This window comes from Sphingomonas olei (assembly GCF_045369765.1).
GTDB classification, from domain to species: domain Bacteria; phylum Pseudomonadota; class Alphaproteobacteria; order Sphingomonadales; family Sphingomonadaceae; genus Sphingomonas; species Sphingomonas panaciterrae.
Genome location: NZ_JBIQEU010000012.1, coordinates 1 through 55,906, shown reverse-complemented (window position 1 = coordinate 55,906; position 55,906 = coordinate 1). Strand labels below are relative to the sequence as shown.

Genomic DNA, 55,906 nt, shown 5'->3' with positions numbered 1-55,906 from the left:
CGCACGCGCTGCGTACCGGCGGTTGCGGTATCCAGCCGGGCGGTCGTATCAATGTCGATATATTTGACGTCGAGGTTCAGGAACACCTTGCGCGACAGGTCGATGTCGATGCCAGCCTGGGCGGCCCAGCCGACGCTGTCCTTCATGTGCACGCGGGTGCGCCCGACTGCTGCCTCCAGCGCGGGCGAGGCCTTTTCGTTCCAGAAGATCGTGTAGTTGATCCCCGCGCCGACATAGGGCCGCACGGTGGAGCGCGGCATGAAGTGATATTGCATGGTCAGCGTCGGCGGCAGCACCCAGGTGGAGGCCAGGCGGCCGATACCGCCGGTGGTGCCGGTGCGACCGTCGGCATGATGCTTCGTCGTGGAAGCGATCAGTTCGAAACCGATATTGTCGGTCGCCATATAGGTGAGGTCGAGTTCGGGCATGACGCTGTTGTCGATCCGCACCTTCTCCCCCGGGAAAGCGGGCAGGATGCTGCCGGAGCGCTCATTGGGCGCAACCGTGATGGCGCGGGCGCGCAGCAGCACGTCGCCGGCGCGCGTTCCGACCCGCGCCGCATCGTCCTGCGCCGCGGCGGGTATGGCAGCCACGCCGGCAACCATGACACCCAGCGCCGCGACCAACCGCTTCTTCATCGTCATTCCCCTTTGCATCTTTGTTCGGAATGCGACCGGGGTAGGCGCGCCGGCGGGGGTCGGCGTTGATCGGCGCCAAGCAAGTTTTTGACCGCGATCAAGGATGCGCCACTGGCCGTGCCCCACGCGGTTGGCATGTGGACCTACCATCCCGACCTGCTCGCCCGCGCGGTGCCGCGCTATACCAGCTATCCGACGGCGGCCGAATTCGGCGACACGGTGGGTAGCGAGGACATGGCCGTCGCGCTTGACCGGGTCGCGCCGGACGAGGCGATCTCGCTTTATCTCCACATCCCATATTGTCGGGAAATCTGCTGGTATTGCGGGTGCAACACGGGCGCGGCGAACCGCAGCGCGCGGCTGTCCAACTATCTGGCGCGGCTGGGCGAAGAGATTGCGCTGGTCGCGCGCCGGCTGGACGGACGCGGCCGCGTGGGGCGCATCGCCTTCGGCGGGGGCAGCCCCAACGCCATACCGGCCGACGCCTTTGCTGACCTGGTCGCGCAGGTCCGTGACGCCTTTCAGTGCGATGACGACACGATCGTCTCGGTCGAAATCGATCCGCGCGGCTTCGGCGCGGGATGGGCACGGGTGCTACGCGGCGCGCAGGTCACGCGGGCGAGCCTGGGCGTGCAGACGTTCGACCCCGCGATTCAGGCCGCGATCGGCCGGGTGCAGCCCGAAGCGGAGATCCGCGAGGCCGTCGCGATCCTGCGCGAGGCCGGCGTGTCATCGATCAACTTCGACCTGATGTACGGCCTGCCGGCACAGGACGATGACAGTTTGCGCGCGACGCTGGCCACGGCGCTGACGATGGCGCCGGACCGGCTGGCGGTATTCGGCTACGCCCATGTGCCGCACATGATCGCGCGGCAGCGGCGGATCGACGCCACGTTGCTGCCCGACGCGGCGGCACGGTTTCGGCATGCGGCACTGGCGCATGAGACACTGACCGGGGCGGGGTATCGCGCAGTCGGTTTCGATCATTTCGCGCGGCCGGACGACGCGCTGGCGCAGGCGGCGGCCGCGGGCACACTGCGGCGCAATTTCCAGGGCTTTACCGAGGATCCGGCGGAAACGCTGGTTGGGCTGGGCGCGAGCGCGATCAGCGAATTTCCCGATCGTCTGCTGCAGAATGAAAAGAACACCGGCCGCTATCACATGGCGATCGGCAGCGGGCGCTTCGCGGTCACACGCGGGCTGCGGCGCAGCGCCGAGGACCGGCTCCGCGGACGGGCGATCGAAGCGATCCTGACGCGTGGCGAAGCCGACCTGTCGGGGGTGCCGCAACTGGGAACGGTTCATTCGCGGCTGGCGCCGTTCGTCGCGCACGGGCTTGTCCGCTGGAAGGGCGAGCGCCTGCTGCTGCAGGATGAGGCGCGCCCCTATGCGCGGGTGATCGCGGCGACGCTGGACGCCTATCGCGGTGAGGAGCCCGCGCGCTTCAGCAGCGCCGTCTGAGCCGCGTGCCGATCGCCGCCAACGACCCCGGCTGCGCCCCGCCACGCTGCGCCGCCTGTGCCGCGCGCGACACGTCGGTGTGCGCGAGCTTTGCCGATCGGGAGCTGACTGCGTTGCACGGCATCGGCCGCCGGCGCATGCTGAAGGCCGGCCAGGTGCTGATCTGGGCGGGTGATCCGGCGGCGGTCTGCGCCAATCTGGTCTCCGGCGTGCTGAAGGTCGTGCGCGAGGATCCGGACGGGCGGGCGCAGATCGTCGGCCTGTTGTTTCCCGGCGATTTCGTCGGCGAATTGTTCGTCGAACAGGCGCGCGAGACGGTGGTGGCGCTGGTCGATGCCGATCTGTGCCTTTACTCGCGCCGTGCGCTGGAGCCGGTACTGGCGGCCCAGCCGGGGGCCGAGGGGCTGTTGCTGCGCCGCGCGATGGGGACGCTGGCCGAGGCGCGGCGCTGGATGCTGATGCTGGGGCGAAGGCACGCGCCGGAGAAGGTCGCCGCCTTCCTGCTCGACATGCATCGCCGACTGGGCGTGGGTGACCGCGTGGACCTGCCGATGGGGCGCGGCGCGGTGGGTGAGGTGCTGGGCCTGACGATCGAGACGGTTAGCCGGCAGATGACGGCGCTAAAGGCCGCCGGGCTCATCGCGCTGCCGGGCGGGCGGCAGGTGCGGCTGCTCGACCGCGCGGCGCTCGCCCGTATCGCTGGGTGACCGGATCAGGCAGCGAGTTGCGGCAGCGGGTGATCGCCGGCGAGAAGATCGATCCGGCGCTGGCAGGTGGCGACCATCGCGGGCCGATGGCTGACCAGCAGGAGCCCCTGACCGGTGCGATTCAGCCGCTGCGCCAGCCGCGCGGCCACCAGCTGTTCGGTCGCCGCGTCCAGCCCTTCGCTCGGTTCGTCGAGCAACAGCCAGGGCGCCGCGCTCGCATAAGCGCGGGCGAGGGCGAGCCGCCGGCGCTCACCGCCGGATAGCCGCGCGCCATTCTCACCGACCCATCCGTCGAGCCCGCCGAGCGCGCGCACGCGATCGTCGATCGCGGCATCGTGCAGCGCCTGCCACAGCGCGTCGTCGGACAGCGCCGGATCGGCGAGCAGCAGATTGTCGCGCACAGTGCCCGAGAGCAGGGCGGCATCTTGCGGCGCCCAGCCGAAGCAGCGGCGGCGAATGACGGGATCGATCTGTGCCGCGTCATGCCCATGGAGCGCCATGCTGCCCGGCGCGGGATCTCGCAGGCCGAGCAGCGTTTCGAGCAGCGTCGTCTTGCCGGCGCCCGACGGGCCGACCAACGCGACACGCTCGCCGGGACGAAGGACGGCGCTGCACGGGCTGGCGAGGGTGAGTGTCGGCGCGGCGACAAGCGCAGTGGCCGGGGCAGGGGCAGGGGCAGGGGCGATCTGCGCGGAAGCATTCTCCAGGATGGCGTCGAGCCGGACCTCTGCCTCACGCACGCGTCCCTGCTCGACCAGGGCGCGCAGCAGCGGCCCCAGGCCATCGATCGTCATCGCTGCGGCCAAGGCCGCCATTGCCGCGATCGGCGCGCCGGCGGGGGCGGCAAGGAACAGCGCGCTGGCGGCGGCCAGGCCGATCCCACCCGCGTGAAGCCATTCGAACCAGCCTGCCGCTTCGGTATGCCGGCGATGCGCATGACCCAGTGCGCGCGCCTCCACGGTGATCCGGTCTGCGGCCCAATCCTCCAGCCCGAAGCAGCGAAGCTCCGGCGCGGCATCGACCAGCCGGGCGACTTCCTCGCGCAGCGCGCCGGCCGCCTGCTGAACCGCGCGACCCGGCGCATCCATGCGGCGGGACAATAGCGTGCCGATCACCAGGGTCGCCCCGGCGCAAGCCAGTGTCGCCAGCGCGGCGGGGATACCGCCGAGGATTACCAAACAGCCGCCGGCGCCGACAGCGGCGGCAATGCCCCAGGGTGCTGACAGGCGGACGAAGCGGCTCTCGATCGCGCCGACATCATCGACGAGGCGTGCGGTTGCTTCTCCGGTGCCGAGCGCCATCGCGCGGTGGACCGGCGCGGCGGCCAGCGCACGGTACAAGGCGGGCCGGATGCGTGCGAGCGCGCCAAACGACGCCTCGTGGCTGGCCAGCCGCTCACCATAGCGCGCGCCGGTCCTGACGATCGCGAGCAGGCGGATGCCGGCGGATGGCAGCATGTAGTTGAAGGCCAGCGCCACCGCCGGCCCCGCCGCCCCGGCAATCGCGGCGGCGGTGATGAACCAGCCCGACAGGCCGAGGAGAACAACCGAGGCCGCGGCGACCAGCGCGGCAAAGAGCGACGCGCGCAGCAGCAGGCGACGCTGGGCGCGACGTTCAGCGGCGATCAGCGTGGCGAGGGTCATTGGCTGTCTCCGAGGCGGACGACCTGGTCGGCGATGGCGGCAAGGCGCTCGCTATGGGTGGCGAGGAGGGTGGTGCGTCCACGGCACGCGCCGGCGATGGTGGCGATCAGCGCGGTTTCGCTGGCGTGATCGAGATGCGCGGTCGGCTCGTCCAGCAGCAGCAACGGCGCCGGCTTCAGCAGCGCGCGGGCGAGTGCGATCCGACGTCGTTCGCCGCCCGACAGCCCGCTGCCGCGCGAATCGATTTCGCTGTCCAGCCCCGCCGGACGGCGTGCCAGCATCGGTCCAAGCCCCGCGCCCTCGACCGCGGCGTCGAGATCGCGGGGCGTCGCTTTCGGATTGGCCAGCAGCAGATTGTCGCGGATCGTGCCGGCGAGCAGCAGCGGGTGCTGCCCGGCCCAGCTGGCGAGCGGCGCGATCGTCCCCATCGTGTCGAGCGGCACGCCGTCCACCAGCACCGTGCCGCTTTCCATCGGCGCGAGGCCGAGCAGCAGGTGGAGCAGGCTCGACTTGCCGCTGCCCGACGGGCCGACCAGCGCGATCGTCTGTCCGGGCGCGGCGGTGAAGGAGAGGTTGGCGACCGCTGGGCGGTCGCTGTCGGGATAGCGGATCGTCACATCGTGGAAGGCGAGTGCGGGCTGGGCGGAAATCGGCCGCGGGCGCGCCGGGGTGAGCGGGGCGGGGAGCGCCATCAGCCGCTCGGCCGCCGTCTCTGCCGACTGCTTGTCGTGATAGGCGGCGGCAAGGCGGCGCATCGGACCATAGAATTCGGGTGCCAGCGCCAGCACGAAGAAGGCCCGGCCGAGATCGAGCTGTTCGGGCACGGGGAAGGGGAGTTGGCCGAGCAGGTTGAAGCCGCAATAGACCGCGACCAGCGCCACTGATAGCGCGGCGAAGAATTCGAGCGCCGCGGAGGACAGGAAGGCGACCCGCAGCACACGCATCGTTCGTTTGGCGAGCTCGTCCGCCGCTTCGCCCAGCGCCTTCGCCTCGCGCTGCTCCGCCCCGAAGGCGAGCACCACCGGCAGGGCGCGCACGCGATCCGCAAAGCGGCCGGAAAGGCGCGACAAGGCGACGAACTGGCGGCGCGATTCATCCGCCGCGGCGCCGCCGGCGAGCGCCATTGCGATGACGAAGGGGATCAGCGTGCCGAGCAGGATCGCCGCCGATACCGGGCTGGCGATGGCGGTGGCGGCCAGTACCAGTAGGGGCGCCAGCACGGCCGCGCGTCGCGCCGGGAGGAAGCGGGCGACATAGCCGTCGAGCGCCTCCACCTCGTCAACCGCGGCAGTGATCCAGCCGCCCATGGTGGTGGCGCCACCCGGCGCGCGGTGAAGCGCGGCCTCCACCACGCGGCGGCGCACCTGCGCCTTCGACCGCTCGGCTGCAGCGGCGCCGATCCGCGCCGATGCCATGGCGAACAGCCCACGGGCCGCGCCGGTCACCGCGACCAGCGCCGCCCAGGGAAGGACGGCGGCGAGGCCATCCGGTACTGCGACCACGCCGCCCGCAAGGCCGGCGGCAAAGCCGATGGCGGCGAGCGTATCCAGCAGCAGCACGGCGCCGGCAGCGCCCGCGCCCGTGCCGGCCGCGGCGGTGAGCCACCGGCCGCGCGCACGGGCCATGGCCTTTGTCGATGGGATCGCAGTCATGCACGGCAGGTCGCTGCGAAACAGCGCCAGGTCTTTGACCACGGTCAATGTTGCGCGTGCGGCCCGGGCCTACCGCGCGGCCATCCAGGGGCCGGACGTGCGGCCCCACGGGGGAGACATTTCAATGGACCTCGGGGTCACAGACCTGTCGCGGCTGCAATTCGCGCTGACCGCGCTGTACCACTTCCTGTTCGTGCCGTTGACGCTCGGCCTGTCGTTCATGCTCGTCATCATGGAATCGATCTATGTGATGACGAACCGCCCGGTGTGGCGGGTCGCGACTCGGTTCTGGGGCAAGATCTTCGGCATCAATTTCGCGCTGGGTGTCGCGACCGGGCTCACCATGGAGTTCCAGTTCGGCACCAACTGGTCGTATTTCTCGCATTATGTCGGCGACATCTTCGGTGCGCCGCTCGCGATCGAGGGGCTGATGGCCTTCTTCCTCGAGGCGACCATGGTCGGCATCATGTTCTTCGGCTGGGACCGGCTGTCGAAACTGGGCCACCTCATCGTCACCTTCCTGGTGGCGCTTGGCACCAACCTGTCCGCCTTGTGGATCCTGATTGCCAACGGCTGGATGCAGAACCCGGTCGGCGCGACCTTCAATCCCGAAACTATGCGGATGGAGGTGAGCGACTTTGGCGCGGTGCTGTTCAATCCGATTGCGCAGGCCAAGTTCGTCCACACCGTCAGCGCCGGCTACGTCATCGCCTCCGCACTCGTGCTGGGCGTATCGGCCTATTACCTGCTGAAAGGCCGCTTCATCCCCGTGGCGCGTCGGTCGATGACGGTCGCCGCGGCGTTCGGCCTTGCCTCCTCGCTGTCGGTCGTCGTGCTGGGTGACGAGAGCGGCTATGCGCTGACCGACAACCAGAAGATGAAGCTCGCCGCGATCGAGGCGGTCTGGCACACCGAGCCTGGCCCCAGTGGCCTGACGCTGGTCGGCTATCCCGATTCCGTCGCACGCGAGACGCGCTACAAGGTCGAGATTCCGTGGCTGCTGGGCCTGATCGCGACGCGCAGCCTGGATGGCACCGTTGCCGGCATGTCGGAACTGGTGCTGAAGGCGCAGGAGCGGATCGCGTCGGGCATCATCGCTTATGATGCGGTCGAACGGTTGAAGACCGATCCCACCAATGCCGAGCAGCGCGCCCGGTTCGAGACGCACAAGCGCGACCTTGGCTATGCCCTGCTGCTGAAGCGGCATCTGGACGATCCGCGCCTGGCGACCCCGGCGCAGATCGAGGCGGCGGCGTGGGACACGGTGCCTGACGTGGGCCTGATGTTCTGGACCTTCCGCGTGATGGCGCTGATCGGCTTTGCGATGATCGCGCTGTTCGGTGCGGCATTCGTCCTGTGCTCGCTACGGTTGCATCTGCAGAGCCGCTGGTTCCTGAAGCTGGCCGTTGCGGCCATCCCGCTGCCGTGGATCGCGGCCGAGATGGGCTGGATCGTCGCCGAGCTGGGCCGCCAGCCCTGGGCGATCGAAGGCGTCCTGCCGACGTTCCTGGCGCACAGCACCCTGAGCCGCGGCGCCCTGTGGACGACGATCGCGGGCTTCACCGCGCTGTATGGCGGCCTGGCCGTGATCGAGGTTCGCCTGATCCTCGCCGCGATCAAGCACGGGCCGGATGCGCGCGAGCCTGATCAGCCGGCGCCGGGACCGATCCCCGCCGAGCCCATTACCGCCTGAACGAAAGGATCGAACCATGTTCGACTATGAGACGCTCCGCGTCATCTGGTGGGCGCTGATGGGCGTGCTGCTCATCGGCTTCGCCCTCACCGATGGGTACGACCTGGGGGTGGCATCGCTGCTGCCCTGGGTTGCCAAGACCGACGCCGAGCGGCGTATGGTGATCAACAGCGTGGGACCGACCTGGGAGGGTAACCAGGTGTGGTTCATCCTGGGCGGCGGTGCGATCTTCGCCGCCTGGCCGCACGTCTATGCCGTCAGCTTCTCCGGCTTCTATCTGGCGATGTTCGTGGTGCTATCGGCGCTGATCCTGCGGCCGGTGGGGTTCAAATATCGCTCCAAGCGGCCGGACCCGGCGTGGCGCACCCGTTGGGACTGGGCATTGTTCGTCGGCGGCTTCGTCCCGGCCCTGGTGTTCGGTGTGGCGGTCGGCAACGTGCTGCAGGGCGCGCCTTTCCGCATCGATAGCGACCTGCGCTCCTTCTACGAAGGCAGTTTCCTTGACCTGTTCACGCCCTTCACGCTGCTGTGCGGCCTGTTGTCGGTCGCGATGCTGGTGCTGCACGGCGCGGCGTGGCTGGCGATCAAGGTGGAGCGTGGGCCAGTGCACGATCGCGCCCGCACCGTCGGCAGCGTCGCGGCGATCGCGACGATCGCGCTGTTCGCGGTCGGCTATGTGTTCGTCGCTTATGGCGATGTCGGGTATCGCATCACCAGCGTCGTCGATCCGGCCGGCCCGTCCAACCCGCTGCGCACCACCGCCGAACAGGCCGCGGGCGGCTGGCTCACCAACTTTGCGCTTTATCCCTGGATGGTGGCGGCGCCGCTGATGGGCTCGGTCGGTGCGGTGCTGGCGTTTGTCGGCATCCGCCGCGGCGCCGAGGTGCTGGCCTTTGCCGGCTCATCCTCCGCCGCGGTCGGGATCATCGCCACCGTTGGCTGTTCGATGTTCCCGTTCATCCTGCCGTCCAGCATCGATGCGCATTCCAGCCTGACGGTGTGGAACGCATCGTCCACGCACCGGACGCTGGGGATCATGCTGTTCGTTACGGTGGTCTTCCTGCCCATCGTGCTCGCCTACACCGCCTGGGCATACAAGGTGATGTTCGGCCGGGTGACGACGGAGGAAGTCCGCACCAACCCTGACTTCTACTGACAGGAGGCTGATACGATGTGGTATTTCACCTGGGTTCTCGGCCTTGGCCTCGCCGTCCTGTTCGGCATCCTCAACGGCATCTGGCACGAATTCCATCTGCCGATCGAGGATGACGACGAGGCGCCGGCGCGCCGGTGATCGACGCAGCACGGGGTGACGCGCGTGCGTCGCCCCGTTTTGCATGACAAGGCGGGGGCGACAGACCTGCGCCGCCGACCTATATGGCAGCCATGCTGGCCAAGGATATTTGTGCGGATTGCGCCGTGCGCGACCAGGCGCTGTGCGGCAGCCTCGACGATCAGGAACTCGTCGCGCTCAATTCGATCGGGCAGCGCCGCCGGGTGCCGCGCGGCGCCACCGTCATGTGGGCGGGCGATGAAAGCGTGATCTGCGCCAATCTGCTGTCCGGCGTGCTGAAGCTGGTGGCGTCGACCGCCGACGGGCGCGAGCAGATCGTCGGTCTGCTTTATGCCTCCGACTTCGTCGGCACGCCCTTTACCGATCACGCCGATTTCACGATCACCGCACTGACCGATGCCGAATTGTGCGTCTTCCCCCGCCAGGCGTTCGAGCGGGTGCTGGAGGATCATGCGCGCATGGAGCACGTGCTGCTGCAACGCACGCTGCGCGCGCTGAACGAGGCGCGCGGCCGGATGCTGACGCTGGCGCGCAAATCGGCGGAGGAGAAGATCGCCGGCTTCCTGCTCGACATGGCGTCACGCGCGGGCAGCACCGGATGCCGCGCGACGCCCGACGGGCCATTGACCTTTGACCTGCCGCTGACGCGCGGTCAGATCGCTGACGTGCTGGGGCTGACGATCGAGACCGTCAGCCGGCAGATGACGAAGCTGAAAAGCGCCGGCGTCATCTCGCTGCCCGGCGGGCGGGGGATCACCATCGCCGATCAGAACGCGCTGGAACTGCGCGCACAGGCGGCCTGAGGGCAGCGACGGCGGGCTAGCCGGCGGCGGCCCGCCGTCCCAGCGCCTCGACCAGCAATGCCCGCCCCTCTGCGGTGAGCCGCTGGTGCGCGGCCGCGAGGATCGCCAGCTGTTCGAGCTCGATCGATGCGCGGCAGCCAGTGAAGAAACAGCGCAGCATATAGCCGAGCGTCGCCGCATCAGGCGTAGGCGTTTCGTCATCGGGCCGAAGCGCGGCGATCAGTTCCTGCGCGTAAACGGTGTTGGCAACGCGCCGCGTCTCGATCAGGCGGGATAGTGCCGTGCCGAGCGGGTCAGTGCCGGACGGGCGCAGGAACGGGGCGACCGGGCAGCGATCATCGTCACCAGTTGCGATCACCATCTCCAGTCCGCTGCACAGCCGCGCGCACGTTGCCGGATCCGGCAATGCGGGCAGGGCGTCGGCGCATTGCTCCAGCGCGTCGCACAGCGCGGCGACGCCGGTGTGAAAGGCGACGAGGCGCATCAGGTCGACTTCCTGCACCACCTGCCAGCCACGCGAAAACGCCAGCACGAGGCCGGCAGAACGATCATGCCTCGTCACGGGCAAACTCCCTTTGTGCGGGGAGGCTAGCGTACGGCCCGCATGCGGCTTTGACCGGGGTCAAACCGACCCGCCTCCACGCCGTGCAATGCCACCAGCCGAATGATGATGATGGTGGGGCATGTCTGATGGATCATGATGTCGTGGTGATCGGCGGCGGGCCGGCGGGATTGGCGCTTGCCTGTTCGTTGCGCGGAACCGGCCTGCGGATCGCCGTGGTGGAGCGCCAGCCCGCGGACGTGCTCGCCAACCCACCAAGCGACGGGCGCGAGATCGCGTTGACCCATCGCTCCGTGCGCCTGCTGCAGGAGATGGGTGCGTGTCAGCATCTCGACCCCGCGATAATCGCGCCCCTGCGCGCGGCACGCGTGCTGAACGGCCGTTCACCGTTCGCGCTCTCGTTCGATCCGGCTGGCGGTGCGCAGGACTGGCTGGGGCAGCTGGTGCCCAATCATCAATTGCGCCGGGCGCTTTATCGAACCGCGTTCGAGGCCGGCGATGGACCGGCGGGGCTGGAACTGGTCGCCGGCGTTGCGGTGGATCGTGTGCGCACCGGGCCGGCGGCCGCAAGGGTGACACTGGCCGACGGGCGTGAGTTGCGCAGCCGCCTGCTGGTGGCGGCGGATTCGCGCTTCTCGAAGGTGCGCGAGCAGCTTGGCATTGCCGCGTCGATCAACCGGCTCGGCCGATCGATGATGGTGTGCCGCGTGGCGCATGACCGCGACCATGGCGGCGTGGCGACCGAATGGTTCGATCATGGGCAGACCATCGCGCTGCTGCCGCTGCCGGGACGCACCTCGTCCATCGTGCTGACGCTGCCGGCGGGGGAGATCGAGCGGATCGCCAGCCTTGATCGCGCGGCCCTGGGGGCGGAGCTGACGATGCGGTCGGCCGGTCGGCTGGGGCGGTGCACGGTGGTGGAGGATCCGCACGTCTATCCACTTGCCACCACTTTTGCCCAGCACTTTGCCGCGACGCGCGCGGCGCTGATCGGCGATGCCGCGGTGGGGATGCATCCGGTGACGGCGCATGGCTTCAACCTGGGATTGCAGGGGCAAGCGACCCTGGCCCGGCTGATCCGCGAGGCGGTGAGCGCGGGGCGCGACATCGCCTCTGCGCTGCTGCTGCGCCGCTACGAGGCGGCGCATCGGCTCGCCACCCGCCCGCTTTACACCGGCACCAATCTGCTGGTGCGCCTCTACACCGATGATCGACCACTGGCCGGGGTGGCACGCCATGCGGTGCTGCGGGCAGGCGCGCGCCTGCCGCTTGCCCGCCAGCTGGTCAGCCGCTCGCTGATGCAGCGTTGATCCCCGTCAATGATCGCGCAGGTCCGCGGCGCTAGCCCGCCGCCCGAACAAGAGGTCGGGGGTATCGTGGACATTGTATCAAAGGGCTTTTGGCACCGGTCGCATCATCTCGACCGTATGACGTTGCGCGAGCTGGTGGTCGCCTATTTCCAGCATTACGCCATCCTCTGCTACCTCGCGCTGACCGCGCTTTCCATTGGCGTGTTCGTCATGCAGCCGGCGCCGGTGCTGCCGACGATCGCCACGATCGCGCTGATCGTCCTGGCCTATCCATTGATATGGTATTGCCTGCACCGCTGGGTGCTGCACTGCCACTGGATGTTCAAGGTGCCGTGGCTGGCGGCCACGTGGAAGCGGATCCACTACGACCATCACCAGGATCCCAACCATCTGGAGGTGCTGTTCGGCGCGCTCTACACCACGTTGCCGACGCTGCTGCTGGTGTCGGCGCTGCCGGGCTATCTGATCGGCGGGGTGGGCGGGGCGGCGGCCGGTTTTGCCACCGGGCTGCTGGCGACGTGCTTCTATGAGTTTTTCCACTGCATCCAGCACCTGTCGTACAAGCCGCGCGCGGGATGGCTGGCGCGGATGAAGGTGCGCCACATGGAACATCATTTCCATGACGAGGACGGCAATTTCGGCATCACCAACTTTGCCTGGGATCGACTGTTCGGCACGCTCTACACCCGCCGCGAACGCCCGCTGAAAAGCGCCACGGTGTTCAACCTAGGCTATACCCGCACGATGGCGGCCCGCTATCCCTGGGTGGCGCGGCGATCCAACGGCTTCGTTGCTGAAAGCCATCCGCGGCAGCGCCAGCGGCGGGGCTGAACGAGGTATCAAGTGGCGGCGTCGTCTCTTGGATCGCGCGAGGTCAGCGCAACGGGCAGCCGCCACCCGAAATGGATCGCCGCAACGCGCAGCGCGAAGCAGGCGAGGGCGGACAGGATGGCGGTGGGGACGAGCGGCAGGCGCAGCCAGCTGCCGGTGACCGCCAGCCCGGCGCCGAGGAGCGCGGCCACCGCGTAGATATCCGCCTGCAACACGGTTGGCGTGCGGGTGACGAGGATGTCGCGCGCCATCCCGCCGCCGATCCCCGTGACCATGCCGAGCAGCGCGGCCATCAGCGGGTCCAGTCCGTAGGTCAGCGCCTTTTCCGCGCCGGCGACCGAGAACAGGGCAAGGCCAGCGGCGTCGAACAGCTGGATGGCGGTGTGCAGCCGCGCCCAGGGCGAATACCAGAAGAAGATCGCCAGTCCCGCGGCGACCGATGTCGCCAGATAGCGCCAGTCGCTGATCGCAGTCGGCGGCACCGCACCGATCAGAACGTCGCGCATGATCCCGCCGGCACTGGACGCTGCGAATGACAGCACCAGGACGCCGAACACGTCCAGCCGCCGATGTACCCCCAGCATCGCGCCACTGATCGCAAACACGAACGTGCCCACCAGATCCATGAAGAACAGCAATTCGTGGACGGCCTGCTGCTCCAGCATCGCGCTGCTTGCGGTCACCAGCCGGTTCCTCCTGCTGCGCGCCGCTAGTTCTGCATCCTTATCTGCTGACCCTTGACCAGCGGGTAGACCGCAAGGTCATGGCCATCCAGATTCTCCTTGTGCATGTCGACGGCCGTAATCTGGCTGTTCTCGTAGGTAGTGTAATAATAGATGCCTGTGGCGGTGTTGCAGCATGATGAATAGATCGTGATCTCATATTTTTCGTCGCCGACATTGGCACACCCGCGTTGTTGCGCGACCGATCCCAGAATCTGGAAGAATTGGCTGATGGATTCTGATTCCGAGTCTCCGCAGACCGAGTTCATCTTGGTGAAGGTCGCCTTCACGAAGCGGGAGGGGGAGGACAGGTCACCCGGCAGCCCAAGCGCACCCATGCCGCGGCTGTAGATGTCGAAGGTGATCGCGCTGGAGAAATTGTTGGTCGGCGGATAACGCGACAGGTGCATGTAATTGTTCAGGTTGAACAATTGCATGTCGAAGGTGGGGTTGTTGGTCAGCACGCCGACGGGATTGTCATAGACCTTGAGCCCGTCACGCAGCGGCTCGACGGTGATGGAGCGGTCCCGATCGGCGATGATCCAGTGCAGGGGGGAGGTGGGCATCCCCTCGCTGAACGCCTCATCGAACAGGTTTACCGATGGAAGCGCGGCCTCAACCTCGGCCACCGTTTCGAATTGGGCCAGCACCCAGAGGACGAATTCAAACGAGGTGACGTTCGTCTTGCCGGCGGCCGCGGGCAGATAGGCGGCGTTCCCGCTGAACGCGAGTCCGGCCATGCTGAGGCCCTTCTCGTTGGTGCCGTCGTAATAGAGCGGGTAGTTGTTCGCGACGGTGGCCATGCCGATGATTGCGTGATGCGCCTCGATCGGTGGCAGCTTGCGAAGCGCGATCGGGAAGTTGCGCGGCGTGAAAGTGACGGCTTCGCCATACGACATTTCGTAATCGAGATTGCGCCCGAAATAATGATCCTTGGTGGTGAAGCTCAGTCCGGTGCACATTGCCGTTCTCCGTCCCGCACTTGCCGACAGTGCGCGATGATGCGCCGCGGGAGGGGACGGTGACTGCTTCGGTCCCGCACAGGGCAATGTCTATCTTCGGGAAAGTACGCAGCGTGCGGTCCCGGTTAGTCTCCGTTTGCCAATAGCGAAGGGGCAGCCAAAGCATGTCGCCCGGCTGCCCCCGTTCATGGTCGTGCTTTTGAGCAGCGCCTCATTGACAGGCGAGGCACTCGTCATAATCGGTCGTTTCGCCCAGATCGAACTTGGGCTTCTCGATCGTGTTGTCGGCCTCCACGCCGCCAGCAAAGCCGGCGCGCTGCACGCTCTTGGAGCGCAGATAATAGAGCGACTTGATGCCCAGTTCCCACGCGCGGAAGTGAAGCATCAGCAGATCCCACTTCTCGACGTCCGCCGGGATGAACAGGTTTAGCGACTGGGCCTGGTCGATATAGGGCGAACGATCGCCCGCCAGTTCCAGCAGCCAGCGCTGGTCGATCTCGAAGCTGGTCTTGAAGCAATCCTTCTCTTCCTGGCTGAGGAAGTCGAGGTGCTGCACGCTGCCGCCATGCTCGAGGATCGAGTTCCAGACGCTGTCCGCGTTCTTGCTCTTCTCGTTGAGCAGCTTCTCCAGATACGGGTTCTTCACCGCGAAGCTGCCGGACAGCGTCTTGTGGGTGTAGATGTTGGCCGGGATCGGCTCGATGCAGGCGGACGTGCCACCGCAGATGATCGAGATCGACGCGGTCGGCGCGATCGCCATCTTGCAGCTGAACCGCTCCATCACGCCCATGTCGGCCGCATCGGGGCAGGGGCCACGCTCGGCCGCCAGCGTCATCGATGCCTGGTTCACCTGCGCATTGATGTGCTTGAAGATGCGCAGGTTCCAGCTCTTCGCCATCGCGCCTTCCATCGGCAGGCCGCGTGCCTGGAGGAAGGAGTGGAAGCCCATGACGCCGAGGCCGACCGAGCGCTCACGCGCCGCGGAGTAAGCCGCACGCTCCATGCCCGGCTCATGCCGGTCGATATAATCCTGCAGCACATTGTCGAGGAAGCGCATCACGTCCTCGATGAACTGCTTGTCGTCCTTCCACTGGTCCCACGTCTCCAGGTTGAGCGAGGAGAGGCAGCAGACCGCGGTGCGATCATTGCCGAGATGGTCGCGGCCCGTCGGCAGCGTGATCTCGCTGCACAGGTTCGAGGTGGAGACCTTCAGGCCCAGGTCGCGGTGATGCTTGGGCATGTTCTTGTTCACGTGATCGGCGAACACGATGTACGGCTCGCCGGTCGCCAAGCGAGTCTCGACCAGCTTCTGGAACAGGCTGCGCGCATCGACCTTGCCGCGGACGGTGCCATCCTTGGGGGACTTCAGCTCCCATTCGCCGCCGTCGCGCACCGCTTCCATGAACGCGTCGGGGATCAGCACGCCGTGGTGCAGGTTCAGCGCCTTGCGGTTGAAATCGCCCGAGGGCTTACGGATCTCGAGGAACTCCTCGATCTCCGGGTGCGACACGTCGAGATAGCAGGCGGCCGAGCCGCGGCGCAGCGAACCCTGGCTGATCGCCAGCGTCAGGCTGTCCATCACGCGCACGAAGGGGATGATGCCGCTGGTCTTGCCGTTGAGGCCGACCGGCTCACCGATGCCGCGCACATTGCCCCAATAGGTGCCGATGCCGCCGCCTCGCGACGCGAGCCAGACATTCTCGTTCCAGGTGTCGACGATGCCGTTCAGGCTGTCGGGCACGGAATTGAGGTAGCAGCTGATCGGCAGCCCGCGCCCGGTGCCGCCGTTCGACAGCACCGGCGTCGCCGGCATGAACCACAGGCGGCTGATGTAATCGTAGATGCGCTGCGCATGCGCGGCATCATCGGCGTAGGCGCTCGCGACGCGCACGAAGAGATCCTGATAGGATTCGCCCGGCAACAGGTAGCGATCCTGCAGCGTGTCCTTGCCGAAATCGGTCAACAGCGCATCGCGCGAATGATCGACCTCGATCGGGTACGGCTTGCGCAACGCACCCTTGGTCGCGCTCGCTTCCGCTGCGCCCGTGCCCTCGGCACTTGCTACTAAGGTGTCGGTTGCCATGTTCGCCTCGTTCGCGTCTCTAAAATCCATCGCCGCCGTTCCCCCAGTTGAGCTCGTCCGAATCGGAGGCGAGCCATCATGCTACACCCGAACGCGCTTCACTAAGAACAAAAAGGGATCAATGTGGGTGCCTCGCCCGCATGTCCGTTCCCTTCAGCGGCAGAGCGGCCGCTATCTGTTCTACCAGCACTAGCGCCCGCCGTAGCAGTCTACCCCCACAGATTGTGGCAGAGCGCGCGAAGAGGCAAGGGGGAAGGTGGTCTCGAAGCGGCCATTTGAGTGCCGCTCCGTCGCCTCGCCATGCGGCGACGCGTGGACTTCCGCGGGGTTCGCGAATTGCAAGGCTGAAGGTCGCGAGGGAAAAATTTTCCCGGGCTTGTGGCGCGGCGCCGGACATGCGGCCGGGGCGGGTCTAACGCGCCGCTCGCGCTCCTGACCAGCGCAGAACTGCGGCGCTCAGCCCGCCTTGCGCAGCGTGCGCGGCTGCGCCGGCGACAGGCGTTCCATGTCGAAATGGCGGGTGAATTCCAACCCGGCGCGGCCCTCGTCGACCCAGCGGATCACGGCGGGGAACATCTCCTCCTCGACCAGTTCGATGCGCACCTCGGCGCCGACCGCCTCTTCCGGGAAGTCGACGCCGTCGATCATCACCCCGGTCGCCGACAGGTTGCGGATCCGCACCTCGCCGGTGTCGCCGCCGACCTCGAGCCGCGCCGATCGCAGCACGGTGGACCGCGCGGCGCGGCTGACGCGGTGGCCCACCGCAAGCGCCGCGCCGTCCTGTTCGCGGAACAGCGCCAGCATCTCAGCGGCGCGGCCGGGGCGGCCATAGACGAAGCCCTGGATGTGGCTGCAGCCAAGGTCTCGGATCAGCGCGATCTCGTCCTGCTGCTCGACGCCCTCGGCGGTGGTTTCCATCCCCAGCGTCTCTGCCAGCGTCACGATCGCGCGGATGATCGCCGCGTTGCGGTTACCGGCCTGGATCGCACCGCGCACGAAGCTCTGGTCGATCTTGATCTTGTCGAATGGCGCCTTCTTCAGATAGCCGAGCGAGGAATAGCCGGTGCCGAAATCGTCGAGCGCCAGGCGAACCCCGATCCCCTTCAGCGCCCGGAACATGTGGCTGGAGGAGGAATCGTCGGTCAGGAAGACGCTTTCGGTGATTTCCAGCTCCAGTCGGCTGGCGGCGAGACCGGCGGAGGCAATCGCGCTGGTGACGATCGCCGGCAGCGCGGGATTGGCGAACTGGATCGCCGAGACGTTGACGGCGATGCGGACCGGGTCGGGCCATTGCGCCGCTTCCGCGCAGGCGGTGCGCAGGACCCACTCGCCGATCGCCTCAATCATCCCGCATTCCTCCGCGATCGGGATGAAGTCGGCCGGGCTGACCGCGCCGCGGATCGGATGCACCCAACGCAGCAGCGCTTCATAGCCGACCACGCGCTCGCTGCTGGTCGAAACGACGGGCTGATAGACAAGGTGGAATTCGTCGTTGGCGAGCGCCTGGCGAAGGTCGTCCTCCAGCCGCTTGCGGTTCTGCGCGCCGGCCAGCATCTCCTCGCGGAAGAAGCGTGAAACGCCGCGGCCGTCCGCCTTGGCGGCGTAGAGCGCGAGGTCGGCATTGCGGATCAACGTCTCGCTGTCATTGCCATGTTCGGGTGCGATGGCGATGCCGATCGAACAGCCGATCGACACTGACGAGCCGCCCAGGAAATAGGGCTGCGACAAGGCGGCGATGATCTGCTGCGCCAGCGCGCCCAGACGTTCGCGATTGCCCTCGCGCGGCAGGACGACCTGAAACTCGTCGCCGCCCAGGCGCCCGACGAGGCCCGCGTCGCCGACGCTCTGCTGCAGCCGATGGGCGACCTGTTTCAGCAGTTCGTCGCCCATCTGGTGGCCGAGCGTGTCGTTCACCGCCTTGAACCGGTCGAGGTCGAGCAGCAGCAGCGCGTTGGTGCTGCGTGCGCCCGTGACTGGCGCCAGCGTCTGATCGAGCGACAGGCGCATCCGCTGGCGATTGGCGAGGCCGGTCAGGCTGTCGAACAGTGCCAGCCGCGTGATCTCCGCATCGGCACGACGCTTTTCGGTGAGGTCGGAGCCGAAGCCGATGAAGCCGTGGAATCGGCCAAGATCGTCCAGCAGCGGCCGGCCGGAGATCGACCACCATCGGTCGCCGCCCGCCTCGAACGCGGGGCGCACCGAATAATCGGAGAAACTGGTGCGCGCCGACAGGTGAAAGGTCAGCGTCCGCTCGGTATCCGCCATGGTCGAATCGACCCGGAAAATCTCTACCAGCCGCTGGCCCAGCGGCATGAAGCCAAGCGTCTGCAACTCGTTGACCAGCTTGCCGCTGAGGTGAACCAGGCAGCCATAACGGTCGGTCTGCCAGAACCAGCCCGTGCTGTGGCTTTCATATTCCGCGATCAGCCGGACCGCGAGGACTCGGTCACGTTCCTCCTGCTCGCGCGTGCCCAGCGCCTGATGATCGCGCCGCGCCATGCGCAACACGCCGACCAGCAACAAGGTGGCGAGCACGATCGCGGCGGTCGACGCTGCGCCCAGCCCCGCGTTCACCGGCACCAGCATCGCCAGCGTGAGCGCCAGGGCGAGCGAGGCGACGCGCACAGAATGAAGCGCGATCGCCGCCATGATGATCGCGCCGAAGCAGGTCACGAAGGCGGTGACCTGAAGCGATCCGCCGGGCAGATGCTGTATCACCGCAAGCTGCAGCGACAGCGCCGCGGACAGTAAAGCGACCAGAGTCGTCAGGATCGTCACGCGGCGATGCGGCGGCAGCGCCCGGGCGGCGGGGAGGGCAAGCAATCCCCAGATCATCAGCGGCAGGACCGCGAGCAGCGGCAGCAGCCCCACGGTGCGCGCAGTGGGCGTGCCGCTCAGGCCAAGCGCCAGCGCCAGCCCGGCCGTACCCAGCAGCAGCACCGCGGCAACGACGGGCCACAAGGCGGCGACGTCATTGAGCCGTTTGTCGGTCGCCTCGTTGATCGCGTCATGGCCGGTGGCGACAAGCCCCAGCGCCTCAGCGAGGCGGGGCTGCTCCGGCGCGAGCGGGCGCGGTGTACGGCGTACGAATCCCATCCCGCCGACGGTAGGGGGAGAGGATTGGCAAAACGTTTATGGCTAGGGGGCACAGCGACGCCCCCGTTGCACTCGCCGCCGGCGCGCCATAGTGCACCGCCTCATGACCACGACGATCCGCGCCGCAGACCTGATCGAGAGCGTTGCCGATGCGCTCCAGTTCATCAGTTACTATCACCCGATGGATTACATCCGCGCCTTGGGCGACGCCTATGAGGCGGAGCAGGGCCCTGCCGCGAAGGACGCGATCGCGCAGATCCTGACCAACAGCCGCATGTGCGCGGAAGGCCACCGGCCGATCTGCCAGGACACCGGCATCGTCAACGTGTTCGTCAAATGGGGCATGGACTGCCGCATCGACGACACCAATCGCTCGATGCAGGAAATCGTCGATGAGGGCGTGCGCCGGGCATATCTGAACCCGGAGAACAAGCTGCGCGCCTCCGTCCTCGCCGATCCCGCCTTCACCCGCCGCAACACCAAGGACAACACGCCCTGCGTGCTCCACGTCGAGATGGTGCCGGGCAGCAAGGTTTCGGTCGACGTCGCGGCCAAGGGCGGCGGCAGCGAAAACAAGTCCAAGTTCAAGATGATGAACCCCAGCGACTCGATCGTCGACTGGGTGCTGGAAATGCTGCCGCAGATGGGCGCCGGCTGGTGCCCGCCCGGCATGCTCGGCATCGGGATTGGCGGCACGGCGGAACATTGCGTGCTCCTCGCCAAGAAGGCGCTGATGGAGCCGATCGACATGGGCCCGCTGAAGGCGCGTGGCCCGAAGAACGATATCGAGGCGCTGCGCATCGAGATCTTCGACAAGGTCAACGCGCTCGGCATCGGGGCGCAGGGCCTCGGCGGGCTGTCGACCATCCTCGACGTGAAGATCCTGGACGCGCCGTGCCATGCCGCGGGCAAGCCGGTGGCGATGATCCCGAACTGCGCCGCCACCCGCCACGCGCATTTCACGCTCGACGGCAGCGGCCCGGCGTATCTCGAGACGCCGAAGCTCGATGAGTGGCCCAAGGTGAACTGGACGCCGGACAAGGCCGCGATCCGCGTCGATCTCGACACGCTGACGCCCGAGATGGTTCGCTCGTGGAAGCAGGGCGACCGCCTGCTGCTGAACGGCAAGATGCTGACCGGGCGTGACGCCGCGCACAAGCGGATCAAGGACATGCTCGACGCCGGCGAGGAGCTGCCGGTCGAGTTCAAGGGCCGCGTGATCTATTACGTCGGCCCGGTCGATCCGGTCGGCGAGGAAGTGGTCGGCCCGGCCGGCCCCACGACCGCCACGCGGATGGACAAGTTCACCCGCATGATGCTCGACCAAGGCCTGCTCGCGATGGTCGGCAAGGCCGAGCGCGGGCCCGCAGCGACCGATGCGATCAAGGACGCCAAGAGCGCTTATCTGATGGCGGTCGGCGGTGCGGCCTATCTCGTCGCGCGTGCGATCAAGGGATCGAAGGTCATCGGCTTCGAGGATCTCGGGATGGAAGCGATCTACGAGTTCGAGGTGGAGGACTTCCCGGTCACCGTCGCGGTCGATAGCGAGGGCAACAACGTCCACCAGCTCGCCCCGCTCGTGTGGCGCGAGAAGATCGCCCGCGAAGGCCTGCTCCAGCCGGCATAAGGACGCAGCAGCTACAGGAGACGGCGTCATGAGCACGCGGCATCTGGTCGATCCCGAACTGTTGCCGCTGCTCGACCTGTGGCCCGCCGTCACCATGTCGGCGGAGGTGCTGGAGCAGGCGCGCAGCTGGCCCGCCCCGCCGCCGCCCGCCGACGATGACGGCGTGATGATGGAACGGATCACCGTGCCCGGCCCGGCCGGCGCTCCGGATCTCGGCCTCGTCATCTTCCGCCCGGCCGCGCCGGTGCCGAATGCCGGCGGCATCTGCCACAAGCACGGCGGCGGCTTCGTGCTCGGCACGCCGGAGGGCAGCGCCGCGCGGCTGCGCCCGATGGTCGCCGCGCTTGGCTGCGTCATCGTCTCGGTCGACTATCGCCTCGCGCCGGAGACGCCGTTCCCCGGCCCGATCGAGGATTGCTACGCCGGCCTCGCCTGGACCTTCGCCAATGCCGAGCGGCTCGGCATCGATCCGGCGCGGATCGGCGTGATGGGCGAAAGCGCCGGCGGCGGCCTGGCCGCCGCGCTGGCGCTGCTCGCCCGCGACCGCGTCGACTATCGTCTCGCCTTCCAGCACTTGCTTTATCCGATGATCGACGATCGCACCGGCGTGATCGAAGGCGATCCGCTGACCGGCGAGTTCATCTGGAACCGCGAAAGCAACCGCTTTGGCTGGCAGGCGATGCTTGGCCAAGCGCCGGGCGGCGAGGGCGTCTCACCCTATGCCGCCGCGGCGCGCGCGGCGGACCTCGCCGGCCTGCCGCCCACCTATATCGCGACCGGTTGCCTCGATCTCTTCCGCGACGAAAATATCGCCTACGCCCAGCGCCTCCTCGCCGCTGGCGTGCCGACCGAATTCCATATCTGGCCCGGCGCCATCCACGGCTTCGACGGCGCCCCCGACGCAGCGATCACGCGCGAGGCAAACCAGTCCCGAATTGCCGCGCTGCGTCGGGTGTTAAAACGCTAACTTCCGGGCCTCGGCACCGACCGTGAAGGTCCGCTTCTGGGTGGAAAGCGGTCATCAGAAGATCGCTACGTCCCCACCACCAAGCGCAACGACCGACATGCCTCCGCGCTCCGCCGGTAGGCTGATGTGCCACCCTTCATACCCGCATGAGTTGTTGAATGCATCGAGACGTCGGGCGACGCCATAATGGACCGTGAGGTCGGCCGTCTGACTATCTACAGAGACGCCCGTGATGGAACGTGATCCGATGAGTTCGTTCGCCTTCGCCTCGCCGTCGACTGGCGCTGGGAGGCCAAACTTCTGGCCGTCATCCTCATTCGCGAACTCTATCCGACCATCCGCAACGATCCGCCACGGGACTGGAAGGGTGATACTCCCGCCACCTAACAAATTAACAACCCAGTCGGTCTCTCGGCGACTGATCTCGCACTGACGCCCAACGAGGTATTCATTAAGGCGGGGGAGCCAATCACCATTCATGGATCGGAGATTGGCACCTGCCCCGGATGTCCGCAACTGCAGCGCTTTCTGTCGGTCAGCTTTAGGAAACGCTGCCGAGATCAGGAACGGCAGACAGTGGGTGGAAAGCGGACTCTAGTTAAGAAGCATTCCCGAAGCCTGCACGCGCTTGACAGCGCCAGCCTTGTCTACCGACCAAGCCACGATCCAGCTTTGACCGCCAACACCATCCCACTTCCGCCATTCTGCGCATCGTGAGGACTCGCAACCCAAGGTTGGACCGACCGTGAAGCCCTGCTCACGAAGGCGGTAAACCATGGCCGTCTCAGGCGTCGAGTCGGGGAACGTGGCATCGAGACGCTTCTGAAATGTGGTTAGAGCCGCATCACCTCCCACCCCTTCAAGGCCACGGACCAAGGCAGGCGGCTCTGCGCTACCGCACCCAAGAAGGGTGATAGTCAGGGTCGCCACGACTGCGCGTGAAAGCCGGATCATCAGTGGTGTTTAGCGTTCAGCGCGATGCCCGCAATTGGGGCGCTTCCTGCCGGTCCGCTTTCACGAGCGGTGACGGTTATCAAGCATTGCAGCAACTGATCGGTACGCACCAGTCGCGCCGAACCACTTCGCCGCTTCGGGCTTGTCCCAACCTCGCGGCTGCCGCACAGATCGGCGGATGGTTTCCATGACATGGCGGCGCCCCGGGCGGCGGCGGAGTGACGCGCGGGGCGTGGCCTGATGCTCGTCCTTGCCGGCATCGCGATCATCGCGCTCGGCTTCCTGCTGCGCTTCAATCCGATGCTGGTGATCGCTGCCTCCGCGCTCGTCACGGGACTCGCCGCCGGGATCGATCCACTCGCCATTCTCGCCGCGTTCGGCAAGGCGTTCAACGACACCCGCTACGTCACCGCCATCTATATCGTGCTTCCCGTCATCGGCCTGCTCGAACGCAATGGCCTGCAGGCGCGCGCGCGATCCTTGGTGGGCGGGCTGAAGGGGCTGACGACCGGGCGGCTGCTGATGGCCTATCTCGCCTTCCGCCAGATCACTGCCGCGCTTGGCCTGACCTCCGTGGCGGGGCCGGCGCAGACCGTCCGCCCGCTGATCGCGCCGATGGCGGAGGCTGCGGCGGGGGAGGCGCATGATCCCGAAAAGGTGAAGGCGATGGCCGCCGCCACCGACAATATCGGGCTGTTCTTCGGCGAGGACATCTTCATCGCGATCGGATCGATCCTGTTGATGAAGGGTGTGCTGGAAGGCTACGGCATCTTCGTCGAGCCGCTGCACATGTCCGTCTGGGCGATCCCCACCGCGGTTGCCGCCTTCGCCATCCACGGCACGCGGTTGTGGCTGCTTGATCGCAGGGCGCGGCGCGCATGATCGGGCTGAACTTCGTCTATCTCGTTGCGGGGCTGACGTTCCTCGCCTTCGCGATCCTCTCGTTCAGCGAGCGGCGCTGGGCCAATACCGGCTTCTACGCGCTGGTGGCGACGAGCTTCCTCGTCGGCGACTGGCTGGGCGGCATTGGCAATGGCGTGCTCGTTCTGGCGCTGGTGGCGATCGCCGCGAGCGGGCGGATGAAGCGGCGCGTGCCGACGGGCGAGCCAGCAGCGCGCGGCGCGATGGTGTTCGTGCCCGCATTGGTGATCCCGGCGACGGCGCTGATCGGCACCTTCGTGTTCAAGCAATTCCCCGCAGTGTTCGACGGCCGGCAGGCGACCTTGGTGGCGCTGGCGGCGGGCGTGCTGCTGGCGCTCGCACTTTGCTACGCCTGGCTCCGGCCGGCGCCCGGCGAGCCGTTCCGCGCTGGCCGTGCTTTGATGGACGATATCGGCTGGGCCGCGGTGCTGCCGCAGATGCTCGCGAGCCTCGGCGCTGTGTTTGCGCTGGCGGGTGTCGGCGAGGTGGTCGGCCGGCTCATCGGCGTCGCCATACCCACCGGCAGCGTGCTTGGCGCGGTGCTCGCCTTCGGGCTCGGCATGGCGCTGTTCACGATGGTGATGGGCAATGCCTTTGCCGCCTTCCCGGTGATGGCCGCGGCGGTCGGCATCCCGCTCCTGATCCAGGCCTATGGCGCCGATCCCGCACCGGTTGCGGCGGTCGGCATGCTCGCGGGCTTCTGCGGCACGTTGATGACGCCGATGGCGGCGAACTTCAATCTCGTCCCCGCCGCGCTGCTTGAGTTGAAGGATCGCAACGGCGTGATCCGTGCGCAGGTGCCGACGGCACTGCCGCTGCTCGTGTTCAATGTGCTTTTGTTGTGGTGGATCGTTGCATGACCCTGACGCCCGATGTCGCCGCCGGCTTTGCCCGGCTCACGCTGGGCCATGTCGGGCAGCGTTATCCCTTCAAGCTCGATCAGGTGCTGACTGGGCCGGGGGATCTGCGCGAGCCGCATGAGATTCACCCGATCTTCCACGGCAGCTTCGATTGGCACAGCTGCGTCCATGGCTGGTGGCAGCTGCTGACGATCGCACGGCTGTTCCCCGATCTGCCCGAAGCCGCGCAGATTGGCCGCCGCGCCAACGAGATGCTGGTGCCGGAGAAAGTCGCCGGGGAGCTGGCGGTGCTCACGCGGCCCTACGCAGCCGGGTTCGAACGGCCGTACGGCTGGGCCTGGGCCCTGGCGCTGCATGGCGAGGCGGTGCGGCACGACGCGGCCTGGGGCACGGCGCTGGAGCCACTCGCGCGCGCCTTTGCCGAGCGCTTCCACCAGCATTTGCCCAAGCTCACCTATCCGATCCGCGTCGGCACTCATTTCAACACCGCCTTCGCGCTGACGCTCGCGCGCGACTGGGCGCTCGATCATGATCCCGCGCTGGTGACGCTGATCGACGCGCGCGCGCGCGACTGGTTCGGCGAGGATCGCGGCTGCCAGGCATGGGAGCCGGGCGGCGACGAGTTCCTCTCCTCCGCCCTGTGCGAGGCGCTGCTGATGAGCCGCGTGCTCGGCGACGGCTTCGCGGGCTGGTTCGACGTCTTCCTGCCGGACGCCGTCGCCGGTCGCCCGCAGAGCCTGTTCACGCCCGCCACCGTGTCCGATCGCAGCGACGGGAAGATCGCGCATCTCGACGGGCTGAACCTCAGTCGCGCATGGTGCTGGCGCTCGATCGCAGCCGCGCTGCCGGCGCACCCGATCGCGCCGGTCGCACGCGAAGCGGCGGACGATCACCTCGCCGCCAGCCTGCCGCATCTCGCGGACGATTACATGGGGACGCACTGGCTGGCGACCTTCGCGCTGCTCGCACTCACTGTTTGAAAGGGGCTGGCGCCAAGGCGCTGCTCGTGCGAACCCGATCTTCGAATCGCAATTGCGGGAGAGGGAAATGGCGCTGAAGACGCGCGTCACCGAGATGCTCGGGATCGAGAAGCCGATCATCCAGGCAGCGATGGGCTGGATCGCGCGGTCGCATTTGTCGTCGGCCGTGTCGAACGCCGGCGGGATGGGGATCATCGAGACGTCGTCGGGTGAACTCGACGCGGTGCGCGACGAGATCCTCAAGATGCGGCAACTGACCGACAAGCCGTTTGGCGTGAACGTGGCCCAGGCGTTCGTGCGCGATCCGGGCATCATCCAGTTCGTGATCGATCAGGGCATCCGCTTCGTCACCACCTCCGCCGGGGACCCGATGAAATACACGGCCATGCTGAAGGCGGCGGGCCTCACGGTGTTCCACGTCGTGCCGAGCCTCGCCGGCGCGCTGCGGGCCGTGGAGGCGGGCGTCGACGGCCTGATCGTCGAGGGCGGCGAGGGCGGCGGCTTCAAGAACCCCAAGGACGTGTCCACCATGGTGCTGGTGCCGCAGGTGGTGGAGGCGGTGGACGTGCCTGTCGTTGCCGCGGGTGGGATCATGGACGGGCGCACCATGGCAGCGGCGTTCGCGCTGGGCGCGGAGGGCGTGCTGATGGGCACGCGCATCCTCTCCTCCGCCGAAAGCCCGGTGCACGAGAATTGGAAGACGGCGATCGTCGAGGCGGACTCGACCGACACCGTGTTCCTCAACCGCAGCGGCCCGGGCCCAGCGCTCCGCGCATTGCGTACCGAGCGCACGACCCGGATCGAGAAGGAAGGGACGCCCAACATCTTCGGCGAATTCGCCGACACCCAGGCGGTCTATTTCGGCGGCGACCTGGAGGCGGGCATCGCGCTCACCGGCCAAGTGGCGGGCCGCATCCGCGAGGTGAAGCCGGTCGCGCAGATCTTCGACGAGACGATGGCGGAATATGAAGCGACGGTCGCGCGCCTGCCGCGGTCCGCGTGAGGGGAGAGGAAGAATGAGCGAAGACGTAACCTATGAAGTGTCCGAAGGCGTCGCCACGCTGACGCTGAACCGCCCGGACCGGATGAACACCATTTCCGGCCCGATGCTGGACGAGCTTACCCGCCTGCTGGTGAAGGCGGGCGAGGATCGCGACGTGCGCGTGATCGTGCTGACCGGCACCGGCCGCGCCTTCTGCGCCGGGCTCGATCTCAACGCCGCCTCGAAGGGGGAGGGGATCGGATCTTCGTCGGCCACCTTCGGCGCGACAATCGACCTTCGCAACACGCCCCCCACCGTGCTCCACGCGCTCGACAAGCCGGTGATCGCGGCGCTCAACGGCTCGGCCGCCGGCTATGGCATGGATCTCGCGCTCGGCTGCGACATCCGCGTCATGGCCTCGGAGGCGAAGCTCGCCGCGGCGTTCGTGAAGCGCGGCGTTTTGCCCGAATCGGGTGGCACCTGGTTCCTGCCCCGCATGATCGGCTGGGCCAAGGCAGCGGAGATCGTCTTCACCGGCCGAACGCTGTCGGCGGAGGATTGCCTCAAGGAGCGGCTCGTCAACGAAGTGGTGCCGGCCGATCAGGTCGCCGCGCGCGCGCGTGAGCTCGCGCTGGAGATCGCGGCCAACGCCCCGATGGCGGTGCAGGGCGCCAAGCGGCTGATGCGCATGGGGATGGAAGAAACCTTCGATACCCATGTGCAGCACGTATATCTGCAGCTGCTGCCGCTGTTCCAGAGCCAGGATTTCCGCGAGGGCATGGCAAGCTTCCTCGAAAAGCGTCCGGCAAAGTTCACCGGCAAGTAACGCCCCGGGCGCGGCGCCGCGGTCATCATCCCGCGGCGCCGATCGCCCGCGTTAACGATGATGATTGATCGATCGCTTACCATCGGCGGGCACGAGCGCCCGTATGCGCCACGATCGTTCCTTCCATCGCACCACGCGCCGCGCCGCCAAGCCGATTTCCTTCTGGCCCGCGCCGCGCCGACGGCGGAAGCTGCCGTTTGCGGCCGCACTTGTCCTCGCGATCGCCACTGGCCTTGCCACCGGCGTCTGGTTCGTTCCCGAGCCCGGCACGCCGGCCACCGCTAACACATCAGCGATTCGCCACTTTTCGCTCTGCCATCGCGGCGGCGGCGAGAATTGCGTCGTGGATGGGGACACCATCTGGATCGGCGGCGAAAAGGTGCGCCTTGCCGATATCGACACGCCCGAAACGCACCCGCCGCGCTGTGCCGAGGAGGCGGCGCTCGGCGAGCAGGCAACACGACGATTGCAGGAACTGCTCAACACCGGCCCCGTCACGCTGGCTGACGCCGATCGCCCGACTGATCGTTACGGTCGCCGCCTTGCGATCGTCACGCGTGACGGCCAGTCGCTGGGCGACACGCTGATCGCTGAGGGGCTGGCGCGCCCGTGGGAAGGACGCCGCCGCCCCTGGTGCAGCTGATCGGTTGCGCCCAGAGGCTCAGCCGCGCAGCCGCTCGTGGTGGCGGATCACCTCGTCGATGATGAAACGCAGGAACTTCTCGCTGAACTCGGGGTCCAGCTCGGCTTCCTCCGCCAGCGCGCGGAGTCGTGCGATCTGCGCTTCCTCGCGACCCGGATCAGCCGGGGGCAGCCCCGCCTCCGCCTTGTGACGACCCACCGCTTGCGTCACCTTGAACCGCTCGGCGAGCAGGCAGACGAGCGCCGCATCGATATTGTCGATGCTTTTACGATAACCTCTCAGCACTTCGTCCGTCATTCGCGCCCTCCCATGGCGTTCCCCGCAGTTGCGGCCTTGCCCGCGCGTCCGTAGAGGCTGTCGCAGATGAGCGCCACCGTCCAACGCCTTGCCGGCACCCAGCCGTCGCTAGACCCGATGATTCACCTCGTCGCGGATGACATGCTTCGCGTGAATGACGCGATCCGCAACCGGATGACGTCAGAGATCCCGTTGATCCCCGAACTCGCCGGTCATTTGATCGCCGGTGGGGGCAAACGGATGCGCCCGATGCTGACGCTCGCGAGCGCACGGCTGGTGGGCTATTCGGGAAGCAAGCATCACGGGCTCGCCGCCGCGGTCGAGTTCATCCACACCGCCACGCTGCTGCACGACGATGTCGTCGACGGCTCCGACCTTCGCCGGGGCAAGCGCACGGCGAACACGATCTGGGGCAATCCGGCGAGCGTGCTGGTGGGCGATTTCCTGTTCTCCCGCTCGTTCGAGCTGATGGTGGAATCGGGCAGCCTGCGCGCGCTGAAGATTCTGTCCAACGCCAGCGCCGTGATCGCCGAGGGTGAGGTCAATCAGCTGACCGCGGCACGCCGCGTCGATCTCGCCGAGGACCGTTATCTCGAGATCATCAATGCGAAAACCGCGGCGCTGTTCGCCGCGGCCTGCCGCATCGCTGCAGTCGTGGCTGATCGGCCCGAAGCGGAGGAAACGGCGCTCGACGCTTATGGCCGCAACCTCGGCATCGCGTTCCAGCTGGTCGACGACGCGATCGACTATACGTCGGACGCGGGGACGATGGGCAAGGACGCGGGCGATGATTTCCGCGAGGGCAAGATGACCCTGCCGGTCATCCTCGCCTATGCGCGTGGCGACGCGGAGCAGCGCACCTTTTGGAAGGATGCCGTCGAGGGGCGCCGCGACAGCGACGAGGATTTCGCCCAGGCGATCGCGCTGGTCCAGTCGAGCCACTCGGTGGCCGACACCATGGCGCGCGCCCGCCATTACGGGCAGCAGGCGATCGACGCGATCGCGCCGTTCCCGCCCGGCCCGGCGAAGGACGCGATGATCGAGGCGGTCGAATTCGCGGTGGCGCGCGCCTATTGATCGATGGCGTCGGCGGAGTCTGCGCCCCGCTGGCGATCAGACCGACCCGTGCGGCTCCAGCATGCAGGGGTTCTCTCCGGTTTCGACCTGCAACGTCGCATGGCCGATGTTGAACCGATCGTGCAGCATCTCCTGCGCCTCCGCGAGGAAGGCGTCGCCTGGATGGCCAGCCGGCATCAGCAGATGCGCCGTCAGGACCGGCTCGGTCGTCGACATGGGCCAGATATGCAGGTCATGCACCTGGGATACGCCCGGCAATTCGGCCAGCGCGGCCTGCACCCGGTCATAATCGATCACGCGCGGCACCGCGGCGAGGCTCATCTCCACCGTCTCGCGCAGCAGCCCCCAGGTCTGCCAGAAGATCAGCGCAGCGATGACGATGCTGACGATCGGATCGATCCAGCCGAAGCCGGACAGCCAGATGCCGATCCCCGCGACCACCACGCCGGCCGATACCGCCGCATCGGCGAGCATGTGGAGGTAGGCGCCGCGAATGTTGACGTCGCCCTTGCGCCCGCGCGCGAACAGCCAGGCGGTCAGGCCGTTGATCAGGATGCCGACCGCCGCCACTGCCGAAACCGTCAGGCCCGGTACGGGGGCGGGATCCGCAAAGCGCTGCACCGCCTCCAGCACGATCGCGCCGAGCGCGACGAGCAGCAGCAATGCGTTGGCGAGGGCGGCGAGGATCGTCGATCCCTTCAGCCCATAGGTGAATCGCTTCGATGGCGGGGTACGAGCCAGCGCCGCACCCGCCCAGGCCACGGCGAGGCCTAGAACATCCGACAGATTATGCCCGGCGTCCGCCAGCAGCGCGACTGAGCCCGTCCACAGCCCGGCGCCCGCCTCCGCCACGACATAGACCAGGTTGAGCCCGATCCCGATCGCGAACGCCCGGTCCCAGGAGGCGGGAGGGGCGGGGTGATGATGGTGACCATGGCCATGAGCGTGCCCGTGGTCATGAGCGTGCCCGTGCCCATGCCCATGCCCATGCCCATCATCATGAGAGCCAGCGGCGGCGGAACCGTGGCCGCGCGTGTGTGCGTGGCCGTGATGATGCGCGTGACCCATGGTGCCAATCTAGCAGTGGCTCCCGGACGTGACCAGAACAGGCGCAGTGCACGATTGCCCACGCCGCCTTAACATATAGGCTGTACAGCCAACGCGATGCTTCGTGTCCTGACCCTGTCCAGCCTCTTCCCCGATGAGACGCGCCCCAATTTCGGCGTCTTCGTGGAACGCCAGACGCTGGGGCTGGCCGCCGCAGAGGATGTGACGATGCGGGTCGTCGCGCCGGTCGGCCTGCCGCCGTGGCCGCTGCGCCGCCATCGACATTATCGCGCACCGGCGTCGCTTCCGCGCGCGGAGACGTGGAAGGGCCTGCACGTCGTGCGGCCACGTTTCACGACTTGGCCGGGAACGAAGGGTCGCTTCCATGTCGCGGCGTTAATACGCGCGCTGGCGCCTTTGCTCGACGACATGCGGCGCGACTTCCCGTTCGACGTGATCGATGCTTCCTTCTTCTTCCCCGACGGGCCTGCCGCGCTCGCGATGGGGCGGCGGTATGACGTGCCCGTGTCGATCAAGGCGCGCGGCGCGGACATTCACTTCTGGGGGACTCAGCCTGCCACCCGCGCTTCGGTGCTGGCCGCCGGGCAGGGGGCGGACGGGCTGCTCGCGGTATCTGGCGCGATGCGCGACGACATGGTCGCGCTCGGCATGCCGGGGGACCGGATCCGCGTGCATCATACCGGGGTTGATCTCGAACGGTTTGCGCCGGTCGACCGGGCAGCGGCGAAGGCGAGCATCGGCGTCGATGGGCCGCTCATCGTCTCGGTCGGCGCGCTGATCCCGCGCAAGGGGCATGACATCGTCGTGGAGGCGATGCAGCATGTGCCGGGCGCAACGCTGTTGATCGCCGGGTCGGGGCCGGAGCATGCCGCGCTCGAGGAGGTCGCCCGCCACGCGGGTGTTGCCGCTCGCGTGCGCCTGCTGGGATCGGTGCCGCACGCCGATCTGCCCGCGCTGATCGCGGCGGCGGACGTCATGGCGCTCGCTTCTTCGTCGGAAGGATTGGCCAATGCCTGGGTGGAGGCGCTGGCCTGCGGTACCCCGATCGTGATCACGGCCGCCGGCGGCGCGGGTGAGGTGGTGACGGGCGCCAGCGCCGGGCGGGTCGTCGCGCGAACGCCGGCGGCATTTGCGGCGGGGATCAACGATCTTCTCGCCGCATCCCTGCCTCTGGACGAGGTGCGCGAACATGCGGCGCGGTTCACATGGGCGGCGAACACGGCTGCGTTGCGAGATCACCTGCTGGGGCTAGTGGCGTCCCGGCGCAGGCGCTGACCATCAAGACATAAGAAAAGCCGCGGCGCCCCCCGACGCCGCGGCCTCTTTCCCCACGAATGGGAAGCGTCAGGCGACCTTGGCGGGCGCCTCGTCCAGTTCGCGCAGCACGTAGCCGCGGCCCCAGACCGTCTCGATGTAATTTTCGCCCTCGCACGCCATGCTGAGCTTCTTGCGCAACTTGCAGATGAAGACGTCGATGATCTTGAGTTCGGGCTCGTCCATGCCGCCATAGAGATGGTTGAGGAACATCTCCTTGGTCAGCGTCGTGCCCTTGCGGAGCGACAGCAGCTCCAGCATCGCATATTCCTTGCCCGTCAGGTGGACGCGCGCGCCATCGACCTCGACGGTCTTGGCGTCGAGGTTCACCGAGAGCTTGCCGGTCTTGATGACTGACTGCGAATGGCCCTTGGAGCGGCGGATCACGGCATGGATTCGCGCCACCAGTTCCTCGCGGTGGAACGGCTTGGTCACATAGTCGTCCGCGCCGAAGCCGAAGCTGCGGATCTTGGAATCCATCTCGTTCACGCCCGACAGGATCAGCACCGGCGTCGACACCCGCGCCACGCGCAGCTTTTTCAGCACGTCGTAGCCGTGCATGTCCGGCAGGTTCAGGTCGAGCAGGATGATGTCGTAATCGTAGAGCTTTCCGAGGTCCAAGCCCTCTTCGCCCAGATCCGTCGAATAGACGTTGAACCCCTCGGCAGAGAGCATCAGATCGATGGCCTTGGCGGTCGTCGGCTCGTCCTCGATCAACAGCACGCGCATACGTCATTCCCCCGTTTGCGAGCGTGTGGCGAAGCGACACACCCCAAGCGATCCATTAACCATTCAACATCTGAACGCAAAAGGTAAATAAGACATTAATCCAGCTTTTCCGGCGAGTCGCGTTCATTGCCGGCTGAATCGAACAAGGTGCGATGCCGGCTGCGGGGGATGTCCTCGCCCAGTGTGTCGCGCAGATAGAGGCTGCGGATCAACGTATAGATCACGACCAGCAGCGCGGCCGAAAAGAACAGGCCGAACAATCCGAACACCGCCCCGATCGCCAGCACCGAGAACAAGGTAATCGCCGGAGGGATGGCCACCACGCGGCTGGTGACAAAGGGGGTGATGAAGTTGGTCTGGATCACCCGCACTGCGGCAAAGACACCCAGTGCCCAAAGCACATGGCTGACCGACTGGGTCGCCGCCAGGCCGAGCGCCGGGATCATCGCCGCCACCGGGCCGACATAGGGGATAAACTCGCTCAGCCCCGACAACAGTCCCAGCGCCGCGGCGGACGGCACCTCCAGCCACCACAGACCGAGTCCGACGAGCACCCCCATGCTCGTCATCTGGATCAGTTGCGCGCGCAGCCACAGGCGCAGCGTCGATGCCGTGTCGCCCAGCGCGTCCTCCACGACGGCGCGCTTGGAGGGCGGCATCAGCAGCAGAAAGCCGCGCTCGTACACCTTGGGATCGACCGCGAAGAAGATCGCGCCGACCAGGACCAGGAGCGCGTTGATCGCCAGTTGCCCGGCCCCTTCGGCAAGGCCACCGATGTCCTGCGCCACGCGGCTGCCCGCAAAGGCGGCGCGCACCGCGTCCACCACCTTGGCCCCGACTGGCGAAATCGACAGCTGATCACCGATCTCGTCCAGGATGCCGGGCAGGCGGGTCACCAGCACGTTGACCTGCGTGCGGAACTCCACCCCGAACAGCCAGCCCAGAAAGACGATCAGCGCCAGCACGGTGAGGATCGCAGCGACCAGGGCGGGCCGGGCCGGTACGCGTAGCCGTTCATTGTAGATCTCGGCGATCGCGTGAATGACGATCGCGCCGAGGACCGATCCAAAGGCGAGGATCAGCAGATCCCCGATGAAGTACAGCGTGGCTGCCAGCGCTATGACGCCAAGCGTCAGGAACAGGCGGCGAATGAAACGCGCGTCGTCGTCATCGGGGGATAGCCGGCTCATGCACTGCAAAGTCTGGCAGCAGCGGCCCGGTTCCGCCAGCCGGCCCGATTGGTCAGCGGCGACCGCCCGGCTGCACCTTGGGTTCGCTGGCAAGCCATTGCGCGAGCGACAGCTCGCTGGTGGGGCGAGTCTCGGCGCTCATCCCGTTTTCCATCATCTCCAGCGCCCAATGCGCGCGCTCCTCATGCTGCGAGGCGACCGCGTTGCGCGGAACCCACAGGTCATATTCGCGCATGTGCGCGTCGGCGGCGGTGAAAAGGACGCAGATATCCGCCGCCACGCCGATCAGGACGAGCCGCGACACGCCCAGCCGCGGCAGCAGGGCGGGCAGCGTGGTGGCGTAAAAGCCGGAGGATTCGGGCTTGATGACGAAGTAATCGTCGGGTTGCGGCCTCAACTGGTCGAGCAGGTCGCCGCCCTTGCTGTCCGCGACATGCGCGATCAGTTGATGCGGTTCATCGTGCCAGCGGCCATAATTATCATTGACGAAGATGACGGGGACCTTTGCTTCGGCCGCCTGGCGCCGAAGCGAGGTAACCGGTTCCATCATTTCGGCAACAGCGTGCTTCAGTGCGTCTCCGCCATTGAAATCAAAGGTATTCAGTAGGTCGATGGCCAGGATGGCGGCGTTGCTGCTCATGTCGTTCACCGTAACCGCGGTACCATGGCGAACAACGATATAGATCAGGATAAGTTGATTTTATCTGCAGCGATCACGCGCGGATCTCTCAAAAGGAAAACGCCCGGATCGTTTCCGATCCGGGCGCCTGCGTGACGATTGCTCGTCAGCCCCCTTGTGCTACCGCCCGCGCGCCTCAACTGGGAGGCGGGGCAGAAAGCTTCCCCGAACCACGGCCTTTGCCTGTGTGCCAGTGGCTCGTTGCTACGTGCTCCTTGGTGGCGCGTCCACGAAAATGAACCGCAGCTAAACAGATTGATCGGGGCGTGTGATGATTCCGCAACAGCAACATTGCCAGTGCCGGTCCGCGCCGATACAGCGCGGGACATGATCCTGTCGCGCTACGAACGAATGATCGCGCGGCGCTATCTGCTTCCCGGGCGCGGTGAACGCTTCATTGTCCTCGTGGCTGGGTTCAGCCTGGGCGCGGTGATGCTGGGTGTCGCGGCGCTCGTGATCGTGATGAGCGTCATGAATGGCTTTCGGGCCGAACTTTTCGACAAGATTGTCGGCTTGAACGGCCATGCGGTGGTGCAGGGCGTCGGCGGACGATTGACCGACTGGCGGGAGGTCATCCGGGAGGCTGATGCGACCCCAGGGATCGTCAGCGCCGTGCCGCTGGTCGAGCAGCCGTTGATGTCGACCTATAACGGGCGCGTCGAGGCTGTCCTGGTACGCGGGATGCGCGTTCAGGACATCCGCTCCAACACGACGATCGGCAGCAAGGTCATCACGGGCACGCTCAGCTCGCTCACGCCTGGTGCGGGGCGCGTCGCGATCGGATCGCGGCTGGCGGAATCGCTCGGCGCCACGGTGGGGTCGGAGATCACGCTGATCAACCCGGCGGGCCAGACAACCCCGTTCGGCACCGTGCCGCGCTATGTCAATTACACCGTGTCGGCGGTGTTCGAGATCGGCGTGTACGATTTCGACAAGGCCTATGTGATCATGCCGATGGATGATGCGCAGACGCTGCTGCTGCTCGGCGACGCGGTGGGGATGATCGAGCTGGAAACGGTCGACGCCGATCGGGTCGGGCAGATCCTGGCGCCGCTGGCGGAGAAGGTCAGCCGCTTCGCCGTGATCAGCGATTGGCGCCAGATGAATGCCCAATTGTTCGAGGCGCTGGCGGTGGAGCGGATCGCGATGTTCGTGGTGCTGTGCATCATCATCCTGGTCGCGGCGTTCAACATCGCCTCCTCGCTGATCATGCTGGTGCGCGCGAAGACCCGCGACATTGCCATCCTGCGCACGATGGGCGCGACACGCGGCGCGATGATGCGCATCTTCATGACCGTGGGCGTGACGATCGGTGCGCTTGGCATCATCGCGGGCCTGGTCCTGGGCGCGTTGTTCCTGTTCTATCGTCAGGCGGTGGTGAACTTCGTGCAGTTCGTCACGGACCAGGAATTGTGGGATCCATCGATCCGCTACCTTACCGAATTGCCGTCAAAGCCCGACCCGGTGGAGATTGTCGCCATCGTGCTGATCACGGCGCTGATGACGCTGCTTGCCACCGTCTATCCAGCGTACAAGGCGGCAAGCACCGATCCTGTCCAGGTGCTGCGTTATGAGTGATGGGCCGATGACCGCCGTTCTGCAAACCGAGGGGTTGTCGCGCAGCTTCACCCAGGGCGGTGAGACGATCGAGGTGCTTCGCGGCGTCAACCTGGCGGTCGCGCCGGGGGAGATCGTCGCGCTGCTCGGGCCCTCCGGTTCGGGCAAGTCCACGCTGCTGCAGGCGGTCGGACTGCTCGAGGGTGGCTTCGACGGGTCGATCCGCATTGCCGGCGAGGAGGCCGCACGGCTCGACGCCAACGGGCGCACGCAGGTGCGGCGCGACCGGTTGGGCTTCGTCTACCAGTTTCATCACCTGCTGCCCGATTTCAACGCGGTCGAGAATGTCGTCCTGCCGCAGCTTATCCATGGTGCCACGACGGAGGCTGCGAACGATCGTGCCGCTGCGCTGCTGACTGCGCTGGGGCTCGGCCACCGCCTGACGCACCGTCCCAGCCAATTGTCGGGCGGCGAGCAGCAGCGCGTCGCGGTGGCGCGCGCGCTGGCCAACCGCCCGGCGCTGATCCTCGCTGACGAGCCGACCGGCAATCTCGACGAACATACCGCCGATCGCGTGCTGGGCGAATTCCTGCGGCTGGTTCGCGAGGAAGGATCGGCGGCGCTGATTGCGACCCATAATGAACGGCTGGCCGGCCGGATGGACCGTGTCGTGCGGCTGCACGAAGGGGTGATCGAGCCTGCTTGAGTCGCGCCGTATTGAGAGACGCTGCCCGGGCAAACCGGCGGTGAACAGGGAGTGGGGCTGATGACTGCGATCACCGATTTCGAGGTGAAGACCGCTGAGGGTGGCATGGCGTCGCTGGCCGATTACCGTGGCAAGGTGCTGCTGATCGTCAACACGGCCTCCAAATGCGGCTTCACCCCGCAATATGAGGGGCTGGAGGCGCTGCATCGCGACTATGCGGCGCGCGGGTTCGAGGTGCTGGCCTTTCCCTGCAACCAGTTCGGCGCGCAGGAGCCGGGCGATGCCGCGGAGATCGCCAACTTCTGCTCACTCACCTATGACGTGACCTTCCCCGTGTTCGCGAAGATCGAGGTCAACGGCCCCAACGCCGATCCCCTGTTCGAGCGGCTGAAGGCGGAGGCGCCCGGCGTGCTCGGCTCCAAGGCGATCAAGTGGAATTTCACCAAGTTCCTGGTCGATCGCGACGGGGCGGTGGTGCATCGTTATGCGCCCACCACCAAGCCGGAGGACATTCGGCGCGATATCGAGAAGCTGCTCTGACGCGGCGCTTCGCTCGGCTCTTTACCCGGGAAAGGTGAAGGCCGACGCGTTGCTGCGGTGATCGATGCCGGCCATGATCGCGGTGATCCCGCCGAGCAGGAAGCTGATCCCCAGGATGAACCCGGGCAGCGTCAGCGCCGACATGGGCACCGTCGCCACGATCAGCATGGCCAGCAGGATGTTGACGATCCCCAGCGCGATCATCAGCCAGCGTTGCCGCCGCACGCGAACGCCGAACACGATCTCCATCACGCCGCGCACCATCAGCCAGGCGGCGACCACCACGGTCAGTGAAATGGCGCCGGTCAGCGGCTGCACCACCATGATGCCACCTGCGACGAGCGACAGCAGGCCCAGCAGGATCGAATAGACCCGGCTGTCCGATCCCGTGCCGCGTATGCCGGCGATCAGCGAGAACACGCCCGAGACGATGAAGGCGAAGGCGATCACCATCGTCGCGGCGAGTGTCGCCGGGAAGGGCCAGACAAGGGCGGAAATGCCCAGCAGGGTGGACACCACGCCATAGGCGACGAGCCAGCCCCAGCCGCCCCCCACTCTGCCAGTATTGCCAAGGAACGTTTCGCGTTGCCGAGTGTCGGTCATGGCTGGATGCTCCTGATCCTGCGCGTCGATGAAAGCGCACAGTGCCATCTGCGGTTCCGCTGGTCGAATCAGGACAATTACGGTAGCCTCAGGCGATGCCGCATTCCGGGTTCGTTCCGCTTCGCATCTTCTCCTCCTACACCATGCTCGACGGGGCGATCGAGCCGAAGGAAATTGCCAAGCGGGCCGCCAAGCGCGGCTTCCCCGCCGCCGCGCTCACCGATCGCAACGGGCTGTACGCGGCCATGGCCTTTTCCGACGCGGCCTTTGGAGAGGGCGTGCAGCCGGTCATCGGCACCATGCTAGGCGTGGCGCGCCCGGACCTGCCGGAGGGCGTGGCGCCGATGGTCGATTGGCTGGCGCTCTATGCCCAAAACGAGCGCGGTTACGACAATCTTTGTGAACTTGTGAGCCGCGCCCACCTCGATCGCCCCATCGATCTGGCGCCGCACGTCGACTTGGCGACGCTCGCGCGCTTCACCGACGGCCTGATCGCGCTGACCGCTGGCGGCGAGGGAGCGCTGGCGCGGCTGTTCGCCGAGGATCAGCCGGCACGTGCACTCGCCTATGCCGACCAGCTGGCCGCGCTGTTCGGCGACCGGCTGTATGTCGAGATCAGCCGGCGCGGCAATGAGGTGGAGGAGCGCGCCGAGGCGGCGCTGATCGACCTTGCTTATGACAAGGACCTGCCACTCGTCGCCACCAACCCATGCTGCTTCGCCGAGCAGGGGTTCGGGCCGGCGCATGACGCCATGTTGTGCATCGCCCATTCGACCTATGTCGAAAGCGAGGATCGTCCGCGCAGTTCGCCCGACGCCTGGATGAAGCCGGCGGAGGAGATGAAGGCGCTGTTCGCCGATCTGCCCGAGGCGATCGCAAATACGCTGGTGGTGGCGCAGCGCTGCGCCGTCGCGGCGCCCAAGCGCAAGCCGATCCTCCCCAGCCTCGCCGGCGACCGCGAGGGCGAGGCGGCGATGCTGCGCGAACGGTCGCACGCCGGCCTCGACGCGCGCCTGAAGCGAATCGCGGAATTGGCCACCGAACCGCTCGAGGACGGGTGGCAGGAGAGTTACCGCAAGCGGCTCGACTTCGAGCTCGACGTCATCATTCAGATGGGGTTTCCGGGCTATTTCCTGATCGTTGCCGACTTCATCCAATGGGCAAAGTCGAACGACATTCCCGTGGGTCCTGGGCGCGGTTCGGGCGCAGGCTCGGTTGTCGCCTGGGCGCTGACGATCACCGATCTTGATCCGCTTCAGCTCGGGCTGCTGTTCGAACGTTTCCTCAACCCGGAACGCGTCTCGATGCCGGACTTCGACATCGATTTCTGCGAAACGCGGCGCGGCGAAGTGATCCGCTACGTGCAGGAGAAGTACGGCCGCGATCAGGTGGCGCAGATCATCACCTTCGGTAAGCTGAAGGCGCGCGCCGTGCTGAAGGACACCGGCCGCGTGCTGCAGATGAGCTATGGCCAGGTCGATCGCCTCGCCAAGCTGGTCCCCAACCATCCGACCGATCCCTGGACGCTGAAGCGGGCGATCGACGGGGTGGCGGAACTGCACCGGGAATATGCCAACGACAATCAGGTCCGCCACCTGCTGGACTTGGCGATGCAGCTTGAGGGATTGCCGCGACATTCGTCGACGCACGCCGCGGGTGTGGTGATCGGCGACCGCCCCCTCTCGCAGCTGGTGCCGCTCTACCGCGATCCGCGATCGGACATGCCGGTCACCCAGTTTGACATGAAATATGTCGAGGGCGCGGGGCTGGTAAAGTTCGACTTCCTAGGCCTGAAGACCTTGTCGGTGCTGAAGCGCGCGGTGCAATTGCTTCAGAAGCGCGGCATCCATGTCGATCTGGATGCGCTGTCCTGGGATGACGAGGCGGTCTACGCGCTGCTGCAGAAGGGCGACACCGTCGGTGTGTTCCAGCTCGAATCGGAAGGGATGCGGCGCACGCTGTCGGCCGTCCGACCGACGAACTTCGGCGACATCATCGCGCTCGTGTCGCTCTACCGCCCGGGCCCGATGGACAACATCCCGTCCTTCGGCCGACGCAAGCAGGGCACGGAGGCGATCGACTATCCGCATCCGCTGCTGGAGCCGATCCTGGCCGAAACCTACGGGATCTTCGTCTATCAGGAACAGGTCATGCAGGCCGCGCAGGTGCTGGCCGGTTACTCGCTCGGCGGCGCCGATCTGCTGCGCCGCGCCATGGGCAAGAAGATCAAGGCGGAGATGGACGCGCAGCGCGCGACCTTCGTCGAAGGCTGCGCAAACCACAACCAGATCCCCGCGGACCGCGCGAACGCCCTGTTCGACTTGATCGACAAGTTTGCCGGCTATGGCTTCAACAAGAGTCACGCGGCGGCCTACGCCCTGCTCGCGTACCAGACGGCGTGGCTGAAGGCGCATTACCCGCACGAATTCTTCGCCGCGTCGATGGCGTATGACATCCATCAGACCGACAAGCTGGCGATCTTCTGTGACGATATGCGCCGGATGCAGGTGAGGGTGCTGCCGCCTGACATCAACCACAGTCAGGCGGACTTCGACGTGGAGGTGGATGAGGATGGGCCGGCGGTGCGCTACGCGCTCGCCGCGCTGAAATCCGTTGGCGAAGGCGCGATGGAGCGACTGGTCGCGGAGCGTGATGCGGGCGGCGCGTTCACCCGGCTGGACGACCTGGCGCACCGCGTCGATCCGCGGCTGATCAACAAGCGGCAGCTGGAAACGCTCGCCGCCGCGGGCGCGTTTGACGCGATCGAACCCAACCGTGCCGGTGTTCACGCGGTTGCGGAGACGATCCTTGCGGTCGCGGCGCGCACCCACGACGCGCGGATCAGCGGGCAGGGTGGGTTGTTCGGCGATGCCGAGCCTGCCGGAGATGCGATCAAGCTGCCCACGTCAGCCCGCTGGAGCATGTCGGAACGGATGGAGCAGGAGAAGGAAGCGTTCGGCTTCTACTTCTCGGCGCATCCCGTCGACCGGCACGCCCATCTGGCGAAATCGCACGGTGCGCGGCTCTATACCGCGCTGGCGGAACTGGCGATCCCGGATGATGGCACCCGCGCGGGCGCGACCATGGCGGTACTGGTCGAGGACGCGCGGTGGCGAACGTCGGCGCGCGGGAAGCGCTATCTGATGGCGACGCTGAGCGACCAGAGCGGCCAGTTCGTTGCGACCTGCTTCGACGATGCGGTGGCGGCCGATCTTGAAGAGGCAGCGCGGGCGGGGGGCTGTGGCCTTGCCACGGTCGAGCTTGACCGGCGACCGGGCGAGGAAACACCGCGGGTGACGGTGAAGCGGCTGCAGCCATTCGAGACGCTCGCTTCGCAGGCCCGGTTTGTCGTTGAAGTTGCGGTAACCTCCGCGGCTGCCTTGCCCGCCTTGGCCGCCGTGCTGGAACATCAACGCGGCGCCCGCGGCGAAGTGCTCCTGCGCGCGCCCGTCGGCGAGGCTGCGGTCAGTGGCGAGGCGACGGTGCTGCTCGGGCGGGACTTTCTTCTCGATCTTGAACTCGTGCACAGGATCGAGGAACTGCCAGGCGTCAGCACCGTGACATTGCGCCAATCCGAAACCCGGCTCTCGCTGGTCGGCTGATGTCCCTCCCCGCGCTCCTCCTCGCCGCTGGCGGCGGGGAACTGCCAGGGGAGGGGCGGTAAGCGGGACCCAGCCGGTCTGCTCGCTGTTCCAACCAACCCCGCTCGAGGCAATGCCGGAGATCAGTCCCGACCGGCCGAACATGACCGAGAGTTCATATACGGTCGATCCGGGGCATGTTCATGAGCGCGGCGGAATATGCGCTAGCCCGTGATCGGAGCCGCACACTCGACATCCCCCGTGGAGCTGCGGCTTGGGGTTGCGGATCGGTTCAGCGGGGATCCCAACCGGGCAAAAATTTTCGTGAGCGCCTCCATGCGGTTCTGATCGGTGGCGACGCTCAGCCGAACAAATCGCCCTGGGCGCCCGGTGGTGGTCGGAACAGGTCGGTCCTGAGCCCAAGGCGCTCGGCGCGACGGACGATGCCGTGCCGCCGCCGCGCGATGTCGAAGCGCGTGCGGAGGAGGTCTGCCCACGGACCTTGCCCTCGCATTCGTGAGAAGAATGCGGGGTCATTGTCCCTGCCACCACGCAGCGAGGCGATCGTCGCCATCACCTTGGCCGCGCGATCGGGGAAGTGTTCGTCGAGCCACGCGCGGAACAGCGGAGCGACCTCCCAAGGCAGTCGCACGGGGATGAACGACACATCCAGCGCGCCAGCCGCTGCGGCACGCGCGACGATCGTCTCCACCTCATGATCGGTGATGGCGGGGATAACGGGGGCCATGTTGACGTAGGTGGGAATGCCTGCGGTGGTCAGCTTCGTGACCGCGGCGAGGCGGCGTTCGGGATGCGGCGCACGAGGTTCGATCGTCATGGCGATCCGTGGATCGAGCGAAGTGACGGAGATGGCGACGCTGACCAGATTGCGCTCGGCCATCGGGGCGAGCAGGTCGATGTCGCGCACCACGCGGTCAGATTTGGTCGTGATTACAAGCGGATGGCTGCAGGCCGAAAGCACCTCGATGATGCCGCGCATGATCTGCCAGTGCGCCTCGATCGGCTGATAGGGATCGGTGTTGGTGCCCAGCGCAATGGGGGCGCAGCGGTAGGAGGGTTTGGCAAGTTCCTCGCGCAGCAGGCGGGGTGCGTCAGGTTTGGCGAAGAGTCTCGTCTCGAAATCGAGACCGGGCGATAGATCATGGAAGGTATGGGTGGGACGGGCGAAACAATAGATGCAGCCGTGTTCGCAGCCGACATAGGGATTGATGCTGCGATCGAACGGGATATCGGGGCTTTTATTGTGTGAAATGATCGTCTTGGCCGACAGTTGCTGGACGGTGGTGCGGACGGGTGGGGGCGGGCCGTCGATCATGTCGCGCATGTCGAGCCAGTCGCCGTCGGCCTCTCGCGCGGCGAGGTTGAAGCGATCGCTGACCGGGTTGATGGTCGCGCCGCGATGGGGGCGTGGTTTGCGCATGATCGTCCGAACCACGATATAGCGGAACAAAGACGGAACATAAAGCGCTGAAGTCGGCGAAGGCCGGCCTGTCTCCGGCTAAATTCGGCCAGCGATCGCCCGAGCGTGGCCAGCAGTCGGGAAGAACCGCCCCGCGGTGATCAGGTCAGCGCCAGCGGCCGGTTTCCATCCAGCGCAGCAACGGCTTGAGCGGCGCGATCCAGATGATGCCCGCCACCACGTAGAACAGCGCCTGCACCAGCGCGTGCCATTCGCCGACGGTGCCGGAAAGGCTGACGATCAGCGCGCACCAGACGGTGATGAGAAGGAGGATGGCGAGCATTCCCACCGGCTTGCGCCAGGACGGCGTCATGACGTGATCCATTCCTGTTCGGTGATGATCGCGTGGAGCGGGACGTCCCACGGATCGACCGGGAGCCGTTCGACCTCCTGCACCGAAAAGGCAACCCCGATGCGGTGCGCATTCGGGTAGGCGGCAAAGGCGCGATCGTAATGGCCGGCACCCTGGCCGAGCCGGGCGAGCGTCCGATCGAACGCGACCAATGGTGTGAGGATCAGGTCGGGCACCCGTTCGGGCGCATCGGCGTCGGGCTGGCGAAGGCGGAACGGGCCGGTCGCGAGCGGCGCGTCATGCTGCCATTCGAGGAAGCGAAGCGGTGTTTCGCGATCAATCACATGCGGCAGCGCGATCCGGCATCCCGCCGCGCGCGCCGCGCTGACCAGAGCGGTGGGATCCGCCTCGCTGCCGACGGGCACATAGCTGGCGACGATCATTCCCGGCGCGAGCAACGCGGTGAAGGGCGGTGGCGGTGCGATGATCGGCGGATGAGGGCCGAGCGCCTGGCGCGCAGATCGGGCGGCGCGGCGCAGCGCCTGCTTGTCCAGCGGCGCGTCGTTCATGATGCACGGGGGCGGGTGACGGGACCGCCATGGCCGTTTGCCGGGATATCCACTGACGCCCAGTACGTCAGGTGGGGACCATGTGCGTCGGGCCAGGGCCCGGGCAGGGACAGCCCCCATGGATGATGAATAGCCTCAGGGATAAGTCTAGGCTCGTACCGGGCAGTACCCGTCACGACCAAACTAGTCATTCGGGGCGGGTTGCTCAAGGGCCTCCGCCAATCCTTCCAACCGTTCGGCGATTGCGACGAGCGTATCGAGGTCGACCGCCTCGGCCTGCGCGCTGTCGGATGGAACGGACGGCGTCGCCAGCTGCGCCGCCTGATCGTTGAACTGCGCGGTTTGCGCATCGAGCAGGGCGGATTGTTCCTCCAACTGCGACGCCTGCGCATCGAGCAGCGCCGATTGCTCCTCGATCTGGACGGATTGTGCCTCCAGCCGGGTGGCCTGATCGGCGAGCTGCGCCTGCGCCTCGCTCACCTCGTCGGCGAGCATCAGCGCGGTGAGGAGCAGCGCCTGCGGGATGCCGCCGTCGCCGGCCGCGCGCAGCGCCTGCGGCCAGCGTTCCGCCACGATCCGGCCGAGGCGCTGCACCTCCGCCTCGCCGCCCTCACGCGTGTTGACCGTCCAGCGCGTGCCGCCGATGTCGAGGGATACGCGCGCCATCAGCGATCGCCCTCCGGCGCGGCATCGCCAGTGCTGTCCTGATCAGTGGCGTCCTGCGCGGCGACCAGTGCGTCGATCGCGGCGACCGCCTGCGCGACCTCGCCGCGCAAGGCGGCGTGCCGCTTGCGCAATGTCTCGGTCTGCTGCTCACGGCTGTCCATGGCCGCCTCGATGCGCCTGATCGCGGCATGAATCCGCGTCACAGCGTCGCTTTGTGTCATGGGACCGGATTAGGATCGCGGTGCCGCAACGGCAACCCCCGGGCTTGTGCGCGTAACCCACAGCTGGCGGCCGTCCGGTTGACGCATCATGCTTCTCTTGCGACAGCGCGCCAAAATCTGAACGAGAGGTGAGTCGGCATTATGACGAAGGTTGCGATCAACGGCTTCGGCCGCATCGGACGCTTGGTGGCACGTGCGATGCTGGAGCGCGGCGGCAGCGATCTCGAACTGGTGGCGATCAACGATCTCGCCGATGCCAAGTCCAACGCATGGCTGTTCAGCCGTGACAGCGTTCACGGCAAGTATCCGGGCACCGTCGAGGCGGTCGGCAACGACCTGGTCATCGACGGCAAGCACATCCGCGTGACCGCGGAGCGCGACCCGGCGAACCTGCCGCACAAGGAACTGGGCGTGGACCTGGTGCTGGAATGCACCGGCTTCTTCACCGATCGCGCATCGTGCGAAAAGCACATTGCGGCGGGCGCCAAGAAGGTGCTGATCTCCGCCCCCGGCAAGCATGTCGACCTGACCGTCGTCTATGGCGTCAACCATGACAAGCTGGAGGCCGGCCACACGATCGTGTCCAACGCATCGTGCACCACAAACTGCCTGGCGCCGGTCGCCAAGGTGCTGAACGATGCGATCGGCATCGAGCGTGGCCTGATGACCACCGTTCACGCCTATACCAACGACCAGAAGATCCTCGACCAGATCCACCCGGACCTGCGCCGCGCACGCGCCGCCGCGATGAGCATGATCCCGACCACCACGGGCGCGGCGCGCGCGGTGGGCGAGGTGCTGCCGGAGCTGAAGGGCAAGCTGGACGGTTCGGCGATCCGCGTGCCGGTGCCGGACGGCAGCCTGGTCGACCTGACCTTCACGCCGAAGCGCGACACCAGCGTCGAGGAAGTCAACGCGCTGCTGAAGGCGGCGGCGGAAGGCCCGATGGAGGGCGTGCTGCACTTCTCCGACGAGCCGCTGGTGTCGATCGACATCGTTCACACGCCTTATTCGTCGACCGTCGATAGCCTGGAGACGGCAGTGATCGACGGCAAGCTGGTCCGCGTGGTCAGCTGGTACGACAATGAATGGGGCTTCTCGAACCGCATGGTCGACACCGCGACCCTGATGGCGAAGCTGGGCTGATCCGTCGGGCCGCCCCGGCGCCACGCCGGGGTGGTCACGCGATACGCGCATGGCAAACGGGATCCTTGTTGGAATCGCGCGCCATGCGCGATCGCGAGCACCCATGGAGGTGTTGACCAATGCCGAGGTGACGCCCGAGGGCGGCATCGTCGGTGATTTTCGCGGCGCGATGAAGGGCAAGCCGTACAAGCGGCAGATCACCCTGATCGAGCGCGGCGACTGGGACCGGGCGATGGCGGAAGTCGCGCACGCCATCGGCTGGGAAGAACGGCGCGCGAACCTGCTGGTCGACGGGTTCGACCTGCCGCAGACGGCGGGCTGCCGGGTGCGGATCGGCGCGGACGTGATCCTGGAGATCACGCGCGAATGCGATCCGTGCGAACGGATGGAAGCGCTGGCCGACGGGTTGCGCGCGGCGCTGACCCCCGATTGGCGCGGCGGTGCGTGCGCGATGGTGATAAAGGGCGGCCATATTGCCGTCGGTGATGCAATCAGGATCGAGGAATCATGGCCAAGTCATTCCGGACGCTCGACGACATCGGTGACATCCGCGGAAAGCGCGTACTCGTCCGCGAGGACCTGAACGTTCCCTTCGCCGACGGGCAGGTGACCGACGACACGCGGCTGCGCGCCACCGTGGCGACGGTCAGCGAGCTGGCCGACAAGGGCGCGATCGTGCTGATCCTGGCGCATTTCGGCCGGCCCAAGGGCGTGCCGAGCCCCGAATTGTCACTGGCGCAGATCGTGAAGCCCTATGAGGCGGTGCTGGGCCGCCCGGTGCGCTATGTCGATTGGGAAGGCGATGCGGCGAATGTCGCGATGCTCCAGCCGGGCGATATCGCGGTGCTGGAGAATACGCGCTTCTTCGGCGGCGAGGAAAAGAACGATCCGGCGGTGGTCGATCGCTTTGCCGCGCTGGGCGACATCTACGTCAACGACGCCTTTTCGGCGGCGCACCGCGCGCACGCCTCGACCGAGGGGCTGGCGCACAAGCTGCCGGCCTATGCCGGTCGGGCGATGGAGGCGGAGCTGGACGCGCTGCAGAAGGCGCTGGGCGAGCCTGAGCATCCGGTGGCGGCCGTGGTCGGCGGGGCCAAGGTGTCGACCAAGCTCGCGGTGCTGAAGCACCTCGTGGGCAAGGTCGATCACCTGATCATCGGCGGCGGGATGGCCAACACCTTCCTGGCGGCGCGCGGTGTCAATGTCGGCAAGAGCCTGTGCGAGCATGACCTGACCGGCACCGCGGACGAGATCATGGAAGCGGCCGATCGCGCCGGCTGCACCGTGCATCTGCCCTATGACGTGGTGGTCGCCAAGGAGTTCAAGCCGAACCCGCCGACGCGCACGGTGAACGTGCATGAGGTGGCCGCGGACGAGATGATCCTCGACGTCGGGCCCGCCGCGGTCGAGGCGCTGGGGGACGTGCTGAAGAATTGCCGCACCTTGGTATGGAACGGGCCGCTGGGCGCGTTCGAGACGCCGCCGTTCGATGCGGCGACGGTCGCGCTGGCCAAGACGGCGGCGGCGCTGACGGTTGACGGCAGCCTGGTATCGGTCGCCGGCGGCGGCGATACCGTCGCGGCGCTGAACCATGCCGGCGTGGCGGACGATTTCACCTTCGTCTCGACCGCGGGCGGCGCGTTCCTGGAATGGATGGAAGGGCGCGAGCTGCCGGGTGTTGCGGCGCTGATGCGCTGACGAAACTGATGCGCTGACGAGACTGGCCGCTCCCCGGACATGATCCGGGGAGCGGCCGATCGGTCAGGCCGCGAGCGCGGCCGGCCGCTCCACGCCGCGGATCATGTCGGCGGCCTTCTCCGCGATCATGATCGTCGGTGCATTGGTGTTCGATCCCACCAGCGTCGGCATGACCGAGGCGTCGACCACGCGAAGGCCAGTGAGGCCGCGCACGCGCAGTTTCTCATCGACCACCGCCATCGGATCGCCATCGGTGCCCATCTTGCACGTGCCGACGGGGTGGTAGATCGTTTCGGCATTGGCGCGGATCCAGGCGTCGATCTGATCGTCGGTCTGGACGTCGCGGCCGGGCGCATATTCGGCGCCGCGATAGGGATCGAGCGCCGCCTGATAGGCGATTTCGCGCCCCATATGGACGCAATCGCGCATGACGCGGCGGTCCACCTCACTCGCGAGGTAATTGGCGTAGATCAGCGGATCGGCGGTCGGATCATCCGAGCCGATGGTGATGCGGCCGCGGCTCTCCGGGCGCAGCTGGCACAAATGGAGCGAGAAGCCGTCCGACTTGATGCGCGTCTTGCCGTGATCCTTCATGATCGCGAGCACGCCGTGGATCTGCACGTCGGGGCGCGACAGCCCCTCGCGCGAGCAGAGGAAGGCGCCGGATTCGAGGAACTGCTGACGCCCGAGCCCGGTGCCGCGCAGGAGATATTCGAGGCCGACGCGAAGCTGCCCCAGCCCCTTCGTCTGCGAATAGGCGGTGAGCAGGCCCTTGCTGTGCCAGCTCATGATGATGTCGAGATGGTCCTGCAGATTCTCGCCGACGCCGGGGAGGTCGTGGACCGGGCGTACGCCGACCTCGCGCAGCTGCGCGGCGTTGCCGATGCCGGAGAGCTGGAGGATCTGCGGGCTCTGCACCGCGCCGGCGCACAGGATCGCCTCGCCCGCCACCTCGACCCGCTCGGGCTGGCTGCCGTGGAGGTAGGTGACCGCGACCGCCCGGCCGCCCGCGACGACGATGCCGGTGGTGCGCGCGTCGGTGATGACGGTCAGGTTCTTGCGGTGCTGCACCGGGCGCAGATAGGCGGCGGCGGTGGACCAGCGCTGGCCATTGGCGATCGTCAGGTCGTAGCGGCCGAAGCCTTCCTGGTCGGCGCCGTTGAAATTGTCGCACGAGCGGTAGCCGGCCTGCACCCCGGCCTCGACCAGCGCGTCGTGGAACGGGCTGTCGCTTTCACCCGGCGAGACGGTGAGCGGGCCGTCCGCGCCGTGATGGTCGCCGCCGCGGTGATGCCCCTCCAGCTTGCGGAAATAGGGCAGGACATCGGACCAGGACCAGCCAGCCAGCCCCATCTGGCGCCATTCGTCGAAATCCTGCGGATGGCCGCGGGTGTAGACCATGCCGTTGATCGAGGAGGATCCGCCCAGCCCCTTGCCGCGCGGCCACCACAGGCGGCGGTTGTCGAGATGCGGTTCGGGCTCGGTCCAGAAGCCCCAGTTGTGCTTGCCCTTGGCCTTGATCAGGCTGCCGACCCCGGCCGGCATCCTGACCAGCAATTCCTTGTTGGGGCCGCCCGCCTCGAGCAGGCAGACACTGACCGCGGGATCCTCACTGAGCCGTGCCGCCAGCGCGCAGCCGGCCGAACCCCCGCCGATGATGACGTAATCGAAACCGGGCATCTTGCCTCTCCACTTTTTTCTGTTCTGCGATCCCGTTGGGCGGGATTCTTGTTGGCTTGATGATGCTATTGAAGTCGCGGTGGCGATGCCAGCCCGGACGTGGCCCGTTCAGGGCACGAGGACGATCTTTCCCACCATGTCGCTGCGCGCCATCGCGTCGAACGCGGCGCGCCAGTCGGCCAGCGGATATTCGGCATGGACGCGCGGGCGGATGCGGCCTTCGCTGGCGAGCGCCCAGATCGCTTCCTGGTTCTCGCGGCCCTTGTCGGGGAATTGCCGGCCATATTCGCCGGCGCGCACGCCGATGACGGAGAAGCCCTTGATCAGCGGCATGTTGGTCGAGACGCTGGCGATGCGGCCGGAGGTGAAGCCGACCACGCACAGCCGGCCGCCAAAGGCGATCGAGCGGACCGATTCGTCGAATACGTCACCGCCGACCGGATCGTAAATCACGTCAGCGCCGCCTCCGGTGAGTTCCTTCACTGCGTCGCGAAAACCGGGGGCGGGGAGGGTGGCGTCGACGCCATATTCCTCCGCCAGCACGGCGAGCTTCTCGGGCGAGCGGGAGGTGGCGATGACGCGCGCGCCGAGCCCCTTGGCGAGATCGACCGCCGCCAACCCGACGCCGCCGGTCGCCCCGTGGACGAGCACCCATTCGCCCGCCTGTACCTTCGCCAGCCGGACGAGCGCGACATAAGCGGTGAGATAGGCCGCGCCAACGCCGGCGGCCTGGGCAAAGGAGAGGTGCGGCGGCTTGGGGCGGACCGCGGCTGCATCGACCAGCACCATGTCGGCAAAGCCGCCGAGCCGCGTGCCGGCGACGACTGCGTCGCCCGGGGTGAAGCCGTCGCCGTCGATGACCTCTCCTGCCACCTCCATGCCGGGGGCGAAGGGGAGCGGTGGTTTCAGCTGATATTCGCCGCGGGTCATCAACAGGTCGGGGAAGTTCAGCGCCGCGGCCTTGACGCGGATCAGCACCTTGCCCGGCGTGGCCACGGGATCGGGCACGTCACGAAGCGCGGTGCCCGACAGGTCAGGCGAAAGCTGTGAGACGACCAATGCCCTCACGGACGCGCCACCAGGATGTCGAGCAGGGATTCGAACAGGCTCGACATTTCAAGGTGCGGGGCGTGCACCTTGCTGAGGCCGAGGGTGATGAGGCCGTAGGCGCGTATCTCCGCCTCCTCGCGGCTGAAGCCAGTGGCCATGAGGTTCCGGGCGAGGAAATCGAGCATCAGTTCGTCATGGCGTTCCACCGCGACACGGGCGCGCGGGTCGCTTTCCGCCCAGGCGCGCATCGCCACCGCGATTCGCGACGAGCCGCGCCGGCGCACCGTCTGCCCGAGCAGCCGGATGCGGTCGATCGGTTCGGGCGTGGCGCGTTCGAGCGCGGCGATGAGATCGCTGACCTGATCCTCCGCGAAATAGGCCGCGAGCTTCCCCTGGTAATCATCGAAGTCGCGGAAATGGTGATAGAAGCTGCCGGTCGAGACCTTCAGCTCCTCCGCCAAGGGGCGCAGCTTGAGCGCGCGCAGCCCGCCGCGGCGCAGCAGCGACGGACCCGCCTCCAGCCAATCGCGTGGCGTGAGATCGGTTGAGCGCGGCGCAACCACCGGTGCTGAAGCGGCGGGCGGCACGCTTGACATCCTGTCTACCATAACGAAGGTTATGCCGGAAATCCGCGTCGGTAAAGGGCCGGTCGGGGTGAGATTCTTGGAGAGGTTTGGAAGCAATGGCCGACGCTTACATCATCGACGCCGTCCGTACGCCGCGCGGGATCGGGAAGCAGGGCAAGGGCGCGCTGGCGCACATGCACCCGCAGCATCTCGCCGCCACCGTGCTGAAGGCGCTGAAAGAGCGCAACAACCTGAACACCGCCGAGGTGGACGACATCATCTGGTCGACCAGCTCGCAGCGCGGCAAGCAGGGCGGGGACATGGGCCGCATGGCGGCGCTGGACGCGGGCTATGACGTCAAGGCGTCGGGCACCACGCTGGACCGGTTCTGCGGCGGCGGCATCACCGCAGTGAACTTCGCTGCGGCGCAGATCATGAGCGGCATGGAAGACCTCGTCATCGCCGGCGGCACCGAGATGATGAGCCTGACCGCGGCGATGAGCCAGGAGGACATGGAAAGCGGCAAGCCGCCGCTGGGCATGGGCTCGGGCAACGAGCGGCTGAACCTGAGCCACCCGCAGTCGCACCAGGGCATTTGCGGCGACGCGATCGCCAGCATGGAAGGCTTCACCCGCGAGCAGCTCGACAATGCCGGCCTGGAAAGCCAGCAGAAGGCCGCCAAGGCGATCGCCGAGGGCCGGTTCAACAAGTCGATCGTGCCGGTGCTGGACGACGAGGGCAATGTGGTCCTCGACCATGACGAATTCCCGCGTCCGCAGACCACGGCGGAAGGGCTCGCCAGCCTGAAGCCGTCGTTCGCGGCGCTGGCCGACATGCCGTACAACAAGGCGGGCGACACGTTCCGCAAGCAGATCAACCGCAAGTATCCGGATCTTGAGATCCAGCATTTCCACCATGCCGGCAATTCGTCGGGCGTGGTCGACGGCGCGGCGGCAGTGCTGCTCGCGTCCAAGGAATATGCCGAGAAGATGGGCTGGAAGCCGCGCGCGCGGATCGTGGCGATGGCGAACGTCGGCGATGATCCCACGCTGATGCTGAACGCGCCGGTGCCGGCGGCGAAGAAGGTGCTGGAGAAGGCGGGCCTCACGAAGGAGGACATCGACCTCTGGGAAATCAACGAGGCCTTCGCGGTGGTTTCCGAGAAGTTCATCCGCGACCTCGAACTGCCGCGTGACAAGGTGAACGTGAACGGCGGTTCGATTGCGCTCGGCCACCCGATCGGCGCGACCGGATCGATCCTGATCGGCACCATCGTCGACGAGCTGGAGCGCCAGGAAAAGCGCTATGGCCTGGTCACCATGTGTGCCGCAGGTGGCATGGCGCCGGCGATCATCGTCGAACGCCTGGCCGCCTGATCACAGCAGAAGCAAGACCGCGAGCGGGCCGAGAGCGCCCGCCGCGGCGGAGAGAATGATGACGCACCCGTACAAACATGCCGCCGCCACGCCCGACAAAGCCGCCTATGTGATGGCGGGGACCGGCGAGACGGTCACTTTCGCCCAGCTCGATGCGCGCGCGAACCAGGGTGCGCATCTGATCCGATCGCTGGGCCTGAAGCGGGGCGACGCGATGGCGATGATGATGGACAATTCGCCGCGCTATTTCGAGGTCGCCTGGGCGGCCGAGCGCGCCGGCGTCTATCTTACCTGCATCTCGTCCAAGCTGATGGCCGGCGAGGCGGAATATATCGTCCGTGACGGCGACTGCCGCGTGTTCATCGCGTCCAAGGGATGCGCCGTCTGTGCGGAGGCCGTGCTGCCGCTGATCGGCGATCTGGTCCATTACATGGTCGACGGTACGATCGAGGGTTATCAGAGCTGGGAAGAGGCCTGCGCCAGCCAGCCGACCACCCCGATCGCCGATCCGTCGCCGGGGCAGATCATGCTGTATTCCTCCGGCACGACCGGCAAGCCCAAGGGCGTCCGCTTCGCATTGCCCGAAGAGCCCTATGGCGAGAATGTCTCCCCGCTGATGATGATCGGGCAGGGGCTGTACGGCTTCAATCCGGACATGGTCTATCTGTCGCCCGCGCCGCTGTATCACGCCGCGCCGCTGCGCTGGTCGATGGCGGTGCAGCAGTTGGGCGGCACCGTGGTGGTGATGGAACGCTACGATCCCGAAAAGGCGCTGGAAGCGATCGAGACGTACAAGGTGACCCATGCGCAATGGGTGCCGACGCACTTCATCCGTATGCTGAAACTGCCCGAGGACGTGCGGCGGAAGTATGACGTCTCCTCGCTGAAGGCGGTGTGGCATGCCGCCGCGCCGTGCCCGATCCCGGTGAAGGAGGCGATGATCGAATGGTGGGGCCCGATCATCGGCGAATATTATGCCGGGACCGAGGGCAATGGTTTCCACAACATCCTGTCGCCCGAGTGGCTGACGCACAAGGGATCGGTCGGTCGCAACCTGACCACGATCACCCACATCTGCGACGAGGACGGCAATGAAGTGCCGCCGCGGACCGAGGGCACGATCTATTTCGAGGCGCCGGTAACGGACCTGAACCCGACCGGGGCGGCGCCGTTCAGCTATCACAACGATCCCGAGAAGACGAAGGACAGCACCAACGCCAAGGGCTGGACCACGCTGGGTGATGTGGGCTGGATGGACGAGGAGGGGTATCTCTACCTCACCGACCGCAAGAGCTTCATGATCATTTCGGGCGGGGTGAACATCTATCCGGCCGAGATCGAGAACCTGCTGATTACGCACCCCAAGGTCGCCGATGTCGCGGTGATCGGGGCGCCGCACGAGGAGATGGGCGAGCAGGTGGTCGCGGTGATCCAGCCCAAGGATCCGGGCGCGGATGAGGAAGCACTGGCAGGCGAGCTGGCGGAGTTCGCCCGCGCGAACCTTAGTCACGTCAAATGCCCGCGGCGGTGGGATTTCCGCGCCGAGTTGCCGCGGCATGACACGGGCAAGCTCTACAAGCGGCTGCTGCGCGACGAATATTGGGGCAAGACGAAGCCCGCCGAGACAGCGCCGGCCCCTTCGGAGCAGGCGGCATGAGCTTCAACTTCGGTGACCTGATCGAGGCGGTGGAAGCCGCAGTGCCGGGTGACCGGGTGGCGCTGGCCCATGGCGAGCAGGTGATCGACTGGGACGGGCTGCGGGTCCAGTCGAACAACCTGGCGCGCGCGCTGATCGACCGCGGGCTGAAGCCGGGCGACCGCTTCGCCTTCTACGCCTATAATTCGGCCGATTATCTGGTCGCGCTGATGGCGTGCTGGAAGGCGCGGGGGACTCACGTCAACGTCAACTACCGCTATGTCGCGGAGGAGCTGGCGTACATCCTCGCCGACAGCGACGCGACGGTGCTGGTCTATGATGCGCGGCTGCGTGATTGCGTGGCCGATGTGGTGGACCGCTCGCCGCATGTGCGCAGCTATGTCGAGATCGGCGGCGATCCCGGAAGTCTGCCGCCCTTCGCCGAGGCGTTCGAGGATCTGGTCGCCGGCGATGGTGCGCCGGTGCAAATCGCGCGCGATCCGCAGGACCGGTTCTTCATCTATACCGGGGGCACCACGGGGATGCCGAAGGGCGTGGTGTGGAGCCATGCCGACCTGAACGCGATCGCGCATGGTGCGGCGGCGGCGGCGGGGCTGCCGGTGCCGACGACGGTCGAGGAGGCGGCCGCGATGGCGGCGGCGAACCCCGATTATCCGCGCACCGTCTGCGGCCCGCCGCTGATGCACGGGACGGGGCTGCTGACGTCCTATGGCTCGCTGCTCGCGGGCGGGTTCGTCGCGACGCTGCCGAGCCGCAGTTTCCAGCCGGAAGAGGCGCTGGACGCGATCCACCGCTGGCAGGCGAACCGGCTGGTGGTGGTGGGCGACGCCTTTGCACGGCCTATCCTGGAGGCGCTCGACGCCGAGCCCGGCCGGTGGGACGTGTCGGCGATGCGGCTGATCAACTCGTCAGGCGTGATGTGGACGCAGGGCGTGAAGGACGGGCTGATCCGGCACATGCCCGAGGCGACGTGCCAGGACAATTTCAGCTCCTCCGAGGCAATCGGCATGGGCGTGTCGCTGACCACCAAGGACGGGACGGTCGAGACGGCCAAGTTCGTGGTCGGCCCGCGGTGCCGCGTGCTCGACGATGACGACAAGGATGTGGTGCCGGGGTCGGGCGTCACCGGCAAGGTCGTGCTGGGGCCGCCCAATCCGGTGGAATATCACAAGGACCCGGAGAAGAGCGCGCGCACGTTCCGGCTGATCGACGGGGTGCGCTACACCGTGTCGGGCGATTATGCGCAGGTTGCGGAGGATGGCAGCGTCATCCTGCTGGGCCGTGGTTCCGCCTGCATCAATTCGGCCGGCGAGAAGATCTTCCCGGAGGAGGTGGAGGAAGCGCTGAAGCTGTGCCCGAAGGTGGACGACGCGCTGGTATTCGGTGTGCCCGATCCGAAATGGGGGCAGGCGGTTGCGGCGGTGGTGCAATCCGCCGGCTTCGACGAGGATGCGGCGCGCGATGTGCTGCGCACGCGGCTGGCAGGGTACAAGCTGCCCAAGACGATCATCGCCACCGACCAGTCGCTTCGTGCGCCCAACGGCAAGGCGGATTATGCCAAGGCAAAGGCGCTGGCGGGCGTTGCTTGACAGGGTCGGGCGGGGCGTTGCGCCTGTGCGCAGGGCCGCCCCGCCAGTCATTGCCATGTAACGGCGCGGGGGGCGCCAATCCTTTCATAATGCTGTCTGCTGCATTCAGCCGGTATTCGCCACGGCTCGCCTAATGGTTCGTCATAGGCAGGGTCGGCGAAGTGTGCCGGCGATGGAGTAATCAAAGATGGCCAGGAAGTTCATGGCGGCACTGATGGCGGCCGCGGCGCTGGTGCCGGGTATCGCGACCGCGCAGGATCGTGGCGGCGACCGCGGCGGCGATCGCGGGCGGCGTGCCGAACGCCCGCAGTCGGGCGGCGGCTGGCAGGCTCGCCAGGGCGGGCAGCCTGGCGGCAGC

Annotated in this window: 50 protein-coding genes (1 of these 50 cut by a window edge); 28 read left to right on the top strand and 22 right to left on the bottom strand. The window is 66.9% G+C overall.

Annotated features, from left to right (window positions below; genetic code table 11):
- Positions 1 to 644, bottom strand: partial view of an OmpW/AlkL family protein gene (locus ACH0BU_RS13020; protein WP_314472312.1) — the 5' portion only. Its footprint begins 52 nt before the window's first position; only the first 644 of its 696 coding nucleotides appear in the window; its start codon is at positions 642 to 644; its stop codon lies beyond the left edge, outside the window.
- A 129-nt stretch (positions 645 to 773) separates the two neighbouring features.
- On the opposite strand from ACH0BU_RS13020, the gene hemN reads away from it, so the two are divergent.
- Positions 774 to 2,099 carry an oxygen-independent coproporphyrinogen III oxidase gene (gene hemN / locus ACH0BU_RS13015; protein WP_296221504.1) on the top strand — a complete coding sequence of 442 codons (1,326 nt, stop codon included), beginning with the start codon at positions 774 to 776 and terminating at the stop codon, positions 2,097 to 2,099.
- Between the two features lie 5 nt (positions 2,100 to 2,104).
- Positions 2,105 to 2,806, top strand: a complete 702-nt coding sequence (locus ACH0BU_RS13010; protein WP_296221497.1) for a Crp/Fnr family transcriptional regulator — start codon at positions 2,105 to 2,107, stop codon at positions 2,804 to 2,806.
- 5 nt (positions 2,807 to 2,811) lie between these two features.
- On the opposite strand, the gene ACH0BU_RS13005 is transcribed toward ACH0BU_RS13010, so the two are convergent.
- Complete coding sequence (locus ACH0BU_RS13005; protein ID WP_136452077.1) at positions 2,812 to 4,449, bottom strand: ATP-binding cassette domain-containing protein; 1,638 nt, start codon at positions 4,447 to 4,449, stop codon at positions 2,812 to 2,814.
- Positions 4,446 to 6,074 carry a thiol reductant ABC exporter subunit CydD gene (cydD, locus tag ACH0BU_RS13000; protein ID WP_500264157.1) on the bottom strand — a complete coding sequence of 543 codons (1,629 nt, stop codon included), beginning with the start codon at positions 6,072 to 6,074 and terminating at the stop codon, positions 4,446 to 4,448. The genes ACH0BU_RS13005 and cydD overlap by 4 nt, the downstream gene beginning before the upstream one ends.
- Positions 6,075 to 6,225: 151 nt before the next feature.
- Here cydD and ACH0BU_RS12995 point away from each other — a divergent pair, with 151 nt between their 5' ends.
- The 4 genes from ACH0BU_RS12995 (at position 6,226) to ACH0BU_RS12980 (ending at position 9,891) form a co-directional block, all read left to right on the top strand.
- The gene (locus tag ACH0BU_RS12995; protein ID WP_046408920.1) at positions 6,226 to 7,794 is read left to right on the top strand and encodes a cytochrome ubiquinol oxidase subunit I; all 1,569 of its coding nucleotides are present in this window, start codon (positions 6,226 to 6,228) and stop codon (positions 7,792 to 7,794) included.
- A gap of 16 nt (positions 7,795 to 7,810) precedes the next feature.
- Positions 7,811 to 8,950 carry a cytochrome d ubiquinol oxidase subunit II gene (gene cydB, locus ACH0BU_RS12990; RefSeq protein WP_500264156.1) on the top strand — a complete coding sequence of 380 codons (1,140 nt, stop codon included), beginning with the start codon at positions 7,811 to 7,813 and terminating at the stop codon, positions 8,948 to 8,950.
- 15 nt (positions 8,951 to 8,965) lie between these two features.
- A complete protein-coding gene (gene cydX, locus ACH0BU_RS12985) occupies positions 8,966 to 9,088 on the top strand; it encodes a cytochrome bd-I oxidase subunit CydX (protein ID WP_082102901.1) in 123 nt (40 codons plus the stop codon).
- Positions 9,089 to 9,180: 92 nt separating this feature from the next.
- Positions 9,181 to 9,891 (top strand): Crp/Fnr family transcriptional regulator, encoded by a 711-nt coding sequence (locus tag ACH0BU_RS12980; RefSeq protein WP_125944580.1) that lies wholly within the window; start codon positions 9,181 to 9,183, stop codon positions 9,889 to 9,891.
- 16 nt (positions 9,892 to 9,907) lie between these two features.
- On the opposite strand, the gene ACH0BU_RS12975 is transcribed toward ACH0BU_RS12980, so the two are convergent.
- Positions 9,908 to 10,453, bottom strand: coding sequence for a hypothetical protein (locus tag ACH0BU_RS12975; protein WP_136452076.1), 546 nt, complete (start codon positions 10,451 to 10,453; stop codon positions 9,908 to 9,910).
- Positions 10,454 to 10,581: 128 nt separating this feature from the next.
- Between ACH0BU_RS12975 and ubiM the strand changes: the two genes are divergently transcribed.
- Positions 10,582 to 11,763 carry a 5-demethoxyubiquinol-8 5-hydroxylase UbiM gene (gene ubiM, locus ACH0BU_RS12970; protein WP_500264155.1) on the top strand — a complete coding sequence of 394 codons (1,182 nt, stop codon included), beginning with the start codon at positions 10,582 to 10,584 and terminating at the stop codon, positions 11,761 to 11,763.
- Positions 11,764 to 11,880: 117 nt separating this feature from the next.
- The gene (locus ACH0BU_RS12965; RefSeq protein WP_500264154.1) at positions 11,881 to 12,594 is read left to right on the top strand and encodes a sterol desaturase family protein; all 714 of its coding nucleotides are present in this window, start codon (positions 11,881 to 11,883) and stop codon (positions 12,592 to 12,594) included.
- Between the two features lie 8 nt (positions 12,595 to 12,602).
- Here ACH0BU_RS12965 and ACH0BU_RS12960 read toward each other — a convergent pair whose 3' ends face one another.
- The 4 genes from ACH0BU_RS12960 to ACH0BU_RS12945 all read right to left on the bottom strand — a co-directional run bounded on the left by ACH0BU_RS12960 (position 12,603) and on the right by ACH0BU_RS12945 (position 19,457).
- Positions 12,603 to 13,277 (bottom strand): trimeric intracellular cation channel family protein, encoded by a 675-nt coding sequence (locus ACH0BU_RS12960; protein ID WP_231621907.1) that lies wholly within the window; start codon positions 13,275 to 13,277, stop codon positions 12,603 to 12,605.
- A gap of 26 nt (positions 13,278 to 13,303) precedes the next feature.
- Positions 13,304 to 14,278 carry a choloylglycine hydrolase gene (gene bsh, locus ACH0BU_RS12955; protein ID WP_125944383.1) on the bottom strand — a complete coding sequence of 325 codons (975 nt, stop codon included), beginning with the start codon at positions 14,276 to 14,278 and terminating at the stop codon, positions 13,304 to 13,306.
- Between the two features lie 211 nt (positions 14,279 to 14,489).
- Positions 14,490 to 16,361, bottom strand: a complete 1,872-nt coding sequence (locus ACH0BU_RS12950) for a ribonucleoside-diphosphate reductase subunit alpha (protein WP_417158922.1) — start codon at positions 16,359 to 16,361, stop codon at positions 14,490 to 14,492.
- 456 nt (positions 16,362 to 16,817) lie between these two features.
- On the bottom strand, positions 16,818 to 19,457 hold the full coding sequence (locus tag ACH0BU_RS12945) for an EAL domain-containing protein (RefSeq protein ID WP_500264153.1): 2,640 nt from the start codon (positions 19,455 to 19,457) through the stop codon (positions 16,818 to 16,820).
- A 103-nt stretch (positions 19,458 to 19,560) separates the two neighbouring features.
- Here ACH0BU_RS12945 and ACH0BU_RS12940 point away from each other — a divergent pair, with 103 nt between their 5' ends.
- The 8 genes from ACH0BU_RS12940 (at position 19,561) to ACH0BU_RS12905 (ending at position 28,217) form a co-directional block, all read left to right on the top strand.
- A complete protein-coding gene (locus tag ACH0BU_RS12940) occupies positions 19,561 to 21,084 on the top strand; it encodes a fumarate hydratase (RefSeq protein ID WP_145118643.1) in 1,524 nt (507 codons plus the stop codon).
- A gap of 28 nt (positions 21,085 to 21,112) precedes the next feature.
- Positions 21,113 to 22,051 carry an alpha/beta hydrolase gene (locus ACH0BU_RS12935; RefSeq protein WP_500264152.1) on the top strand — a complete coding sequence of 313 codons (939 nt, stop codon included), beginning with the start codon at positions 21,113 to 21,115 and terminating at the stop codon, positions 22,049 to 22,051.
- A gap of 1,194 nt (positions 22,052 to 23,245) precedes the next feature.
- Positions 23,246 to 23,887, top strand: coding sequence for a 5-oxoproline transporter, DUF969 family subunit (locus ACH0BU_RS12930; protein ID WP_314472052.1), 642 nt, complete (start codon positions 23,246 to 23,248; stop codon positions 23,885 to 23,887).
- On the top strand, positions 23,884 to 24,786 hold the full coding sequence (locus ACH0BU_RS12925; RefSeq protein ID WP_500264151.1) for a DUF979 domain-containing protein: 903 nt from the start codon (positions 23,884 to 23,886) through the stop codon (positions 24,784 to 24,786). Before ACH0BU_RS12930 ends, ACH0BU_RS12925 begins: the two co-directional genes overlap by 4 nt.
- A complete protein-coding gene (locus tag ACH0BU_RS12920) occupies positions 24,783 to 25,766 on the top strand; it encodes a DUF2891 domain-containing protein (RefSeq protein ID WP_500264150.1) in 984 nt (327 codons plus the stop codon). Before ACH0BU_RS12925 ends, ACH0BU_RS12920 begins: the two co-directional genes overlap by 4 nt.
- 52 nt (positions 25,767 to 25,818) lie before the next feature.
- The gene (locus tag ACH0BU_RS12915; RefSeq protein ID WP_500264149.1) at positions 25,819 to 26,769 is read left to right on the top strand and encodes an NAD(P)H-dependent flavin oxidoreductase; all 951 of its coding nucleotides are present in this window, start codon (positions 25,819 to 25,821) and stop codon (positions 26,767 to 26,769) included.
- Positions 26,770 to 26,782: 13 nt separating this feature from the next.
- Positions 26,783 to 27,574, top strand: a complete 792-nt coding sequence (locus ACH0BU_RS12910; protein ID WP_136452064.1) for an enoyl-CoA hydratase/isomerase family protein — start codon at positions 26,783 to 26,785, stop codon at positions 27,572 to 27,574.
- Between the two features lie 103 nt (positions 27,575 to 27,677).
- Entirely contained in the window at positions 27,678 to 28,217 is a 540-nt protein-coding gene (locus tag ACH0BU_RS12905; RefSeq protein WP_136452063.1) for a thermonuclease family protein, read from the top strand.
- A gap of 18 nt (positions 28,218 to 28,235) precedes the next feature.
- On the opposite strand, the gene ACH0BU_RS12900 is transcribed toward ACH0BU_RS12905, so the two are convergent.
- Entirely contained in the window at positions 28,236 to 28,514 is a 279-nt protein-coding gene (locus ACH0BU_RS12900; RefSeq protein WP_046407539.1) for a chorismate mutase, read from the bottom strand.
- Between the two features lie 66 nt (positions 28,515 to 28,580).
- Here ACH0BU_RS12900 and ACH0BU_RS12895 point away from each other — a divergent pair, with 66 nt between their 5' ends.
- Entirely contained in the window at positions 28,581 to 29,591 is a 1,011-nt protein-coding gene (locus ACH0BU_RS12895; protein WP_500264148.1) for a polyprenyl synthetase family protein, read from the top strand.
- A gap of 36 nt (positions 29,592 to 29,627) precedes the next feature.
- On the opposite strand, the gene ACH0BU_RS12890 is transcribed toward ACH0BU_RS12895, so the two are convergent.
- Positions 29,628 to 30,659, bottom strand: coding sequence for a cation diffusion facilitator family transporter (locus tag ACH0BU_RS12890; protein ID WP_500264147.1), 1,032 nt, complete (start codon positions 30,657 to 30,659; stop codon positions 29,628 to 29,630).
- Between the two features lie 96 nt (positions 30,660 to 30,755).
- Here ACH0BU_RS12890 and ACH0BU_RS12885 point away from each other — a divergent pair, with 96 nt between their 5' ends.
- Positions 30,756 to 31,934 carry a glycosyltransferase gene (locus ACH0BU_RS12885; protein ID WP_500264146.1) on the top strand — a complete coding sequence of 393 codons (1,179 nt, stop codon included), beginning with the start codon at positions 30,756 to 30,758 and terminating at the stop codon, positions 31,932 to 31,934.
- A 69-nt stretch (positions 31,935 to 32,003) separates the two neighbouring features.
- Here ACH0BU_RS12885 and ctrA read toward each other — a convergent pair whose 3' ends face one another.
- The 3 genes from ctrA to ACH0BU_RS12870 all read right to left on the bottom strand — a co-directional run bounded on the left by ctrA (position 32,004) and on the right by ACH0BU_RS12870 (position 34,532).
- Entirely contained in the window at positions 32,004 to 32,702 is a 699-nt protein-coding gene (gene ctrA / locus ACH0BU_RS12880) for a response regulator transcription factor CtrA (RefSeq protein WP_301090445.1), read from the bottom strand.
- 95 nt (positions 32,703 to 32,797) lie between these two features.
- Positions 32,798 to 33,892, bottom strand: coding sequence for an AI-2E family transporter (locus ACH0BU_RS12875; protein WP_046407546.1), 1,095 nt, complete (start codon positions 33,890 to 33,892; stop codon positions 32,798 to 32,800).
- A gap of 52 nt (positions 33,893 to 33,944) precedes the next feature.
- Positions 33,945 to 34,532 (bottom strand): cysteine hydrolase family protein, encoded by a 588-nt coding sequence (locus ACH0BU_RS12870; RefSeq protein ID WP_500264145.1) that lies wholly within the window; start codon positions 34,530 to 34,532, stop codon positions 33,945 to 33,947.
- 366 nt (positions 34,533 to 34,898) lie between these two features.
- Between ACH0BU_RS12870 and ACH0BU_RS12865 the strand changes: the two genes are divergently transcribed.
- From ACH0BU_RS12865 to ACH0BU_RS12855, 3 genes are read left to right on the top strand one after another with little or no spacing between them, the layout of a single operon-like run.
- The gene (locus ACH0BU_RS12865) at positions 34,899 to 36,149 is read left to right on the top strand and encodes a lipoprotein-releasing ABC transporter permease subunit (protein WP_500264144.1); all 1,251 of its coding nucleotides are present in this window, start codon (positions 34,899 to 34,901) and stop codon (positions 36,147 to 36,149) included.
- A 7-nt stretch (positions 36,150 to 36,156) separates the two neighbouring features.
- Positions 36,157 to 36,834, top strand: coding sequence for an ABC transporter ATP-binding protein (locus ACH0BU_RS12860; RefSeq protein ID WP_046407547.1), 678 nt, complete (start codon positions 36,157 to 36,159; stop codon positions 36,832 to 36,834).
- A 60-nt stretch (positions 36,835 to 36,894) separates the two neighbouring features.
- Positions 36,895 to 37,374: a glutathione peroxidase gene (locus ACH0BU_RS12855; protein ID WP_046407549.1), complete on the top strand. Its 480-nt coding sequence runs from the start codon at positions 36,895 to 36,897 to the stop codon at positions 37,372 to 37,374.
- A gap of 21 nt (positions 37,375 to 37,395) precedes the next feature.
- On the opposite strand, the gene ACH0BU_RS12850 is transcribed toward ACH0BU_RS12855, so the two are convergent.
- The gene (locus tag ACH0BU_RS12850; protein WP_296221038.1) at positions 37,396 to 38,025 is read right to left on the bottom strand and encodes an HdeD family acid-resistance protein; all 630 of its coding nucleotides are present in this window, start codon (positions 38,023 to 38,025) and stop codon (positions 37,396 to 37,398) included.
- A 47-nt stretch (positions 38,026 to 38,072) separates the two neighbouring features.
- On the opposite strand from ACH0BU_RS12850, the gene dnaE reads away from it, so the two are divergent.
- On the top strand, positions 38,073 to 41,579 hold the full coding sequence (gene dnaE, locus ACH0BU_RS12845) for a DNA polymerase III subunit alpha (protein WP_500264143.1): 3,507 nt from the start codon (positions 38,073 to 38,075) through the stop codon (positions 41,577 to 41,579).
- A gap of 340 nt (positions 41,580 to 41,919) precedes the next feature.
- Here the strand turns inward: dnaE and ACH0BU_RS12840 are convergent, their stop codons facing one another.
- The 5 genes from ACH0BU_RS12840 to ACH0BU_RS12820 all read right to left on the bottom strand — a co-directional run bounded on the left by ACH0BU_RS12840 (position 41,920) and on the right by ACH0BU_RS12820 (position 44,768).
- Positions 41,920 to 42,999: a PA0069 family radical SAM protein gene (locus ACH0BU_RS12840; RefSeq protein ID WP_500264142.1), complete on the bottom strand. Its 1,080-nt coding sequence runs from the start codon at positions 42,997 to 42,999 to the stop codon at positions 41,920 to 41,922.
- Positions 43,000 to 43,144: 145 nt separating this feature from the next.
- The gene (locus ACH0BU_RS12835; protein ID WP_046407552.1) at positions 43,145 to 43,351 is read right to left on the bottom strand and encodes a DUF2842 domain-containing protein; all 207 of its coding nucleotides are present in this window, start codon (positions 43,349 to 43,351) and stop codon (positions 43,145 to 43,147) included.
- Positions 43,348 to 43,899, bottom strand: coding sequence for a 5-formyltetrahydrofolate cyclo-ligase (locus tag ACH0BU_RS12830; RefSeq protein ID WP_125944402.1), 552 nt, complete (start codon positions 43,897 to 43,899; stop codon positions 43,348 to 43,350). The genes ACH0BU_RS12835 and ACH0BU_RS12830 overlap by 4 nt, the downstream gene beginning before the upstream one ends.
- A gap of 183 nt (positions 43,900 to 44,082) precedes the next feature.
- Complete coding sequence (gene zapA / locus ACH0BU_RS12825; RefSeq protein WP_125944403.1) at positions 44,083 to 44,565, bottom strand: cell division protein ZapA; 483 nt, start codon at positions 44,563 to 44,565, stop codon at positions 44,083 to 44,085.
- Positions 44,565 to 44,768, bottom strand: a complete 204-nt coding sequence (locus ACH0BU_RS12820; RefSeq protein ID WP_136452053.1) for a hypothetical protein — start codon at positions 44,766 to 44,768, stop codon at positions 44,565 to 44,567. The genes zapA and ACH0BU_RS12820 overlap by 1 nt, the downstream gene beginning before the upstream one ends.
- A gap of 159 nt (positions 44,769 to 44,927) precedes the next feature.
- On the opposite strand from ACH0BU_RS12820, the gene gap reads away from it, so the two are divergent.
- The 3 genes from gap (at position 44,928) to ACH0BU_RS12805 (ending at position 47,630) form a co-directional block, all read left to right on the top strand.
- Positions 44,928 to 45,932 carry a type I glyceraldehyde-3-phosphate dehydrogenase gene (gene gap / locus ACH0BU_RS12815; RefSeq protein ID WP_046407557.1) on the top strand — a complete coding sequence of 335 codons (1,005 nt, stop codon included), beginning with the start codon at positions 44,928 to 44,930 and terminating at the stop codon, positions 45,930 to 45,932.
- Between the two features lie 103 nt (positions 45,933 to 46,035).
- Entirely contained in the window at positions 46,036 to 46,515 is a 480-nt protein-coding gene (locus tag ACH0BU_RS12810; RefSeq protein WP_331386555.1) for an MOSC domain-containing protein, read from the top strand.
- A complete protein-coding gene (locus ACH0BU_RS12805; RefSeq protein WP_500264141.1) occupies positions 46,440 to 47,630 on the top strand; it encodes a phosphoglycerate kinase in 1,191 nt (396 codons plus the stop codon). Before ACH0BU_RS12810 ends, ACH0BU_RS12805 begins: the two co-directional genes overlap by 76 nt.
- Positions 47,631 to 47,693: 63 nt before the next feature.
- Here ACH0BU_RS12805 and ACH0BU_RS12800 read toward each other — a convergent pair whose 3' ends face one another.
- The 3 genes from ACH0BU_RS12800 to ACH0BU_RS12790 all read right to left on the bottom strand — a co-directional run bounded on the left by ACH0BU_RS12800 (position 47,694) and on the right by ACH0BU_RS12790 (position 50,947).
- Positions 47,694 to 49,310, bottom strand: coding sequence for a choline dehydrogenase (locus tag ACH0BU_RS12800; RefSeq protein WP_500264140.1), 1,617 nt, complete (start codon positions 49,308 to 49,310; stop codon positions 47,694 to 47,696).
- A gap of 108 nt (positions 49,311 to 49,418) precedes the next feature.
- Entirely contained in the window at positions 49,419 to 50,378 is a 960-nt protein-coding gene (locus tag ACH0BU_RS12795) for an NADPH:quinone oxidoreductase family protein (RefSeq protein WP_125944409.1), read from the bottom strand.
- Complete coding sequence (locus ACH0BU_RS12790) at positions 50,375 to 50,947, bottom strand: TetR/AcrR family transcriptional regulator (RefSeq protein WP_500264139.1); 573 nt, start codon at positions 50,945 to 50,947, stop codon at positions 50,375 to 50,377. Before ACH0BU_RS12790 ends, ACH0BU_RS12795 begins: the two co-directional genes overlap by 4 nt.
- Before the next feature lie 95 nt (positions 50,948 to 51,042).
- On the opposite strand from ACH0BU_RS12790, the gene ACH0BU_RS12785 reads away from it, so the two are divergent.
- Genes ACH0BU_RS12785 through ACH0BU_RS12775 form a run of 3 tightly spaced genes read left to right on the top strand, consistent with a single transcriptional unit; the run spans position 51,043 to position 55,548 of the window.
- On the top strand, positions 51,043 to 52,302 hold the full coding sequence (locus tag ACH0BU_RS12785; RefSeq protein WP_046407569.1) for an acetyl-CoA C-acetyltransferase: 1,260 nt from the start codon (positions 51,043 to 51,045) through the stop codon (positions 52,300 to 52,302).
- Positions 52,303 to 52,360: 58 nt separating this feature from the next.
- A complete protein-coding gene (locus ACH0BU_RS12780; RefSeq protein WP_500264138.1) occupies positions 52,361 to 53,959 on the top strand; it encodes an acyl-CoA synthetase in 1,599 nt (532 codons plus the stop codon).
- Positions 53,956 to 55,548, top strand: coding sequence for an AMP-binding protein (locus ACH0BU_RS12775; RefSeq protein WP_500264137.1), 1,593 nt, complete (start codon positions 53,956 to 53,958; stop codon positions 55,546 to 55,548). The genes ACH0BU_RS12780 and ACH0BU_RS12775 overlap by 4 nt, the downstream gene beginning before the upstream one ends.
- The last annotated feature ends 358 nt before the right edge of the window (positions 55,549 to 55,906 follow it).

Coding starts and splice junctions, on each gene's coding strand:
- cydB (WP_500264156.1), top strand. CDS start 7,811: ATGTTCGACTATGAGACGCTCCGCGTCATCTGGTGGGCGCTGATGGGC.
- ACH0BU_RS12905 (WP_136452063.1), top strand. CDS start 27,678: ATGCGCCACGATCGTTCCTTCCATCGCACCACGCGCCGCGCCGCCAAG.
- ACH0BU_RS12800 (WP_500264140.1), bottom strand. CDS start 49,310: ATGCCCGGTTTCGATTACGTCATCATCGGCGGGGGTTCGGCCGGCTGC.
- ACH0BU_RS12965 (WP_500264154.1), top strand. CDS start 11,881: ATGACGTTGCGCGAGCTGGTGGTCGCCTATTTCCAGCATTACGCCATC.
- ACH0BU_RS12780 (WP_500264138.1), top strand. CDS start 52,361: ATGACGCACCCGTACAAACATGCCGCCGCCACGCCCGACAAAGCCGCC.
- gap (WP_046407557.1), top strand. CDS start 44,928: ATGACGAAGGTTGCGATCAACGGCTTCGGCCGCATCGGACGCTTGGTG.
- ACH0BU_RS12875 (WP_046407546.1), bottom strand. CDS start 33,892: ATGAGCCGGCTATCCCCCGATGACGACGACGCGCGTTTCATTCGCCGC.
- ACH0BU_RS13005 (WP_136452077.1), bottom strand. CDS start 4,449: ATGACCCTCGCCACGCTGATCGCCGCTGAACGTCGCGCCCAGCGTCGC.
- ACH0BU_RS12840 (WP_500264142.1), bottom strand. CDS start 42,999: ATGCGCAAACCACGCCCCCATCGCGGCGCGACCATCAACCCGGTCAGC.
- ACH0BU_RS12850 (WP_296221038.1), bottom strand. CDS start 38,025: ATGGCACTGTGCGCTTTCATCGACGCGCAGGATCAGGAGCATCCAGCC.
- ACH0BU_RS12890 (WP_500264147.1), bottom strand. CDS start 30,659: ATGGGTCACGCGCATCATCACGGCCACGCACACACGCGCGGCCACGGT.
- ACH0BU_RS12910 (WP_136452064.1), top strand. CDS start 26,783: ATGAGCGAAGACGTAACCTATGAAGTGTCCGAAGGCGTCGCCACGCTG.
- ACH0BU_RS12920 (WP_500264150.1), top strand. CDS start 24,783: ATGACCCTGACGCCCGATGTCGCCGCCGGCTTTGCCCGGCTCACGCTG.
- ACH0BU_RS12895 (WP_500264148.1), top strand. CDS start 28,581: ATGAGCGCCACCGTCCAACGCCTTGCCGGCACCCAGCCGTCGCTAGAC.
- ACH0BU_RS12925 (WP_500264151.1), top strand. CDS start 23,884: ATGATCGGGCTGAACTTCGTCTATCTCGTTGCGGGGCTGACGTTCCTC.
- ctrA (WP_301090445.1), bottom strand. CDS start 32,702: ATGCGCGTGCTGTTGATCGAGGACGAGCCGACGACCGCCAAGGCCATC.
- ACH0BU_RS12805 (WP_500264141.1), top strand. CDS start 46,440: ATGGCCAAGTCATTCCGGACGCTCGACGACATCGGTGACATCCGCGGA.
- ACH0BU_RS12865 (WP_500264144.1), top strand. CDS start 34,899: ATGATCCTGTCGCGCTACGAACGAATGATCGCGCGGCGCTATCTGCTT.
- ACH0BU_RS12870 (WP_500264145.1), bottom strand. CDS start 34,532: ATGAGCAGCAACGCCGCCATCCTGGCCATCGACCTACTGAATACCTTT.
- ACH0BU_RS12835 (WP_046407552.1), bottom strand. CDS start 43,351: ATGACGCCGTCCTGGCGCAAGCCGGTGGGAATGCTCGCCATCCTCCTT.
- bsh (WP_125944383.1), bottom strand. CDS start 14,278: ATGTGCACCGGACTGAGCTTCACCACCAAGGATCATTATTTCGGGCGC.
- ACH0BU_RS12940 (WP_145118643.1), top strand. CDS start 19,561: ATGACCACGACGATCCGCGCCGCAGACCTGATCGAGAGCGTTGCCGAT.
- ACH0BU_RS12950 (WP_417158922.1), bottom strand. CDS start 16,361: ATGGCAACCGACACCTTAGTAGCAAGTGCCGAGGGCACGGGCGCAGCG.
- ACH0BU_RS12980 (WP_125944580.1), top strand. CDS start 9,181: ATGCTGGCCAAGGATATTTGTGCGGATTGCGCCGTGCGCGACCAGGCG.
- cydX (WP_082102901.1), top strand. CDS start 8,966: ATGTGGTATTTCACCTGGGTTCTCGGCCTTGGCCTCGCCGTCCTGTTC.
- ACH0BU_RS12930 (WP_314472052.1), top strand. CDS start 23,246: ATGCTCGTCCTTGCCGGCATCGCGATCATCGCGCTCGGCTTCCTGCTG.
- ACH0BU_RS12860 (WP_046407547.1), top strand. CDS start 36,157: ATGACCGCCGTTCTGCAAACCGAGGGGTTGTCGCGCAGCTTCACCCAG.
- zapA (WP_125944403.1), bottom strand. CDS start 44,565: ATGGCGCGCGTATCCCTCGACATCGGCGGCACGCGCTGGACGGTCAAC.
- ACH0BU_RS12935 (WP_500264152.1), top strand. CDS start 21,113: ATGAGCACGCGGCATCTGGTCGATCCCGAACTGTTGCCGCTGCTCGAC.
- ACH0BU_RS12945 (WP_500264153.1), bottom strand. CDS start 19,457: ATGGGATTCGTACGCCGTACACCGCGCCCGCTCGCGCCGGAGCAGCCC.
- ACH0BU_RS12855 (WP_046407549.1), top strand. CDS start 36,895: ATGACTGCGATCACCGATTTCGAGGTGAAGACCGCTGAGGGTGGCATG.
- dnaE (WP_500264143.1), top strand. CDS start 38,073: ATGCCGCATTCCGGGTTCGTTCCGCTTCGCATCTTCTCCTCCTACACC.
- ACH0BU_RS12785 (WP_046407569.1), top strand. CDS start 51,043: ATGGCCGACGCTTACATCATCGACGCCGTCCGTACGCCGCGCGGGATC.
- ACH0BU_RS12995 (WP_046408920.1), top strand. CDS start 6,226: ATGGACCTCGGGGTCACAGACCTGTCGCGGCTGCAATTCGCGCTGACC.
- ACH0BU_RS12810 (WP_331386555.1), top strand. CDS start 46,036: ATGGAGGTGTTGACCAATGCCGAGGTGACGCCCGAGGGCGGCATCGTC.
- ACH0BU_RS12900 (WP_046407539.1), bottom strand. CDS start 28,514: ATGACGGACGAAGTGCTGAGAGGTTATCGTAAAAGCATCGACAATATC.
- hemN (WP_296221504.1), top strand. CDS start 774: ATGTGGACCTACCATCCCGACCTGCTCGCCCGCGCGGTGCCGCGCTAT.
- ACH0BU_RS12830 (WP_125944402.1), bottom strand. CDS start 43,899: ATGAACGACGCGCCGCTGGACAAGCAGGCGCTGCGCCGCGCCGCCCGA.
- ACH0BU_RS12885 (WP_500264146.1), top strand. CDS start 30,756: ATGCTTCGTGTCCTGACCCTGTCCAGCCTCTTCCCCGATGAGACGCGC.
- ubiM (WP_500264155.1), top strand. CDS start 10,582: ATGGATCATGATGTCGTGGTGATCGGCGGCGGGCCGGCGGGATTGGCG.
- ACH0BU_RS12775 (WP_500264137.1), top strand. CDS start 53,956: ATGAGCTTCAACTTCGGTGACCTGATCGAGGCGGTGGAAGCCGCAGTG.
- cydD (WP_500264157.1), bottom strand. CDS start 6,074: ATGGCCCGTGCGCGCGGCCGGTGGCTCACCGCCGCGGCCGGCACGGGC.